The sequence below is a fragment of the Streptomyces sp. NPDC058665 genome, from assembly GCF_042714995.1.
Taxonomy (GTDB): Bacteria; Actinomycetota; Actinomycetes; order Streptomycetales; family Streptomycetaceae; genus Streptomyces.
Window position 1 is genome coordinate 55,656 of the sequence record NZ_JBHXRX010000021.1, and the last position, 46,660, is coordinate 102,315.

At 68.9% G+C, this 46,660-nt stretch carries 41 protein-coding genes, 2 tRNA genes and 1 pseudogene (1 of these 44 running past the window's edge); 22 read left to right on the plus strand and 22 right to left on the minus strand.

Annotated features, from left to right (window positions below):
• The 5 genes from ACFWV8_RS16015 to pknB all read left to right on the plus strand — a co-directional run.
• Positions 1–352, plus strand: the 3' portion of a protein-coding gene (locus ACFWV8_RS16015) for an FHA domain-containing protein (protein ID WP_329384922.1). It extends 164 nt beyond the left edge of the window; only the last 352 of its 516 coding nucleotides appear in the window; the start codon falls outside the window, past its left edge; it ends in the stop codon at positions 350–352.
• 141 nt (positions 353–493) lie between these two features.
• Positions 494–2,011: a Stp1/IreP family PP2C-type Ser/Thr phosphatase gene (locus ACFWV8_RS16020; RefSeq protein ID WP_384201651.1), complete on the plus strand. Its 1,518-nt coding sequence runs from the start codon at positions 494–496 to the stop codon at positions 2,009–2,011.
• Positions 2,012–2,036: 25 nt separating this feature from the next.
• Positions 2,037–3,446: an FtsW/RodA/SpoVE family cell cycle protein gene (locus ACFWV8_RS16025; RefSeq protein WP_329384926.1), complete on the plus strand. Its 1,410-nt coding sequence runs from the start codon at positions 2,037–2,039 to the stop codon at positions 3,444–3,446.
• Positions 3,443–4,906, plus strand: coding sequence for a peptidoglycan D,D-transpeptidase FtsI family protein (locus tag ACFWV8_RS16030; RefSeq protein WP_384201654.1), 1,464 nt, complete (start codon positions 3,443–3,445; stop codon positions 4,904–4,906). Before ACFWV8_RS16025 ends, ACFWV8_RS16030 begins: the two co-directional genes overlap by 4 nt.
• Before the next feature lie 357 nt (positions 4,907–5,263).
• The gene (pknB, locus tag ACFWV8_RS16035) at positions 5,264–7,273 is read left to right on the plus strand and encodes a Stk1 family PASTA domain-containing Ser/Thr kinase (protein WP_384201656.1); all 2,010 of its coding nucleotides are present in this window, start codon (positions 5,264–5,266) and stop codon (positions 7,271–7,273) included.
• A 107-nt stretch (positions 7,274–7,380) separates the two neighbouring features.
• Here pknB and ACFWV8_RS16040 read toward each other — a convergent pair whose 3' ends face one another.
• The 5 genes from ACFWV8_RS16040 to ACFWV8_RS16060 form a co-directional block, all read right to left on the minus strand.
• Positions 7,381–8,061 (minus strand): class E sortase, encoded by a 681-nt coding sequence (locus tag ACFWV8_RS16040; protein WP_384201660.1) that lies wholly within the window; start codon positions 8,059–8,061, stop codon positions 7,381–7,383.
• Between the two features lie 232 nt (positions 8,062–8,293).
• A complete protein-coding gene (locus ACFWV8_RS16045) occupies positions 8,294–9,667 on the minus strand; it encodes a class E sortase (protein ID WP_384201663.1) in 1,374 nt (457 codons plus the stop codon).
• On the minus strand, positions 9,664–10,305 hold the full coding sequence (locus tag ACFWV8_RS16050) for an aminodeoxychorismate/anthranilate synthase component II (RefSeq protein ID WP_329384935.1): 642 nt from the start codon (positions 10,303–10,305) through the stop codon (positions 9,664–9,666). The genes ACFWV8_RS16045 and ACFWV8_RS16050 overlap by 4 nt, the downstream gene beginning before the upstream one ends.
• Entirely contained in the window at positions 10,302–10,475 is a 174-nt protein-coding gene (locus ACFWV8_RS16055) for a hypothetical protein (RefSeq protein WP_384201667.1), read from the minus strand. Before ACFWV8_RS16055 ends, ACFWV8_RS16050 begins: the two co-directional genes overlap by 4 nt.
• 171 nt (positions 10,476–10,646) lie before the next feature.
• Positions 10,647–11,414 (minus strand): DUF881 domain-containing protein, encoded by a 768-nt coding sequence (locus tag ACFWV8_RS16060; protein ID WP_384201669.1) that lies wholly within the window; start codon positions 11,412–11,414, stop codon positions 10,647–10,649.
• Between the two features lie 141 nt (positions 11,415–11,555).
• On the opposite strand from ACFWV8_RS16060, the gene crgA reads away from it, so the two are divergent.
• Complete coding sequence (gene crgA, locus ACFWV8_RS16065; protein WP_329384941.1) at positions 11,556–11,813, plus strand: cell division protein CrgA; 258 nt, start codon at positions 11,556–11,558, stop codon at positions 11,811–11,813.
• 316 nt (positions 11,814–12,129) lie between these two features.
• On the opposite strand, the gene ACFWV8_RS16070 is transcribed toward crgA, so the two are convergent.
• Entirely contained in the window at positions 12,130–13,023 is an 894-nt protein-coding gene (locus tag ACFWV8_RS16070; protein ID WP_384201672.1) for a rhomboid family intramembrane serine protease, read from the minus strand.
• Positions 13,024–13,151: 128 nt separating this feature from the next.
• Positions 13,152–13,679, minus strand: a complete 528-nt coding sequence (locus tag ACFWV8_RS16075; RefSeq protein ID WP_384201675.1) for a peptidylprolyl isomerase — start codon at positions 13,677–13,679, stop codon at positions 13,152–13,154.
• 203 nt (positions 13,680–13,882) lie between these two features.
• On the opposite strand from ACFWV8_RS16075, the gene ACFWV8_RS16080 reads away from it, so the two are divergent.
• On the plus strand, positions 13,883–14,566 hold the full coding sequence (locus ACFWV8_RS16080; protein WP_329384946.1) for a DUF5324 family protein: 684 nt from the start codon (positions 13,883–13,885) through the stop codon (positions 14,564–14,566).
• A 273-nt stretch (positions 14,567–14,839) separates the two neighbouring features.
• On the opposite strand, the gene ACFWV8_RS16085 is transcribed toward ACFWV8_RS16080, so the two are convergent.
• Together ACFWV8_RS16085 and ACFWV8_RS16090 are read right to left on the minus strand one after the other, a co-directional pair.
• A complete protein-coding gene (locus tag ACFWV8_RS16085; RefSeq protein WP_384201678.1) occupies positions 14,840–15,262 on the minus strand; it encodes a DUF6344 domain-containing protein in 423 nt (140 codons plus the stop codon).
• Between the two features lie 165 nt (positions 15,263–15,427).
• Positions 15,428–16,339, minus strand: coding sequence for an NAD(P)-dependent oxidoreductase (locus ACFWV8_RS16090; RefSeq protein WP_384201681.1), 912 nt, complete (start codon positions 16,337–16,339; stop codon positions 15,428–15,430).
• Positions 16,340–16,429: 90 nt separating this feature from the next.
• Between ACFWV8_RS16090 and ACFWV8_RS16095 the strand changes: the two genes are divergently transcribed.
• The 6 genes from ACFWV8_RS16095 to ACFWV8_RS16120 all read left to right on the plus strand — a co-directional run bounded on the left by ACFWV8_RS16095 (position 16,430) and on the right by ACFWV8_RS16120 (position 24,037).
• Positions 16,430–17,053, plus strand: a complete 624-nt coding sequence (locus tag ACFWV8_RS16095; protein ID WP_329384952.1) for a TetR/AcrR family transcriptional regulator — start codon at positions 16,430–16,432, stop codon at positions 17,051–17,053.
• A 205-nt stretch (positions 17,054–17,258) separates the two neighbouring features.
• Positions 17,259–18,311 carry an IopA gene (locus ACFWV8_RS16100; RefSeq protein WP_384201684.1) on the plus strand — a complete coding sequence of 351 codons (1,053 nt, stop codon included), beginning with the start codon at positions 17,259–17,261 and terminating at the stop codon, positions 18,309–18,311.
• Positions 18,312–18,441: 130 nt separating this feature from the next.
• Positions 18,442–20,823 carry an iron-containing redox enzyme family protein gene (locus tag ACFWV8_RS16105; RefSeq protein WP_384201686.1) on the plus strand — a complete coding sequence of 794 codons (2,382 nt, stop codon included), beginning with the start codon at positions 18,442–18,444 and terminating at the stop codon, positions 20,821–20,823.
• A 3-nt stretch (positions 20,824–20,826) separates the two neighbouring features.
• Positions 20,827–22,680 (plus strand): carbamoyltransferase, encoded by a 1,854-nt coding sequence (locus tag ACFWV8_RS16110; protein WP_384201689.1) that lies wholly within the window; start codon positions 20,827–20,829, stop codon positions 22,678–22,680.
• Positions 22,681–22,718: 38 nt separating this feature from the next.
• Complete coding sequence (locus ACFWV8_RS16115) at positions 22,719–22,895, plus strand: hypothetical protein (protein ID WP_329384960.1); 177 nt, start codon at positions 22,719–22,721, stop codon at positions 22,893–22,895.
• Between the two features lie 356 nt (positions 22,896–23,251).
• The gene (locus ACFWV8_RS16120) at positions 23,252–24,037 is read left to right on the plus strand and encodes a BTAD domain-containing putative transcriptional regulator (RefSeq protein ID WP_384201692.1); all 786 of its coding nucleotides are present in this window, start codon (positions 23,252–23,254) and stop codon (positions 24,035–24,037) included.
• Positions 24,038–24,092: 55 nt separating this feature from the next.
• Here ACFWV8_RS16120 and ACFWV8_RS16125 read toward each other — a convergent pair.
• A tRNA-Ala gene (locus tag ACFWV8_RS16125) sits at positions 24,093–24,165 on the minus strand.
• A gap of 179 nt (positions 24,166–24,344) precedes the next feature.
• On the opposite strand from ACFWV8_RS16125, the gene ACFWV8_RS16130 reads away from it, so the two are divergent.
• Together ACFWV8_RS16130 and ACFWV8_RS16135 are read left to right on the plus strand one after the other, a co-directional pair.
• On the plus strand, positions 24,345–24,893 hold the full coding sequence (locus tag ACFWV8_RS16130) for a DNA-binding protein (RefSeq protein WP_189106179.1): 549 nt from the start codon (positions 24,345–24,347) through the stop codon (positions 24,891–24,893).
• A 79-nt stretch (positions 24,894–24,972) separates the two neighbouring features.
• Entirely contained in the window at positions 24,973–26,568 is a 1,596-nt protein-coding gene (locus tag ACFWV8_RS16135) for a protein kinase (protein ID WP_384201695.1), read from the plus strand.
• A gap of 45 nt (positions 26,569–26,613) precedes the next feature.
• Here ACFWV8_RS16135 and ACFWV8_RS16140 read toward each other — a convergent pair whose 3' ends face one another.
• From ACFWV8_RS16140 to dnaA, 12 genes are all read right to left on the minus strand, one after another.
• Positions 26,614–27,927 (minus strand): hypothetical protein, encoded by a 1,314-nt coding sequence (locus ACFWV8_RS16140; protein ID WP_384201698.1) that lies wholly within the window; start codon positions 27,925–27,927, stop codon positions 26,614–26,616.
• 304 nt (positions 27,928–28,231) lie between these two features.
• Entirely contained in the window at positions 28,232–28,366 is a 135-nt protein-coding gene (locus tag ACFWV8_RS16145; protein WP_003958712.1) for a DLW-39 family protein, read from the minus strand.
• A gap of 286 nt (positions 28,367–28,652) precedes the next feature.
• Positions 28,653–28,889, minus strand: coding sequence for a hypothetical protein (locus tag ACFWV8_RS16150; RefSeq protein WP_384201701.1), 237 nt, complete (start codon positions 28,887–28,889; stop codon positions 28,653–28,655).
• A 305-nt stretch (positions 28,890–29,194) separates the two neighbouring features.
• A tRNA-Ile gene (locus ACFWV8_RS16155) sits at positions 29,195–29,268 on the minus strand.
• A 105-nt stretch (positions 29,269–29,373) separates the two neighbouring features.
• Complete coding sequence (locus ACFWV8_RS16160; protein ID WP_384201703.1) at positions 29,374–30,054, minus strand: DUF3566 domain-containing protein; 681 nt, start codon at positions 30,052–30,054, stop codon at positions 29,374–29,376.
• 89 nt (positions 30,055–30,143) lie between these two features.
• Complete coding sequence (gyrA, locus tag ACFWV8_RS16165) at positions 30,144–32,771, minus strand: DNA gyrase subunit A (RefSeq protein ID WP_384201706.1); 2,628 nt, start codon at positions 32,769–32,771, stop codon at positions 30,144–30,146.
• A 53-nt stretch (positions 32,772–32,824) separates the two neighbouring features.
• Positions 32,825–34,903 (minus strand): DNA topoisomerase (ATP-hydrolyzing) subunit B, encoded by a 2,079-nt coding sequence (gyrB, locus tag ACFWV8_RS16170; protein WP_384201709.1) that lies wholly within the window; start codon positions 34,901–34,903, stop codon positions 32,825–32,827.
• A 658-nt stretch (positions 34,904–35,561) separates the two neighbouring features.
• Positions 35,562–36,113: a DUF721 domain-containing protein gene (locus ACFWV8_RS16175; protein ID WP_384201712.1), complete on the minus strand. Its 552-nt coding sequence runs from the start codon at positions 36,111–36,113 to the stop codon at positions 35,562–35,564.
• Complete coding sequence (gene recF, locus ACFWV8_RS16180; protein WP_384201715.1) at positions 36,110–37,279, minus strand: DNA replication/repair protein RecF; 1,170 nt, start codon at positions 37,277–37,279, stop codon at positions 36,110–36,112. Before recF ends, ACFWV8_RS16175 begins: the two co-directional genes overlap by 4 nt.
• Before the next feature lie 52 nt (positions 37,280–37,331).
• Positions 37,332–38,267: a phosphogluconate dehydrogenase (NAD(+)-dependent, decarboxylating) gene (gene gnd, locus ACFWV8_RS16185; RefSeq protein WP_384201718.1), complete on the minus strand. Its 936-nt coding sequence runs from the start codon at positions 38,265–38,267 to the stop codon at positions 37,332–37,334.
• 159 nt (positions 38,268–38,426) lie between these two features.
• On the minus strand, positions 38,427–39,557 hold the full coding sequence (gene dnaN / locus ACFWV8_RS16190) for a DNA polymerase III subunit beta (protein WP_189106438.1): 1,131 nt from the start codon (positions 39,555–39,557) through the stop codon (positions 38,427–38,429).
• A gap of 897 nt (positions 39,558–40,454) precedes the next feature.
• Positions 40,455–42,284, minus strand: a complete 1,830-nt coding sequence (dnaA, locus tag ACFWV8_RS16195; protein ID WP_384201721.1) for a chromosomal replication initiator protein DnaA — start codon at positions 42,282–42,284, stop codon at positions 40,455–40,457.
• Positions 42,285–42,643: 359 nt separating this feature from the next.
• Here dnaA and rpmH point away from each other — a divergent pair, with 359 nt between their 5' ends.
• The 7 genes and pseudogenes from rpmH to ACFWV8_RS16230 form a co-directional block, all read left to right on the plus strand.
• Positions 42,644–42,781 carry a 50S ribosomal protein L34 gene (gene rpmH / locus ACFWV8_RS16200; protein WP_014047156.1) on the plus strand — a complete coding sequence of 46 codons (138 nt, stop codon included), beginning with the start codon at positions 42,644–42,646 and terminating at the stop codon, positions 42,779–42,781.
• Positions 42,782–42,799: 18 nt separating this feature from the next.
• Positions 42,800–43,171: a ribonuclease P protein component gene (gene rnpA / locus ACFWV8_RS16205; RefSeq protein ID WP_189106262.1), complete on the plus strand. Its 372-nt coding sequence runs from the start codon at positions 42,800–42,802 to the stop codon at positions 43,169–43,171.
• Positions 43,168–43,533, plus strand: coding sequence for a membrane protein insertion efficiency factor YidD (gene yidD, locus ACFWV8_RS16210; protein ID WP_329384988.1), 366 nt, complete (start codon positions 43,168–43,170; stop codon positions 43,531–43,533). Before rnpA ends, yidD begins: the two co-directional genes overlap by 4 nt.
• A 3-nt stretch (positions 43,534–43,536) precedes the next feature.
• The gene (gene yidC, locus ACFWV8_RS16215) at positions 43,537–44,808 is read left to right on the plus strand and encodes a membrane protein insertase YidC (RefSeq protein WP_384201726.1); all 1,272 of its coding nucleotides are present in this window, start codon (positions 43,537–43,539) and stop codon (positions 44,806–44,808) included.
• A 49-nt stretch (positions 44,809–44,857) separates the two neighbouring features.
• Entirely contained in the window at positions 44,858–45,370 is a 513-nt protein-coding gene (locus ACFWV8_RS16220) for a R3H domain-containing nucleic acid-binding protein (RefSeq protein ID WP_329384992.1), read from the plus strand.
• 110 nt (positions 45,371–45,480) lie between these two features.
• Positions 45,481–46,197 carry a 16S rRNA (guanine(527)-N(7))-methyltransferase RsmG gene (rsmG, locus tag ACFWV8_RS16225; RefSeq protein ID WP_329384994.1) on the plus strand — a complete coding sequence of 239 codons (717 nt, stop codon included), beginning with the start codon at positions 45,481–45,483 and terminating at the stop codon, positions 46,195–46,197.
• A 275-nt stretch (positions 46,198–46,472) separates the two neighbouring features.
• Positions 46,473–46,660 (plus strand): annotated as a pseudogene (locus ACFWV8_RS16230) (cobyrinic acid a,c-diamide synthase); the annotation flags it as partial.

The window sequence follows — 46,660 nt, forward strand, 5'->3', positions numbered from 1 at the left end:
CCGCCAGACCCCCGCGCCGCCCGCACAGCGGCAGCAGGGCGGCCGGCAGCGCCGGGGGGCGCCCACGAAGCTGGTCGTCTCGGAGGGGATCCTCACCGGCACCACGGTGGCCCTCCAGGGACAGACCATCACTCTGGGACGGGCGCACGACTCAACGATCGTGCTGGACGACGACTACGCGTCCAGCAGGCATGCCAGGATCTACCCGGACCGGGACGGTCAGTGGATCGTCGAGGATCTCGGGTCCACCAACGGCACGTATCTCGACCGGACCCGGCTCACCACCCCGACACCGATTCCGCCGGGCGCGCCGATCCGCATCGGCAAGACCGTCATCGAGCTGCGGAAGTAGTACGACAATGAGCGAGCGGAGCGAGCGAGCCGCGGCGGTCCTGACGTGGGACCGCGGCAGGCTCCCGACCGGAGGGTGGGCAGTGTGGCTCGAGACCGGCTGGCGCCACATTCGGCTGGCGAACCGACAGGAGAGGCGCGCATGAGTCTTTCTCTGCGCTTCGCCGCCGGGTCGCACAAAGGCATGATCCGGGAGGGGAACGAGGACTCCGGCTACGCCGGTCCCCGGCTCCTGGCCATCGCCGACGGCATGGGCGGCCAGGCCGCCGGCGAGGTCGCCTCGTCCGAGGTGATCTCCACGCTCGTGCAGCTCGACGACGACGTGCCGGGATCGGACATCCTCACCTCGCTCGGTACCGCGGTCCAGCGCGCCAACGACCAGCTGCGTGTGATGGTCGAGGAGGACCCCCAGCTGGAGGGCATGGGCACGACGCTCACCGCCCTCCTGTGGACGGGCCAGCGCCTCGGGCTCGTACACGTCGGTGACTCCCGCGCGTACCTCCTGCGCGACGGCGTCCTCACGCAGATCACCCAGGACCACACCTGGGTGCAGCGCCTCGTCGACGAGGGGCGTATCACGGAGGAAGAGGCAACCACCCACCCGCAGCGCTCCCTGCTGATGCGCGCGCTGGGCAGCGGCGACCATGTCGAGCCGGATCTCTCGATCCGTGAAGTCCGCGCGGGCGACCGCTACTTGATCTGTTCTGACGGCCTCTCCGGCGTTGTCTCGCACCAGACCATGGAAGAGACCCTGGCGAGCTACCAGGGCCCGCAGGAGACCATCCAGGACCTCATCCAGCTCGCTCTGCGCGGTGGCGGTCCCGACAACATCACCTGCATCGTCGCCGACGTCCTGGACGTCGAGTCGAACGACACCCTCGCCGGGCAGCTCAACGACACCCCGGTCGTCGTCGGCGCCGTCGCCGAGAACCAGCAGCTGCACGCCGCCGAGAGCGACCCGTCGATGCAGACGCCCGCCGGCCGCGCCGCCGGCCTGGGCCGTCCCGTACCGCAGCAGCACCAGCCGCCGCCGGGCGGCTTCGGCCCGCCGGGCAGCGGAGACGGAGCCGGTTACGGCGGCATGCCGCCGGACGCCGGCTTCGGCGCCTACAACGACGACGACTTCGCCAAGCCGCGTTCCGCGGGCCGCAAGTGGTTCAAGCGCTCGTTCTTCACCGCGCTCGCACTCGTCGTCGTCGGCGGCGGTCTGTACGGCGGCTACCGCTGGACCCAGACCCAGTACTACGTGGGTGCCAACGACGAGCACGTCGCGCTCTACCGGGGCATCAGCCAGGACCTGGCGTGGGTCAACCTGTCGAAGGTCGAAGAGAACTTCACCAAGGTCGAACTCAAGTACCTGCCGCCGTACCAGCGCAAGCAGGTCGAGGACACGATCGCCGAGGGCAGCAAGGCCTCCGCACGCACCAAGATCGAGGATCTCTCCAAGCAGGCCGCCGCGTGCAAGAAGGACGAACAGCGCCGCGAGTCCGAGCGCGCGGCGAACGCGATCACCGGCGAGGGCGAGGCCGGCGGCACGACCGGTACGAAGCCGAAGGCCGGCACCAGCACCGACACCAAGCCGAACACAGCGACTCCCACTCCGGGCCCGAGCCTCTCGGAGGAGGAGCAGAAGCTGGCCTCGAACTGCGGTAAGCAGTAGCCGGCCGTAAGGGGCCTTCACCACCATGAGCGTTGTCACCAACACGACCACCATCGGCGCGATCGAAGCACCGAGCCGCCGCAACACCGAGCTCGCGATGCTCGCCTTCGCCGTCGTCATCCCCGTCTTCGCCTACCTGAACGTGGGCCTGGCGGTCAACGACGAAGTGCCCAGCGGCATGATCGGGTACGGCCTGGGCATCGGGCTGCTGGCCGGTATCGGCCATCTCGTGGTGCGTAAGTTCGCCCCGTACGCCGATCCGCTGCTGCTGCCGCTCGCGACGCTGCTCAACGGCCTCGGGCTCGTCCTCATCTGGAGGCTGGACCAGTCGCCGCGGCTGATCGACCGCGCCAACCGCATCTTCGGTTCGTTCACCCCGGACGCCCCCAAGCAGCTGCTGTACTCGGCGATCGGCATCGCGCTCTTCGTCGCCGTGCTGCTGCTGCTCAAGGACCACCGGATCCTCCAGCGCTACACCTACATCTCGATGGCGGTGGCGCTGGTCCTGCTGATCCTGCCGGTCTTCTTCCCGGCGGTGAACGGCGCGAAGATCTGGGTCAGCATCGGCCCCTTCAACGTCCAGCCCGGCGAGTTCGCGAAGATCATCATCGCGATCTTCTTCTCCGGCTACCTCATGGTGAAGCGCGACGCCCTCGCGCTCGCCAGCCGCCGGGTGATGGGCCTCTACCTGCCGCGCGGCCGTGACCTCGGCCCGATTCTCGCGGTCTGGGCCATGTCGATCCTGATCCTGGTCTTCGAGACCGACCTCGGTACCTCGCTGCTCTTCTTCGGTCTCTTCGTGATCATGCTGTACGTCGCCACGGAGCGGACCAGCTGGATCGTCTTCGGTCTGGTGATGTCGGCCGCGGGCGCTGTCGGAGTCGCCACGTTCGAGCCGCACGTCCAGCAGCGCGTCGAGTTCTGGCTCAACCCCTTCGCGGAGTCCACCTGGGAGCAGAGCGACCAGATCGGCCAGGCGCTGATGTCCTTCGGCGCCGGCGGCACGCTCGGCACCGGACTCGGCCAGGGCAACTCCGACCTGATCGGCTTCGCGGCCAACTCCGACTTCATTCTCTCCACCGTCGGCGAGGAGTTCGGCCTGGCGGGCATGATGGCGTTCCTGCTGATCTACGGCCTGATCGTGGAACGTGGCGTACGCACCGCGCTCGCCGCCCGCGACCCCTTCGGCAAGCTCCTGGCGATCGGCCTCTCCGGCGCCTTCGCCATCCAGGTCTTCGTCGTCGCAGGCGGCGTCATGGGCCTCATCCCGCTGACCGGTATGACGATGCCGTTCGTCGCGGCCGGTGGTTCGTCGGTGATCGCCAACTGGGCGCTGATCGGCATCCTCATCCGGATCAGCGACACCGCGCGCCGTCCCGCCCCGGCGCCCGCACCCTCACCCGACGCCGAGATGACCCAGGTGGTCCGACCGTGAACAAGCCCCTGCGCCGCATCGCGATCTTCTGCGGACTGCTCGTGCTGGCGCTGCTGGTGCGTACCAACTGGCTCCAGTACATCGAGGCCGACGAACTCAACACTCATGAGAAGAACCGCCGCGTACTCATCGAGCGGTACGCGAAGGAACGCGGCAACATCGTTGTGGACGGCAAGCCGATAACCGGCTCCGCCAAGACGAAGGACACCGACTTCAAGTACAAGCGGACCTATCTCGACGGTCCGATGTGGGCGCCGGTCACCGGATACGCCTCACAGGCGTTCGGTGCCACGCAGATCGAGAGCATCGAGGACGGCATCCTCACCGGCAACGACGACCAGCTCTTCTTCGACCGCACGATGGCGATGTTCACCGGCGACGAGGAGAAGGGCGGCAACGTCGTCACGACCCTCAACGGCGCCGCCCAGAAGGCCGCTTTCGAAGGTCTCGGTAAGAAGAAGGGCGCTGTCGCCGCGATCGAACCGGGCACCGGCAAGATCCTCGCGCTGGCGTCCACCCCCTCGTACGACCCCTCGACGTTCGCCGGCAACTCCCTCGACTCGGACACCCCGGCGTGGGAGAAGCTCAAGGACGATCCCGACAAGCCGCTGCTGAACCGCGCGCTGCGCGAGACGTATCCGCCCGGCTCCACCTTCAAGGTCCTCACGGCCGCCGCCGCCCTGGAGCACGGTGTCGTCGACGACATCGACGCGAAGACCGAGTCCCCGCTCCCATGGATCATGCCGGGGACGACGACCCCGCTGGAGAACGAGGGCAATATTCCCTGCAAGGACGCGACCCTCAGGGAAGCGCTGCGGGTCTCGTGCAACACCGTCTTCGGCAAGCTCGGCTTCAACGTCGGCAAGGAGAACATGCTGGAGACCGCGAAGAAATTCGGCTTCAACGAAGAACAGTTCGTTCCGGTCCGCGCCAACGCCTCGATCTTCCCCGAGGAATTGAACGATTCGCAGACCGCGCTCTCCTCCATCGGGCAGTTCGACACCCGTACCACCCCGCTCCAGATGGCCATGGTCGTCTCCGCCATCGCCAACGACGGCAAGCTGATGAAGCCGTACATGATCGACCAGCTCGAAGCCCCGAACCTGGACGTCATCAAGAAGACCGAGCCCGAGGAGATGGGCCAGCCCGTCAGCCAGGAGCACGCGCAGATGCTCCAGGAGATGATGGAGACGGTGGTCAACGAGGGCACCGGTACGAACGCCAAGATCCCCGACGTCACGGTCGGCGGCAAGACCGGCACCGCGCAGCACGGCGAGAACAACAGCAAGAACCCGTACGCCTGGTTCATCTCCTACGCCAAGGGCGAGAACGGGTCGCCGGTGGCTGTCGCCGTCGTGGTCGAGGACAGCGACGCGGTCCGCGACGACATCTCGGGTGGCGGTCTCGCCGCCCCGATCGCCAAGGACGTCATGAAGGCCGTGATCGACAGCAAGAAGTAGTCAGGACATTCCGTAATGGCCCGGACAGTTGTCGAAGCTGTCCGGGCCATTGTCGGACCCGGCGGGGAACCGCCGGCGGAAACCGGAGAAGTTTCCCTCTACACCGAACTCGGCGGGAGGTGGCGGTGGAATGCCGGCGAAATCGGAATTCGGACGGCAATGTCCCACCGGTGACTTGGCTCACCGCCGGGGCCAGGTGCGTTAACCACCGATATGTGGCCATTCAAGTACCAGTCCTGTATCAGCTACCAGGGACGGTCGGACCGGATGCGGCGTGCCCGGTAGCGTATGCGCGAACAGCACACCGCCGGACCGCACACCGGTGCGGTCGGGACAGACGGAGAGGGCTGGAACAGTATGGAAGAGCCGCGTCGCCTCGGCGGCCGGTACGAGCTGGGCTCGGTGCTCGGCCGTGGTGGCATGGCCGAGGTGTACCTCGCGCACGACACCCGGCTCGGCCGCACCGTCGCTGTGAAGACGCTGCGGGCCGACCTCGCCCGCGACCCGTCCTTCCAAGCCCGGTTCCGCCGAGAGGCCCAGTCGGCCGCCTCGCTCAACCACCCCGCGATCGTCGCTGTCTACGACACGGGTGAGGACTACGTCGACGGGGTGTCCATCCCGTACATCGTGATGGAGTACGTCGACGGGTCCACTCTGCGCGAGCTGCTGCACTCCGGACGCAGACTTCTGCCCGAGCGCACGCTGGAGATGACCGTAGGGATCCTCCAGGCGCTGGAGTACTCGCACCGGGCCCAGATCGTCCACCGCGACATCAAGCCGGCCAACGTCATGCTGACGCGCACCGGCCAGGTCAAGGTCATGGACTTCGGCATCGCCCGCGCCATGGGCGACTCCGGCATGACGATGACCCAGACCTCCGCGGTCATCGGCACCGCGCAGTACCTCTCCCCCGAGCAGGCCAAGGGCGAGCAGGTCGACGCGCGCTCCGACCTGTACTCCACCGGCTGTCTGCTCTACGAGCTGCTGACCGTGCGCCCGCCCTTCATCGGTGACTCACCGGTCGCCGTGGCGTACCAGCACGTACGGGAGGAGCCGCAGCCGCCGAGCAACTTCGACCCCGAGATCACGCCCGAGATGGACGCGATCGTGCTGAAGGCCCTCGTCAAGGACCCGGACTACCGGTACCAGTCCGCCGACGAGATGCGCGCCGACATCGAGGCCTGCCTCGACGGCCAGCCCGTCGCGGCGACGGCGGCGATGGGCTCGGTCGGTTACGCGGGCGGCTACGGCGGCTCCGACGACCAGCCCACCACGGCTCTGCGCACCGCCCCGCCCGGCGGCGGCCAGACGTCGATGATGCCGCCGGTCAACCCCGACGACGGCGGTTACGGCAACTACGACGACCGTCCCGACCGGCGCCGGCAGAAGAAGTCCAACACCTCGACGATCCTGCTGATCCTCGCCGGCGTCCTAGTGCTCGCGGGCGCCATCCTGATCGGCAAGGCGGTCTTCGGCGGCGACAACAGCGGCACCCAGCAGGTCACCGTGCCGCAGCTCGTGGGGGAGACGCTGGAGGAGGCGAAGGGGCTGGCGAGCAACGCGTCGGTCGAAGTCGCCCAGTCCGGGACGGACCGCTGCGACCAGCCCAAGGGCGCCATCTGCTCCCAGCAGCCGGCGTCCGGTCAGAAGATGGAGCAGGGCGACACCATCCAGGTCGTCGTCTCCGAGGGCGCTCCGAAGGTCCAGGTGCCCGACGTCGCCGACGAGACCGTCGAGGACGCCACCAAGACTCTTCAGGAAGCCGACTTCAAGGTCGAGACCAAGCAGGTCGAGAGCGACCAGGACCCCGGCACCGTCGTCAGCCAGAAGCCATCCGGCGGCTCGGAGGCGGAGAAGGGCGCGACAGTCACGCTCTCCGTCGCCAAGCAGGCGCAGGTCCAGGTGCCACCGGTCACGGACCAGGCGTTCGACGCGGCGAAGAGCCAGCTCGAAACGCTCGGCTTCACGGTCGCGCGTACCGACGTGGACTCCGAGAAGCCCGCGAACACGGTCGTCGGCCAGAGCCCGGAGGGCAACACCAAGGCGCCCAAGGGCAGTCAGGTCACGCTCCAGGTCTCGAAGGGGCCGCAGCAGCCGGAGAAGGTGCAGATCCCCGGCGACCTCGCGGGCAAGACCGTCGCCGAGGCGAAGGCCCAGCTGGAGGCGCTCGGCCTGGCCGTCGCACTGGCGCCGAACTCGCCGGACGACCCCAACGCACGGGTGATCGCGACCAACCCGGGCGGCAACCAGCCGGTCGACAAGGGCAGCACGGTGACGCTGTTCGTGGCACCGACCGGCGGCAACAACGGGGGCGGCGACAACGGAGGCGGAGGATTCATCGGCGGTCAAGGTGGATTCGGCGGCTGAGGCCGTCCCCTCCTAAGGAGGTGAAGAAGCCCCGGCATCCTCTTGAGGATGCCGGGGCTTCTTCGTGTTCCCGGTGACCGGTACCGCTGCGGTGGCTCAGCAGTCGCTCAGCGCAGCTCGTCCGGCTTCGTGCGGTCCGCGTCGACCTTCTCCGTGCGCTCCAGCTCGGCCCAGACGATGTAGCGGTAGTCGGACGTGTAGATGGGCGTGCACGTCGTGAGGGTCAGATAGCGGCCGGGCTTCTTCTTGCCCGACTCCTTGGGGACCGGCTTGAGCACGTCCACGTTGTACTTGGAGGTCTGCGGGAGGTCCTTGAAGACCTTGTAGACGTACCAGGTGTCCTTCGTCTCGAAGACGATCGCGTCACCGGTCTTGAGCTTGTGGATGTTGTGGAACTTCGCGCCGTGCCCGTCGCGGTGCGCGGCCAGCGAGAAGTTCCCCTCCTTCGCGGAGGGCAGCGCGGACTTGACCGGGTCGGTGTAGTAGCCGGCGACCCCGTTGTTGAGGGACTTGAGATCCGTGCCCTTCTTTACGAGGACCTCGCCGTTCTTCATCGCGGGCACGTGCAGGAAGCCGATCCCGTTCTTGATGTCGAGGGCGCCGGGGCCGCCGCGGCCCTCGGCCCAGTTGTCGCGTACCTCGTTGCCCTGTTTCGTGGCCTCGCGGTCGGCGAGCACGTTCGTCCACCACAGCGAGTAGACGACGAAGAGACCGAGCACCAGGCCCGCGGTGATGAGGAGTTCGCCGAAGACGCTGACGACGGAGGCGGTACGGCTCCGGGGACGCACCCGGGGCGCGGGCGGAACGGGCTCCGGCTCCGAAGGCCCGGCCGCGGGCTCAGATGCCGCCGGCTCCGGCGCAGAAGGCCCAAGCTCCGGATCGGCCACCCCAGTTGTCGCGGATGTATCGGTTTTCCCGGCTTCTTCGGGTGTGCTCGCGTCCCCGCCGTCGTGCTCTCTTGCCGCTGCCACAGCACCCGTCCCCTGGTCCCTGTCTCCGTCGCGATCCGGCCGGCCGGGTTCAGCCGACGAGAGCGTCGGGCTTTCCCTTACCGCGTGGCCGTTCCTCAACCATCTTGCCCCACACGATCATTCGATACGTACTGGTGAATTCCGGCGTACAGGTCGTCAACGTGATGTATCGCCCCGGCTCCGAGAACCCGGAGCCGGGCGGCACGGGACCGATGACACCCACGTTCGACGGCGCGGTCTGCGGGAGGATGCTCGCCATGTCGTACGTGTAGTACGACTCCTGCGTCTCCACGATGATCTTGTCGCCGGGCTTCAGGCGGTTGATGTAACGGAACGGCTCACCATGGGTGTTGCGGTGTCCCGCGACCGCGAAGTTCCCCTGCTTGTCGGAGGGCATGGCCGTCTTGAGCCTGCCCTCCGAGTAGTGGCCGACCATGCCCCGGTCCAGGACCTGCGCCTTGTCGATGCCCTCGGCGATCGGCACGACCACGTCCAGCTTGGGGATGTGCATGATCGCGAAACCCTGGCCGGGCTCGAAGGCCCCGGGCTGACGGCCCTTCGCCCAGCCGTCCTGGATCTTGTCCGTCTGCTTGCCCGCGTACAGATCGGCCTGGATGTTCGTCCACCACAGCTGGTACGTCACGAACAGCAGCATCAGGACACCGAGGCTGATGAAGATCTCGCCGACCGCGCGGCTGAGAATCACCCCCGGACTGTCCTTGAGAGCACGGGCGGCACGCCGCGCCTCGACGCGGGAGAGCGGCCTGCCGGGCGCTGAGGCCCCTGGAGAGCCCGCGGGGCTCCCGGCGCCCCCCGGGCGCCTATGGCCGCCTCCACGGCCGCCCTTGGCCGCCTTACGCCGCTCGGCGCGGCCCCCGGTGGCGGGTTCGGACCGCACCGGCGGGTCCTGGCCGGATTCGGAGACGGTGGGAAGCAGTGCCGTGGCTTCCCCGGCGACCTCGGCCGCCTCCGTACGGAGGCCGGTGGCCGGGTCGCCCTGGACAGGAACGTACGGCGCACCGGGATCGGGCTCCGGTACGGAAGGGGGCATCGGTCCCGGCTCCGGTACGGGAGCGGGCGTCGGCACCTGTGGGGGAATCGGCACCGCCACCGGTTCGGGCGCGACCTGCGACGCCCAGTCCTGCCCGTACCCGGCGGGCGCCTCTGTCGCGTACGGATACGGCCCGTACCCCGACCACTCCCGCTCCGCCGGCGGCTGCCCCGATATCCCGTCCCCCGCCGCCCAGGGACCGGGGGGAGTCGCGGCGGGCGGCGGCACGGGGGCCTGCCCGGGAAGCGGATCGTTCAGCGGATCCGCGAGTCCGTCCACCGCCGCCTCGAACGCGGCGGCTTCCTCGTACGGTTCGCGCTGCCCGTACGAGGCGCCGTATCCCGCGTCGTGCTCGGGGCGGAGTGCGGTCACGCGACCGCCTTGCCCACCACCGGCGCCAGGCCCGCCGACCGGCCTACGGCGCCCGGATCACCGCACTGCGCGAGCCAGTTGGCCAGCATCAGATGACCGTGCTCGGTCAGTACGGACTCGGGGTGGAACTGCACGCCCTCGACGGGCAGTTCACGGTGGCGCACACCCATGATGATGCCGTCGGCCGTACGCGCGGTGACCTCCAGCTCGTCCGGCAGGTCGGCGGGCTCGGCCGCGAGCGAGTGGTAGCGGGTGGCCGTGAAGGGCGAGGGCAGCCCGGCGAACACACCCTTGCCCTCGTGCGTGACCAGCGAGGTCTTGCCGTGCAGCAGTTCGGGGGCGCGGCCGACCACACCGCCGTACGCCACCGCCATCGACTGCATGCCGAGGCAGACCCCGAAGACGGGGACGCCGGTGGCGGCGCAGTGGCGCACCATGTCGACGCAGACACCGGCCTGTTCGGGCGCGCCGGGACCGGGGGAGAGCATCACCCCGTCGAAGCCGTCCTGGGCGTGCGCCGTGGACACCTCGTCGTTGCGCAGCACTTCGCACTCCGCGCCGAGCTGGTACAGGTACTGGACGATGTTGAAGACGAAGCTGTCGTAGTTGTCCACGACCAGGACGCGGGCGCCGCTCATGTCCTGCCTCCCGCGCCGGTCACCGTCGCGTCCCCGAACGGGAGGATCGGCTCCGCCCAGGGGAAGACGTACTGGAACAGCACGAAGACGACCGCCAGCGCCAGCACGAGCGCGATGACCGCACGCACCCACACGTTGCCCGGCAGATGCCGCCAGATCCAGCCGTACATGCTGTCCCTTCCGTTCCGTACCCGTACCCGTTCCCCGCCCCGCGCCGCAGCGACGGCGTGCGCGAACCAGACTAAGGGGCCGGGGGGTCACGTGGGCGGCGCATGGGCCAGGTGTGCCGTGGGCCTCTTTCTTCTGGAGGGGGGCCGGGCGGACCGAACGGCTCCGCCCGGCTACCTCACGGGCTCCGCGTAGTGGAGATCCACCGCGCCCGTGTAGCCGGGGAGCGTCGTCCCGCCGTGCTCGTCGACCTTCCAGCCGAGCCCGTACGCCTGTACGTACAGCTGGTAGTTCTGGATCGCGGGCGAATCGTCCAGCGCCTTCCGCAGCCTGCCCTGGTCCCCCACGGCCGTGATCTTGTACGGGGGTGAGTAGACCCGGCCCTGGAGGATCAGGGTGTTGCCGACGCAGCGCACCGCGCTGGTGGAGATCAGCCGCTGGTCCATGACCTGGATGCCGCGCGCACCGCCCTGCCAGAGTGCGTTGACGACGGCCTGGAGATCCTGCTGGTGGATGACGAGGTCGTTGGGCTGCGGTTCGGGGTAGCCCGGATTGGCCGTGGCGTCCGGCGGGGCGTCGTCCAGGGTGACGGTGAGGGCCCGGCCCGAGACCTTCTTGGTCCCCGCCGCGTCCTCCAGTTCACGCAGTTCGGCGTCCTCCGCCTTCGTGGAGCCGTCGTCGCGGTTGGCGAGCCTGTCGACGTCCTTCCGTACGGCCCCGGTGGACTCCTCCAGCTCGCCGTTCTTGTCGCTGCGCTCCTGGATCAGGTCCGAGAGCTTGAGCAGGGAGTCGTCCGTACGGAGGTTGGTGCCCTTCGCCGTGTTGAAGCTCGTGACGAAGATGAGGCCCGCGAGGGCGAAGACACCCGCTGTGAGCAGCCGGACCGGCCGCCAGACCCTTCGGCGGACCGGCCCTTCGGGGGAGTCGGCAGAATTGCTCAACGTACCCTTATCTCCTTAGGCGCCACGGAAGCACTACGCTAACGGACGCCCGGGGGAGCCAGTGTTCCCCCTGCTCCTCACCCCGGCACACCGTTTCAGTTACCTGCGCGGTCACGCAGCGCATCGACAGGAGAGTCCCTCGTGCCGAAGTCACGTATCCGCAAGAAGGCCGATTTCACTCCGCCCCCCGCGGCGAAGCAGTCGACCACGATAAACCTGTCCAACCGGAGCTGGGTGGCGCCGGTCATGCTCGCCCTGTTCCTCATCGGGCTGGCCTGGATCGTCGTCTTCTATGTGACCGAGGGTTCGCTGCCGATCGACGCCTTCGGCAACTGGAACATCGTGGTCGGCTTCGGTTTCATCGCCGCCGGCTTCGGTGTCTCCACACAGTGGAAGTAGCGACGGCCGCCGGCGTCAAGCTCTGCCCAGAGACTTATCCACAGCGCTGTCCACAGCCGGGGGAAAAGGTCTGACGATCTGTGGATAACTCCACGGCAGGTTGACGCCGGTGTGACTGGCTCACCCGCTTCGGCCGATGTGATGAAGCGTCTCGCCCCTTGTCCCTGCTGGGAAAACCCAGATCAGCGACAAGGGGCACTGCTGTTCCCCACAGAATGCACAAGATCCGACACACGCTGTGGACAACTGTGTGCTTCAGGGTCTCCGACGGCCTCGGGGCCGCGGAATCGCTGCGGGATCCCGGGCTGCCCGGGGCTCAGGTGAGCTGAGTCGTTCTGATCACGATGACCGCCACGGTCGCGAGCAGCACCACCGCGCAGGTGCCCCACTGGACCAGCGCCCTGTGCTCACGCGGCGCGTGCACGAGGCCCACGGCGATCGCCGTGCCCGCGACCAGACCGCCGAGATGCGCCTCCCAGGCGATCCCGGACCAGGTGAACGTGAAGAGCAGGTTCAGCGCGAGGAGCGCGAGGACCGGCCTCATGTCGTAGTTCATCCGGCGCATCAGGACGGCCGTGGCGCCGAGGAGACCGAAGATGGCACCCGAGGCACCGAGCGACGGCTGGTTCGGAGCGGCGATCAGATAGGTCAGGGCGCTGCCGGCCAGACCGGAGATCAGATACAGCGCGACGAAGCGCACGCGTCCGAGCGCCGCCTCCAGCGGGCCGCCGAGCCACCACAGCCCCAGCATGTTGAACGCGATGTGCCACACGGCCTGGTGCAGGAACATCGCCGTGAACAGCCGGTACCACTGCCCGTCCGCGACACCGACGATCTCGCCGATCTCCGGGTTGAAGGCGTGCCCGATGAGATCCAGCTCACCGACGACGCGCTGCTCGGCGGCGAGGACGGCGACGAAGACCGCGAGGTTGAGCCCCAGCAGGATCTTCGTGATCAGCCGGGGGTCGGCGGAGATGGTGCCGCCGGTGATCGTGCGCGGGCGGGTGGAGGTCGGGGACATGCCCGATCCGTTCGCCTCCCGTACGCAGTTCGGACACTGGAATCCGACGGAGGCGCTGATCATGCAGTCCGTGCAGATGGGGCGCTCGCAGCGGGTACAGCGGATGCCCGTCTCACGGTCCGGGTGCCGGTAACAGTGGGGTGTGGCGTCGGCGGCGGGCCGCTCCTGGCCCCCGGGCTGCTGGTCCATCTGTCCCCTCGGTACTCGTTGCGGCGGAAGGGCGCACAGCACACCGCCCTCCCCGTCCGGTATGTAACCACTACGGACGGGCAGGGCGGGAGGTTCCCCGAACGGGAATCCGAGACCTGGGACGGGTCTCAGCGGGACTCGACGAGAACCGACTCGATCCGGACTTCTTCCACCGGGCGGTCGGTGCGCGGGTTGGTCTTGGTGGCTCCGATGGAGTCCACGACCTTCTTGCTCGCCTCGTCGGTGACCTCACCGAAGATGGTGTGCTTGCGGGTCAGCCACGCGGTGGGAGCGAGGGTGACGAAGAACTGCGAGCCGTTGGTGCCCGGTCCCGCGTTCGCCATGGCCAGGAGGTAGGGCTTGTCGAAGGCGAGGTCCGGGTGGAACTCGTCCTCGAACTCGTAGCCCGGTCCGCCGGTGCCGTTGCCCAGGGGGTCCCCACCCTGGATCATGAAACCGCTGATGACCCGGTGGAAGACGGTGCCGTCGTACAGCTGGTCACTGGACTTCTTACCGGTCGCCGGGTTGGTCCATTCACGCTCGCCCTTGGCGAGCTCCACAAAGTTCTTGACCGTCTTCGGCGCGTGGTTCGGCAGGAGCCGGATCTCGATATCGCCGTGGTTGGTCTTCAGGGTGGCGTAAAGCTGCTCGGCCACGATCTGCCTTCCGTGAGTCTGCTCTGACCCTGTCGATCCTCGCACGGACGGTGGTCGCGCCGCCCGCCCCCACCCGGATGCCCGCACCGCATGCCGGTCCGGCGGGCGGCAGGCATGATTTCGAGCTGGATGGACAGGCGGAACTTTGTCCAAATAACGGGGGAAACCCCAAGCCCCTGACCGCCACCGATGAGGAGGATCCTGTGACCCGCATGGACAGCGTGCGCGCCGCTACCGATTCGGCGAGGGAGAGCGTGCTGCACGCCGCGGAAGCGGTGGCGCCCTACGCCGACACGGCCAAGGAACAGGCCGCGTTGTACGCCGAAGAGGCCCGCGTCCGGCTCGCACCCAAGGTGTCGAAAGCCGCGAAGCAGGCTCGTGTTCAGTACGGCGTGTATGTGGCGCCGCGTGTGCCGCCGAACCTCGACATGGCCGCACAGCGTGCCGCCGCGCGGACGCGCAAGGCGGCGCGTCAGGCAGCCGGCTACACGGTGCCGCGCGTCGAGCACGCGGTCTCCGTCGCACAGCCGGTGGCCGGGGAGGCGGCGGCACGTTCCGCTGCCGCCATCGCCGCGCTGCGCGGTCAGATCACGGTGAAGGAGGTCCAGAAGCTTGTGAGGAAGCATGAGCGGCGGGCCAGGTGCGGACGGCTCGCCAAGGGCCTGGTGGTCCTCGGTGTGCTGACCGGTGGCGCTGTCGCCGCGTGGAAGTGGTGGGACAAGCAGGCGAATCCCGACTGGTTGGTGGAGCCGCCCGCCGCTACCGAGGTCTCCGCGCACAACTCGTCGCTGTCGTCCGTCGACGGCAGCCAGGGTGCGCTCGACCCGGAGGTACAGGCGAAGCAGGCCAAGAACAAAGGGGCGAAGGATCGCGACGACCGCAAGTGAGTGACGGGCGGCCGGTGATCCAGGGGGTGGTGATCCGTAAGGCGGTGGTTCGGGTGTCGCGCGTGGTGTGAGCACCGCGTGTGGCACCGGTCTCGTGTGTGTCCCATGGGACACGGATGCCGCTGGTGACGCTGCTGATGCGGGCGGCGCGGATGGCGCGGATGACGCTGGCGACGCTCATGACGCGGGTGCTGCGGGTGGCTCTGGTGAAGCGGGTCACGCGGGCGCCGAGTGCGCCGCGGATGCCAGGAGTCCTGAGGGAATCCCGGTTCCTCACGCCGCCGCCGAAAGCGCCGCGTCGGCGGCCGACTTGTTGTCACGCGCGACATCGGCGTCCGTACGGGTGTCGACGGGCATCCGGCGGACCGAGGGTGACGAACCGTGCGCTTCCGCGCGGATACGCTGCTCGATGGTCGGCGGCCGGGACGTGTCCGCCGGCCGCGCGCTCTGCGGCAGTGCCCGTTGCACCGCGGGTGCCGTCACACCTCCGACCCGCGCGACGCCTTCGCCCCGTGTCAGGCCACCGCCCCGCTCCTCGGCGGCGACCGGCGGCTGACCACCCTTCGCGGGCTGCTCGGCGGGCTGATGTACGGCGGCGTCCGCCGCTGCGGGGGCGGTCAGCCCCAGGGTGGTGAGTACCGCGAAGAACGCGGTCAGGAAGGCTGTCCACAGATTCTTGACCTTGAAGGCGGCCATGGCCCCTCGCTTTCAGGTTGCGCTCGGGTTGAGCGATCTACATACCTTCCTCATGATGTGTACGCATCTTGGGAATCGAGGGACCAACGCCGCCACTGCGCAGTTCTTCTGATGAACACCACCCGTACGGTGCAACGGGCGCCGTCAATCGTTTCTCATGCCCGGTCAGGCGGCCTTCGGGCGCCCCTTCATCACCTTGAACAGGCTGGTGAAGCTGTCGTCCGCGTGCCCCTCCGCGACGCCTCGCCTGAACAGTTCCAGGACCGCCGCGGGCAGGGCGGTGTCGACCCCCGCCGCCTCGGTGGTGTGCACGACGTGCTCGATGCTGGCCACCCCCATGGCGAGCCTGTCCACGTCGCCGGGGAACTCACCGGCGTCGATCCGGGGCGTGTAGAACTCGAAGAACCGGGACATCCCGCGCGCGCTCTCCGACGCGTACGGCAGGATCTCGGCGGCCGGGATGCCGTTGGCGTCGGCGACCGCCAGGGCGTGCACCCAGCTGAGCATCGAGGTCCAGAACAGGTCCATCCCGATCTGGTAGTACAGCGCCGCCAGCCCCTGGTCCTCGCCCCGGTAGTCGGTGGTGGTCAGCACCTCAAGCGTCGGCGCCAGCTCCTCGAAGAGGTCGCGGGGGCCGCTGTAGTACGTGAAGACCTCCCGCGTGCCGATGCCGGAGGGCGGTGTGTTCACCCCGCCGGTCAGCTGCCGTGCGCCATGCCCCTCGAACCAGAGCGCGGCGGCCCGCGCCCGCTCGGGGGTGTCCGAGGTCAGATTGACGACCACCCGTCCCGGCAGGCTCGCCGCGGCCGGTTCGAGGATCGCGTACATCGCGTCGTAGTCGGTCAGGCTGAGCACGACCGGCCCGCCGGCGGCGAGGGCCTCACCGACCGAGGGAGCCTCGGTGGCGCCCCTGGCCACCAGTTCCTCGGCCTTGCCCGCGCTGCGGTTCCAGAGGGTCACCTCGTACCCCTTGTCGAGGTACGCGCCCGCCATCGCCCGCCCCATCGGGCCGAGGCCGATCACGGTCACCGCGGGCGCATCCTTGCCCGTACCCGTACTCGCATGCGTCGTCGTCACGTGTCCCACTCCCACTAGAACGAACGCTCTATCCAGTGGAGAACGTAGCACGCCGCTAGAGCGAGCGTTCTATTCAGTAGACTTGCCGCCGTGAGGACGGCGGAGCAGGACCCCACGAAGGAAAGCGAACGCCCGGTCGGCACGCGCGAGAGGATCGTCCGGGCGGCGTCGCTCCTGATGCAGCGCCAGGGCTACGACGGCACGGGGATCAAACAGATCTCGACCGAGGCCGGAGCCACACTCGGGTCGGTCTACCACTTCTTCCCCGGCGGCAAGCAGCAGCTGGCCGTCGCCGCGATCGGGCACGGCGAGCGCGAGTTCGCCGACGAGCTGCGCCTCACCCTCGACGGCGCGGCCGACCCGGCCCAGGCGGTGATCGACTGCGCCTACCGCCTGGCGGAGGGGCTGCGCGAGTCCGACTGGGTCGAGGGCTGCCCGGTCACCTCCACCGCCCTCGGCACGGCGGGGCGCGCCCCCGACATCCAGGAGGCCGCGGCTGCCGCGTTCGCGAACTGGCGCGACCTGGTGTATGCGCGACTTCGCCGCGCCGAAATCGCGGAGGACGACGCCCGCGATCTGGCCCACACCGTGATCAGCACCCTCGAAGGCGCCGAACTGGCCTCCCAGGTCTCCAGAAGCGATCGCCCCCTGCTGACAGCCGGCCGTCACCTCGCCCAACTGATCAACCTCTACGGCCCGACGACGGATTCCTGAGGCCGCGTCAGGCCATTCGGGCGGCGGCGTCCTCAAGCCGCCCTCAAGCGGCGGTCGAGCCGGAGTCGAGCCGTGATCCAGCGGGCGTCCAGCGGCGCCTGAGCCGGAGTCGAGGTGCGGAAGGGAGAGTCGGGGCCGAGGGCACGGCAGCCCCGGGGGCCGTGACTCCGCACGGGCGCCCGCCACCGGCTCAAGGGGGACTCCCGTGGAACAGCAGGCGAAGCTGACTCCGCAGATGAAGCATTACGAGGATTTCGCGGGCGCGGACATCCGCTGGATGCCGTACGTCATGTTCTACAACCGGACCGACTACCGGTCTCCCGCGATCAACACCGACTCCGCCGGCTTCCGGATAACGGAGACCGACAACGGCCCTGTATCGCTCGGCGAACCCCTCCCCGAAGGGGAGGTGAGCCTGATCCTCGGCGCCTCCACCGCCTTCGGATTTGGTGCGACCGCCGACGCCCACACCATCCCCTCACTGCTCTCGCAGGGCGAGGGCACGGTGCCGTGGCTCAATCTCGCGGCCCCGGCGTTCAACTCCACCCAGGAACTGATCGTCTTCCTGATGCACCGGCACAGCCTGCCCCGGGTCCGGGACATCGTCGTCTTCTCCGGGCTCAACAATCTGGTGGTCTCCGGGCTCCCCGGCGCGGACGAGGGGTACGGGCAGTTCTTCTTCTCCGGGCCGTTCTTCCGTCAGCTGGGCATCATGACCGACCAGTTCGAGAAGCCCGGCCAACAGCCCGGGAAGCTCGCGCGGGCCGCCCGGCGTATCGGGCTCGGCGGCGGGGCGGACAAGGCGAAGGACACCGACAAGCCTGCGCTGGCCGACCCGGACGCGCGGATCGAGGTCGCGCTCCGCAACGCGCTCCGCGATCTCGACACGCTCCAGTACCTGGCCGTGCCGACCGGGGCGCGTGTGCGGTACGTACTCCAGCCCACCGCGTCCTGGTGCGGAAAGTCCCTCACCGCCGAGGAGAAGCTCCTCATCGAGGAGAACTACACCGAACGCGGCGGGGTGTGGGATCTCTTCCGGCAGATCCTCGAACCCTCGGTCCACGCCGTCTACTCGCAGGCGCTGGCGGACGCGTGCAAGACGCGCGGAATCGACTTTCTCGACCTCAACGCCGCCTTCAAGGTGGCGCCGAGCAGGGACTCCTGGCTGTTCACCGACCAGCCGCACCTCAACGACGACGGCAACCGCGTGGCGGTGGACATCATGAACGCCGAACTGGGTCTCAACAGGCCGGCGTGACAGAGACCACGGGAATGAGGTGATCAGCCGTGCTCAAGAAACTCCTGGCGCTCTTCCGGCGACGCAAGAAGAAGCCTCGCAAGGACAACACCATCTACCCGATGTTCTGAGCGGAAGGAACGCGACCGCCATGTACCGCGCCCTGTATCTGCGAGCACTGGCCCCCGAGGGCCCGCTGCCACTGTCCGCCCGGGACGTGGAACTCGTACGGGCCGCTCTGCCGGCACCTGAAACGAACGGCGCGGCGGGCGACGCGGCGGGCGCGGGCGAGCAGACGGGCGCGAGCGGGCATGGGGACGACGCCGCGCTTCCGGATCTGATGGAGACGGTCCGGCGGTGGAGCGGCGAGGAGGCGGACCGGTTCGCCTTGGTGCTCGAAGGGCCGGAGGCCGTACGCGGCGTGCTGCGCGACTGCGCGCCGCTGGCCCTCTCCGCCGGTGCCTGGCTCCAGTGGATCCCCAGTCCGGGCAACTCCGAGACCGAACCGGTCCTCAGGGTGCTCACCCTCTACGCCTCCGATGTCGGCGCCGGGCTGCCGCTCTCGGATCGCGGCAGCGCGTACCGTGCCCTGCTCCGCCGGCACCGGATCGCCGAGGAGCAGCCGGGGGTACGGCTGGCGAGCAGTGAGTACGTCGAGACCGCCGGCTTCCGGCTGATCGCGCTGCTGCTCGCGATGAGCAGGCAGCCCGGCGAGTTCCTGCCGGAGATCCTCGGGGCGGACCTCTGTCTGCGGGCGGTGGGGACGCCGCCCGCGGTCGCGGCCGTGCTCGGGTCGGGCGGTGCCGGGGGCGACGACCTGGAGAGCCTGGACATGGGCGGGGCCCGGCCGGGCGCCGCGCCCACCGCACGGGAGTTGTCGCTGGCCGCCGCCCGCGCGTACATCGAGGAACGGTCCGCCCTGGCGGGCCCGGCGGGCGGCCAGGAGGCGGAGCGCCGGCTGCGGCTCGGCTTCCACTGGGCCGCGCGCGAAGTGCGCTCCTGGAGCGCCCGGCTGCTCGACGAGACGTCGCTGGCCCGCCACCCGGACCACGGCGTCTGGCGGCTGATCTGCCGCCGGGCCCGTCAGGCGGCCGTCTACCACTCCGACTACGAACTCGACGGCCGTCCGCTCTCCGACTGGTTCGCCGACGTGGACGCCGGGCCCGGTCCTTTCCTCACCGCGCTGTCCCGGAGCAGGCTCGTACGCCCGGGGAAACCGGACTCAAGTCCTCTGCTGGGTGGGCTCGTAGCGCCCGACGGGCCGATGTTCCGGATCTTCACGGAGGAAGACATCGCGGTGCTCCGCCGGTGGATCGCGCATCTGCCGCCGGAAGGCGCGGAGCCGCATCCGGAGGACGGTCTTCCGCCCGCCCACCACGAGGCACTGCGCGAGGCGCAGCGCGCCTGGCATGCCCAGGACGCGGACCTTGACACCGGCCTCGACCCCGCTCGGGACGCCGTTGAGGATGCCGGTCGCGCGGATCCGGAAGGCGGGTCCACCACTTCTCCGGTGCGTCCCGGCCGCCGCCGTACCTCCGCCGCACGCTCCCGCCCCACGGCCCGCGGCGCTTACCGAAGCCTCCTCAGCCGTGCCGACTCCCCGGCCCTGCGCGAATTCGCGTACTCCTACGCGACCCGCTGGCTGGCCCGTTCCCGTTACGCACCGCACCGCGCGCCCGAGCGACTGCCCGTGCACTGGGACGCGGAGCACGGACTGCGTCAATGGCTCACCCGCGCGCACGACCGGCACGCCGAGACCTTCCAAGAAAGCGACGTCGAGCTGCCCTCACGCGAAGAGCTGATCGACTCCACCCTCCAGCTCGCCCCGCTGATCATGATCGACGGAGGCTGGCTCCAGGGCTTCACCGACTATCAGCACGCCTCGTCCCGCTCCGGCCACCTGCTCTTCCGGACCTACTGGGACGAACTAGGCAACGGCGAGTCCGACCTCAACCATCCACGCATCTACCGCGCGCTGCTGAGCGAGATGGGCATCGATCTGCCCGCCACCGCGTCACCGGAGTTCAGCGCCTGGCCGGACTTCCGTGACGAGGCGTTCTCGATGCCGGTCTACTGGCTGAGCATCTCGCGCTTCCCCGAGACCTTCATGCCGGAGATCCTCGGGCTCAACCTCGCCATGGAACTGTCCGGTGTCGGTGGCAGCTACCGCAGTGCGCGGGTGGGGCTGAAGCACCACGGTTTCAGCACCCAGTTCGTGGATCTGCACAACACCATCGACAACGTCGCCACCGGGCACTCCGCCTGGGCCGCGGACGCGATCGACAGCTATCTGGCCGATCTGCCCGGAGTCCTCGGGCCCGGCAGGACCCACGACATCTGGGAGCGGATCAAGGTGGGCCACCGCTCGCTCAATCCGCCGAGCGGCCGGGCGGCGGAGCTGTACGCCGCGTTCCACACCCGGCGCGCGAATCGCGCCCGGCGCCCGGACCACCCGGCGCATCGGGCCCCCGAGGCACACCAGGACCGCCCGCACCGGCCGGCACACCCGGACCACCTCGATCTGAGGAGCTGACCCATGGCCATGCGTACCCCGGCCACCACCGTTCTCGGCCTCTCCGCCTACTACCACGACAGCGCCGCCGCCCTGGTCGGCGAGAACGGCATCATCGCGGCTGCGCAGGAGGAGCGGTTCAGCAGGCGCCGGCACGATCCGTCCTTCCCCGAACTGGCCGTCCGTTACTGCCTCGACGAAGGCGGCGCGAAGCTCGGCGACCTCGACCGGATCGCCTACTACGAGCAGCCCGCACGTAAATTCCGCCGGGTGCTCGCGACATATCTGGGGACCGCGCCCCGTACCTGGAGCTCCTTCCGCGAAGTCGCACCCGCCTGGCTGGGGTGGAAGCTGCGTACGGCCTCCGAGGTCCGCGACCGGCTGGCGGAGCTGGGACTCGGCCCTGTACCCGACATCGAATGCTTTGAGCACCACGAGTCGCACGCGGCGTCCGCCTTCCTGCCGAGTCCCTACGAATCGGCGGCCGTGCTCTGTGTGGACGGCGTGGGTGAGTGGACCACCACCTCCATCTGGCACGGCACCGGTGACCGCGTCGCGCCGGTGGCCGAGCTGTCCTTCCCGCACTCCCTGGGGCTGCTCTACTCCTCCTTCACCTACTTCTGCGGCTTCAAGGTCGACTCCGGCGAGTACAAGCTGATGGGCCTCGCGCCGTACGGCAAGCCCGTCTACGCACCACTGATCCGTGAGCACCTGATCGACCTGAAGGACGACGGCTCGTTCCGGCTCGACACCCGGTTCTTCGAGTTCCTGCACGGCCAGGTGATGACCGGGCGCCGCTTCGAGCAGCTCTTCGGGGGGCCGCGCCGGGAGCCCGAAGGACCGCTCACGGAGCGGGAGTTCGACCTCGCCGCTTCGGTGCAGCAGGTCACCGAAGAAGTGATGCTCAAGCTGGCCCGTACGGCACAGCGGCTCACCGGCGAGAGCCACCTGTGCATGGCCGGGGGTGTGGCGCTGAACTGCGTGGCCAACGGGAAGATCGTGGAGAGCGGCCTCTTCGAGGAGGTCTGGGTGCAGCCGGCCGCGGGGGACGCGGGCGGCGCGCTCGGCGCCGCGCTGCTGGCCAGGCGGGACGGACCCGGCACGGAGCGCACGCATACGCGCGAGTCCCGTGACGCCATGCGTGGTTCGCGCCTCGGGCCGGGTTTCGACAGCGACGAGATCAAGGCCTTCCTGGACGCCCGCTCGCTCCCCTGCACCCGCCTCCGTGCGGAGGAGCTCTCGCGCAGGGTCGCGGGGGAGCTGGCCGAGGGGAAGGTGGTGGGGTGGTTCCAGGGGCGGATGGAGTTCGGGCCGCGGGCCCTCGGCTCCCGTTCGATCCTCGGGGACGCGCGGAATCCGACGATGCAGTCGGTCATGAACCAGAAGATCAAGTTCCGGGAGTCCTTCCGGCCCTTCGCCCCGATCGTGATGGCCGAGCACACCGAGGAGTACTTCGACCTGCGACAGCCGAGCCCGTACATGCTCGTCGTGGCGGCGGTCGCCGAGCGGCAGCGGATCGAGGCCGATGTCGCGGCCGACGCGACAGGGCTCGACCGCCTTCGGGCGCGCCGGTCGACGGTCCCGGCGGTGACGCATGTGGACCACTCCGCGCGCGTCCAGACGGTCACGGCCGACCATGACCCGCGACTGCACCGGTTGCTGGGCGACTTCAACGAACTGACCGGCTGCCCGGTCCTGGTCAACACGTCCTTCAACGTGCGCGGCGAGCCGATCGTGGCGACCCCCGAGGACGCCTACCGGTGCTTCATGCGTACGGACATCGACACGCTGGCGCTCGGTGACTTCCTGCTGGAGAAGCCCGCCCAGCCCGCCTGGTCGGAGAAGGACGACTGGCGCGACCTGATACCGCTGGACTGAGGGACTGAGGGACTGAGGACAACGAGAGGACATTGCCCATGAGCGGGATACGGCACCTCGCCGCCTCCGTGCTGCTCGCCGCCGTCTATCTGCTGGTGATCACTCCGATCGGGCTCGTGGCACGGGTGGTACGTGATCCTCTACGGCGTCGGCCCGACCGCGGAGCGCCCACCTACTGGAACCATCGCGACCGAATCGCGCCACGGGGCGAATGATTCGGGCCCACGCACCCCACGGGTTTCAGAAATTGGCTGATAGTCGGCTGCGACGGATCATGGGGTCGCATTACCGTGACCCACATCGCTGGGTTGACCAGTGAGCCAAGGGGGATTACGGGGATTGGTCAGCGAAATGCGGCGCACCCACGGCCGACCACCGTGGTGGAGTTACGGAAAGTAATTCCGGAATTCCGCATTCTCGTCTGATGGGCTTGTCCGGCCGCAGGCATGGGCCGGGCGTGGCATGGGCTGCTCCGCACCGGACGACCGGTGCCGACGACCCGCGCCGCCGGGGCACCTCTTGGTTCATACGTGCGGCCAAGATGTTGCCTATTCACATACGGAGGTGCCGTATGGATATCGAAGTGCTGGGTCCTCTGAGTGTCCGGATCCATGACAGGTCGATCGTGCCGAGGGCAGGCAAACCAAGACAGTTGCTCGCCCTTCTCGCCCTGCGCGCGGGTCGCATGGTTCCGGTTTCCACACTCATGGACGAGATATGGGGCGACCGCATTCCGCGGAGCGCCCCGACCACCTTGCAGACGTATGTACTGCAACTTCGACGACTCATCGGCGACGCCTTGCCCGCGGACTCGCCGCTCTCCCCCAAAGACGTTCTGACAACCCATTTCGGCAGCTATCAACTGAACGCGCCCGCGGTCACCTGTGACGTGAACACCTTCACGGACATGAGCGCCACGGCCGGCGAGGCGCTGGCGCGGGGCGACGACGCCGCGGCGTCCTGGACGCTGGGCGAGGCTCTCGCCCTGTGGCGCGGGGCGGCCCTGGCCGACGTCCCGGCCGGCCGCGTGCTGGAGACGGAGGTGCTCGGCCTGAACGAGCAGCAGACGCGTGCGCGAGAACTCCGTATCGAAATCGATCTGCGGCTCGGCCGGCACAACGAGATCCTGAGCGAACTGCTGATGCTGACCGCGCAGCGCCCGCTCGACGAGAATCTCTGCGGCCACCTGATGACAGCCCTGCACCGGGCGGGCCACACCTGGCGGGCGCTTGAGGCCTTCCAGCGTCTGCGGACTACTCTGGTCGACGAACTCGGCGTCGAGCCGTCCGCACGCGTACAACGCCTCCACCAGCATGTACTCGGCGGGAGACCGATCCCGCAGGGCCGCGCGGCCTGATACGGAAGAAGGCCCTCCGACCACGTTTCCGCAGTCGGAGGGCCCTCAAGAGGTGTGGAGCCTAGGGGAGTCGAACCCCTGACATCTGCCATGCAAAGACAGCGCTCTACCAACTGAGCTAAGGCCCCGGAAGGGGTGTACGACGGTTCCGCAGGGCACGCCGGTGACCGCCTGGAACAGAGTACCGGGTGTCCCCCGTGATCCCACAAAAGGATTGGGACTCCCGGTGCGCGACCCCGCTCCGTAGGATGCCCCAGAGGTTCGCAGCAGCGAAGCTGCCGCCTGGGGAAGCGATGGGGAGACGCGAATGGACGCCGCACAGCAGGAATCGACAGCAAGAGCCCGGGAACTTCAGCGCAGCTGGTACGGAGAACCGCTGGGAGCCCTCTTCCGCCGGCTGATCGACGACCTGGGGCTGAATCAGGCCAGGCTCGCCGCAGTGCTCGGTCTGTCGGCCCCGATGCTCTCGCAGCTGATGAGCGGCCAGCGCGCCAAGATCGGAAATCCCGCCGTGGTCCAGCGCGTTCAGGCGCTCCAGGATCTCGCGGGCCAGGTCGCCGACGGCAGCGTCAGCGCCGCCGAGGCCACCGCCCGGATGGAAGAGGTCAAGAAGTCGCAGGGCGGCTCAGTCCTCACCGCCACCAGCCAGACGACCAACAGCACGGGCGCACCGACCGTGCGGCGGGTCGTCCGCGAGATCCAGTCACTGCTGCGGTCGGTCGCCGCCGCCGGTGACATCATCGACGCGGCGGACTCCCTCGCACCGAGCCACCCCGAGCTGGCAGAGTTCCTCCGGGTATACGGAGCCGGGCGCACCGCCGAGGCGGTCGCGCACTACGAGGCGCACCAGAACTAGGCCGGAGCCGGGCACGGGTGAGACCGCTGCCGAGGGCGACGGTCCGCCGGACACGACGACTGGGAGCGAGCGCGGCGCAATGGGTGAGGTCTTCGCTGGTCGGTACGAGCTGGTCGACCCGATCGGACGTGGCGGTGTGGGCGCGGTCTGGCGTGCCTGGGACCACCGGCGCCGCCGGTACGTCGCGGCCAAGGTGCTGCAGCAGAGCGACGCGCACACGCTGCTGCGTTTCGTACGCGAGCAGGCCGTGCGGATCGATCACCCGCATGTACTCGCACCGGCCAGCTGGGCCGCCGACGACGACAAGGTCCTGTTCACCATGGACCTCGTCAGCGGCGGATCGCTGGCCCATGTCATCGGCGACTACGGGCCGCTGCCCCCGCGGTTCGTCTGCGTCCTGCTCGACCAGCTGCTCGCCGGTCTCGCGGCGGTGCACGCCGAAGGAGTCGTACACCGCGACATCAAGCCCGCCAACATACTGCTGGAGGCCACCGGGACCGGCCGGCCGCATCTGAGGCTGTCCGACTTCGGCATCTCCATGCGCAAGGGCGAGCCGCGCCTGACGGAGACCAACTACGTGGTGGGCACGCCCGGTTACTTCGCGCCGGAGCAGATGACGGGCGCGGAGCCGGACTTCCCCGCCGACCTCTTCGCCGTCGGCCTGGTCGCGCTCTATCTGCTGGAGGGGCAGAAGCCCGACTCCAAGGCCCTGGTGGACTACTTCACCGCGCACGGCACCCCGGGAGCGCCCCAGGGCATTCCCGAGCCGCTGTGGCAGGTCCTCGCCGGGCTGCTCCAGCCGGACCCGAGCGCCCGATTCCGTACGGCCACGGGGGCACGCAAGGCCCTCACGTCGGCCGTCGAGATGCTGGCGGAGCCGACGGACGACGACGAACCCGTCGAGGTCTTCGACCAACTCGGGCCGCTGCCGCACCCGTTCGGCCCCGACGGGCCCGTCACGGCGGCCGACCCGGACCAGCCGTCGGCGACCCCTCAGCCGCCCTCGTACGGAAACCAGCACACGGGTGGAGTCACCGGGGGAGTGACGGGTGGGCTCACGGGCGGGGCTGCCGCCGCAGGAATGACGGGCGGGGCGACCAGCGGGACGGCCGGCGGCACGACCGCCGGGCAGCAGCCCCAGGGCGGCCAGAACGCCCCCTGGCCGCCCGACGCCCCCTCCGTACAGCAGCAGCCCGACACCGGGACCTCCATGTCGGAGACGGGCAGCTTCCATCTCCCCCCGCCGCCCCCGGCCGAGCGGCAACAGTCACCGCAGCACCAGCCTCAGCAATATCAACCCCACCAACCGCCCCCCGGGCCATACCCGTTGCAGCCGACCCCGCCCACCGCCTCGTACTCCGCGCCCACGCATCCGCTCGCTTCCTCTCCCCCCGCGGCGCCCGACCTGTCGCAGGCGCCCACCACCGCCGTGCCGCACGACGACTTGCAGCACACCCGTAGATACACCGCTCAGCAGCCCGGGGTTCCCACTCAGTACCCGCCGGCCCCGTACGCCCCCGGTGCCCCGGCGTCCGGCGCGCACACCCCGGCGCACGCGGGCCCGGCGCACGCCACGCGGAAGCGGCCAGGACCGCCGCCCAAGGTGACGATCCCGGTTCTGCTGCTCGCGCTGGTCTGTTTCGCCGTGGGGTTCTGGGCCCTCTCGCAGATCTGACGGCCCACCCCGCCCGCGCCCGGTCCGCTGGCCACGGACGCCCCGCTACCGCCCCGTGCGCCGCCGCCGCGCGAGCAGCATCCACCCGCCGAGCCCCAGCACCAGCACCGTCCCCGTACCGATCCCGCCCGCGGCGAGCAGCCTCATCGTGCCCGTGTCCTCGGCGGCTCCGGCGGTCTTCCCGCCGTCCGCCCCCGCGAGGCCGTCGTCCGGCACACTGAACTCGCCGGCCGGACCGTCGTACGCGGGCCCGTCCTTCGCCGTACCGTCGACCGTCACCCGCAACGTCAGGTCGTGCGGCGCCTGCCCGAACTTCTCGCCCACCTCCGGGTTGAGGCTCACCCGCACGTAATACCAGCCGGCGAAGCGCATCGCCTTCTCGTCACCCGCGGCACTGAAGCGGTTCGCGTAGTCCACCGGCGGCGCCGGATCCATCGCCAGCGACTTCTGCTCGCCCTTGTACGTCAGCGATTCGGTGCCGTCGACGAGCCCTCTCGCCGGGTTGTAGACGGCGAGGGCCAGCGCGCCGGTGACGAAGCCGTCCCCCTGCGAACTGCCCAGCTCCGCGCTGGTGAACAGTTGCTGCCCCCAGTCGACGGGCACGCGGTAGTAGAGGGACTCCCCGGGATCGATCTTCGTCGTCCACTCACCCTGCCCCACGCTCGCGGCGTCGGTGAATCCCGCGCCGCCCTCCCGCGCCTTCGACCCGCCCGACGGCGGCCCGGGGGACGTGCTCGGCCAGTCCTCGGGCGCCTCGGTGGGGCCGACGGCCGTGAGCCCCGGCTCGGACAGGAAGCGCAGTTCCAGGTCCCACGCGTCCTGTGTGGACGTGGCTTTCGACTCCCGCTCCACGATCACGTAGTACGTACCGGCCTCCCGGCAGGAGCCGTACTTCTTCCCGGCGAGAGTCCGGGTCGCGTACGCGGTCAGCGGGTGCGGGTAGTCGCTGGCCGACAGGACACGGGCCTGTCCGGAGTCACAGTCCCTGCCGTCGCTGTCCTGCACCGTGACCTGGAGCTTGTCGCCGTAGTCCACGCTCGACCCCAGCTCCGGCACGGCGGTGGCGGACACGTACGCGTTCTCCGCGTCGTCCAGATCCAGCCGGTAGAAGAGCTTCTTGCCCGGCTCGATCGAATCGCGGTACGTGGAGCCCGCTTCGAGCTGCTCCGCGGCGCTGGTGCCCGCCGCGCCCTGGACGCGCCCGGCCTGCGGATCGAAGGCGTACGGACTCGGCCCCTCCGCCGCGCGGGCCGTACCGGCCGGTCCGGGCAGTCCTGGCAGCCCCGGCTGCGCCGCCACCGCGCACATCGCCGCCGCCGCGACCAGCGCGACCCGGCCCCTGTTGCGCAGCCTCTTCACGAGCTTCCCCTTGTCGTCCCGGCGACTGAGCCGCCCGCCACCAACAGCCCGCACCCGCCGCCCCCATGGGGTCGGGGTGCCGGTCCATCCTGCCCCGCCGATCCCGCGCCTGTCTGCGCGGGCCGCCGATCCGTACCGGTCCCCACACGCCCACCGGACCAGAACTTCACAAAAGCAACCAAAATCCTTCGGGAAGGCCCGGCGAGACGAACCAAGGCGAACGAAGGGGACCGAACACGCCCCCACAACAGCGCGAAGCCCCGGTCGCCTCAGCGACCGGGGCCCGCGTACCGACTACTGGGTCTCACACACCCGAACCTGCGGGCACGGAGTCGGTCGCCTCCGTCCACAGATCCTGCTCGGCGCGATCCGCCTGGATCTGGCGGTACACGAGGAGCCCGCCGATGGCGGCCAGTGCGACCAGGAGAAGCTTCTTCACCGCGCGACCTCGTCTTTCCTTGTCTTGGGGGGCCTTCTGGCGCCCGACTATACACACCGACCGATACCGATCGGTGACCTACATGCGCCCCCCAACTCGGGGGCCACACCCTCCAGTCAACACCCGCGCAAGGGAAAGCGATCCGCCCGGACAGAAGACTCTCTGTCCGGGCGGATCGACGCTTGCGGGTCCCGCACGATGCCGCGGGAGGGGCGAGCCGTCACCGTCCTGGCCAGGGACGGTTCGGCGCCTGCGCTGTCTCGCTGACCGAGCGGGAGAGCCGGTTTTACTCGCCGCTGAGGATCTCGCCGACCTTGTCCGACAGACCGGTCGCGATCTCGTCGGCCACACCGGAGCCGACGATCGCGGCGATGATCAGGGCCACCAGGACGATGACGCCGACGTACTCGACCGCGCCCTGGCCCTTGTCGCTGCGACGCTTCATCGCGGAGACGGCGGTGTTCGCCCAGGTGCCGACGTAGAGCTTGGCGTTGATGGCGGCCTTCAGCGTGACGTTCGACATGAGATTTCCCCTTGTGTGTCGGCCGGCCGACTCCGGCCGACTCGTGCGAGTCCGTGGTGTCCCCCGCGTTCCCGGCTTCCTCCCGGCCGGTCCCGCTGGCGACATGAGAAACATACGGCGGCACCAGGCACCCCGGCATGGGCCCCAAGACCCAACCCCAGGCCCAACAAACGTATTGGGCCCTCGCTCCGTACGTCCGGGGATATCCACAAGTCACGGAGCAATAACGGGATATCAAGCCGGCACAACAAAAACCCGGTAGCTCCTGAGAGCTACCGGGCCTCTGACCTGCGGTCCAACTGCTGTGGGGCTAACAGGATTTGAACCTGTGGCCTCATCCTTATCAGGGATGCGCTCTAACCAACTGAGCTATAGCCCCGCGCTGCCCCTGAAGATTAGCGCACTCCAGGGCCAGTCCCAAAATCGATACCGGGGCCCCCGCTCTCCCCCGGCCGCCCCCCGTCCGGCCTGCTGAGAGGGGCTCCTACTCGTCCTCGGCCAGCGTCAGCTCGACGCCGCCCACGAAGCCCGCCGACAGGTTGTAGATGAAGGAGCCGAGCGTCGCCAGAGCCGTCGCCAGTACCACATCGATCACCGCGATCACCGACGTGAAGATGAGCACGCGCGGCAGCGACAGGAAGGACTGGAGGTCGAAGCCGTTGCTCTCGTTCGAGCCCGTCGCCTCGCTGATCGTCCCGCCCACCGTCGAGAAGACGCCCATCGCGTCCATGACCATCCACAGCACCGCGGCCGCGATGACCGTGCACACACCGAGGGCGATGGAGAGCAGGAAGCTGACCTTCATCACCGACCACGGGTCGGCCTTCGCCACCCGCAGCCGCGCCTTGCGTGTGCGCGGTGTCGTACGCGCCCCCGTGCGCGGCAGGCGTACGCCCGTCGTCGAGGGCTGCCGGCCGCCGGCCTGATATGCCTGTGCCGGCTGCCCCGGACTCACGCCCTGCCCCTGTCCTTGGCCCAGCTGCACGTGCGGCTGTGCCTGAGCCTGCGCCGGCTGTGGCGCCGGCCGCTGCTGTCCGCCCTGTGTCCCCCCGCCCGACGGCGTCGGATACGCCTGCGGCGGGTGGTACGGCTGCGCAGCCTGCTGCTGCGGCTGCTCGGATCCGTACGTCTCGTAGGGGGGCTGCTGCCCCCGGGTGTCGGTCACCGTAACCCCCTGGGAGTCCGTGGCAGGGCCACGGGCACCGTTCGCTCCGGAAGCGGCCGAGCCGGCGCCCGTGGCTCCACTCACGCTGTCTACTCCTCGTGCTCCGCGACCGAGGGCTGGGTGCCCTCAGCGTCCTCGGCAAGCGCGGCTCCTTCGGTCACCGGACCCTCGTCGCCATCCTCGCCGACGACCCCTTCGACCTCTTCAGCCTCACGACCGGCCTCGGCGTTACGAGCGATGCCCACCACGGCATCGCGCTTGCCCAGGTTGATCAGTTGAACGCCCATGGTGTCACGGCCCGTCTCCCTGACTTCGTTGACTCGCGTACGAATCACGCCGCCGCCCAGGGTGATGGCGAGGATCTCGTCCGTCTCCTCCACCACCAGCGCACCGACCAGCGACCCGCGGTCCTCCACGATCTTCGCGGCCTTGATACCGAGGCCGCCACGCCCTTGGACGCGATACTCGTCGACGTTGGTCCGCTTCGCATAACCGCCGTCGGTAGCAGTGAACACGAACGTACCGGGCCTGACGACATTCATCGACAGCAGTTCGTCCCCTTCGCGGAAGCTCATCCCCTTCACACCCGATGTCGCCCGCCCCATCGGCCGCAGAGAATCGTCCGTCGCGGTGAAACGGATCGACTGCGCCTTCCGGCTGATGAGCAGCAGATCGTCCTCCGCCGACACCAGCTCCGCACCGATCAGCTCGTCGTCCGCGCCCGAGTCCGTCTCACGGAGATTGATCGCGATCACGCCACCGGAACGGGGCGAGTCGTAATCCTTCAGAGACGTCTTCTTGACCAGACCGGCCTTCGTCGCCAGCACCAGATACGGCGCCGCCTCGTAGTCCCGTACGGCGAGGATCTGCGCGATCTTCTCGTCCGGCTGGAACGCGAGCAGGTTCGCCACATGCTGGCCGCGCGCGTCACGTCCGGCGTCCGGGAGCTCGTACGCCTTCGCCCGGTACACCCGGCCCTTGTTCGTGAAGAACAGCAGCCAGTGGTGCGTCGTCGACACGAAGAAGTGGTCGACGATGTCGTCCGACTTCAGCTTCGTACCGCGCACGCCCTTGCCGCCGCGCTTCTGCGAGCGGTAGTCGTCAGTCTTCGTACGCTTCACATAGCCGCCACGCGAGATGGTGACGACGATGTCCTCCTCGGCGATCAGGTCCTCGATGGACATGTCACCGTCGAACGGCACCAGCTTGGAACGCCGGTCGTCACCGAACTTGTCAACGATCACCGCCAGTTCCTCGCTGACGATCTGCCGCTGCCGCTCGGGGGAGGCGAGGATCGCGTTGTACTCGTTGATCTTCGCCTGGAGCTCGTCGTGCTCGGCGACGATCTTCTGCCGCTCCAGCGCCGCCAGCCGGCGCAGCTGCATCTCCAGGATCGCGTTCGCCTGGATCTCGTCGATCGACAGCAGACTCATCAGGCCGCCGCGCGCCGTCTCGACGGTGTCGCTGCGCCGGATCAGCGCGATGACCTCGTCGATCGCGTCCAGCGCCTTGAGCAGACCGCGCAGGATGTGCGCGCGCTCCTCGGCCTTGCGCAGCCGGAAGCGCGTACGCCGGACGATGACCTCGATCTGGTGCGTCACCCAGTGCCTGATGAACGCGTCGATCGACAGCGTGCGCGGCACACCGTCCACCAGCGCAAGCATGTTGGCCCCGAAGTTCGTCTGGAGGTCGGTGTGCTTGTAGAGGTTGTTCAGCACGACCTTGGCGACCGCGTCGCGCTTGAGCACGACCACCAGCCGCTGCCCCGTACGCGAGGACGTCTCGTCCCGCACGTCGGCGATGCCGCCGACCTTGCCGTCCTTCACCAGGTCGGCGATCTTCTGCGCGAGATTGTCGGGGTTGGTCTGGTACGGCAGCTCCGTGACAACCAGGCACTGCCTGTTCTGGATCTCCTCGACCGCGACGACCGCGCGCATCGTGATCGAGCCACGACCGGTGCGGTACGCCTCCTCGATGCCACGGCGGCCCACGACCAGCGCGCCGGAGGGGAAGTCCGGGCCCTTGATGCGCTCGATCAGCGCGTCCAGCAGTTCCTCGTGCGAGGCGTCCGGGTGCTCCAGCGCCCACTGAGCGCCCGCGGCGACCTCCCGCAGGTTGTGCGGCGGGATGTTGGTGGCCATACCGACGGCGATGCCGGCCGAGCCGTTGATCAGCAGGTTCGGGAAGCGCGCCGGCAGGACCGTCGGCTCCTGGTTACGGCCGTCGTAGTTGTCCGTGAAGTCGACGGTCTCCTCGTCGATGTCCCGGAGCATCTCCATCGACAGCGGCATCAGCTTGCACTCGGTGTACCGCATCGCGGCGGCCGGGTCGTTGCCGGGCGAGCCGAAGTTGCCGTTGGAGTCCACCAGCGGCATCCGCATCGACCACGGCTGCGCGAGGCGGACCAGCGCGTCGTAGATCGAGGAGTCGCCGTGCGGGTGGTACGTGCCCATCACGTCACCGACGACGCGGGCGCACTTGTAGAAGCCCTTCTCCGGCCGGTAGCCGCCGTCGTACATCGCGTACAGCACCCGGCGGTGGACGGGCTTCAGACCGTCCCGTACGTCGGGCAGCGCACGCGACACGATGACGGACATCGCGTAGTCGAGGTACGAGCGCTGCATCTCCGTCTCAAGCCCCACGGGCTCGACACGCATGCCCACGCCTTCCACGGCGGGCACCTCTTCGGGCATCACAGGAGTGTTGTCGTCGGCCATTGCTGGTCAAAGTTCCTTTCGGCCAATTCGATGGCGGTCAGCGGGGGACCGACTCAGATGTCGAGGAAGCGGACGTCCTTGGCGTTGCGCTGGATGAACGAGCGCCGGGCCTCGACGTCCTCACCCATCAGCACCGAGAACAGGTCGTCGGCCTGCGCCGCGTCGTCGAGCGTCACCTGGCCGAGCACGCGGTGGTCGACGTCCATCGTCGTCATGCGCAGCTCCTCGGCGTTCATCTCGCCGAGGCCCTTGAAGCGCTGGATCGAGTCTTCCCTGATGCGCTTGCCGTTCTGCTTCCCCAGCTCGACCAGGGCGTCGCGCTCCCGGTCCGAGTACGCGTACTCGAAGTCGTCCCGGCCCCACTTGATCTTGTAGAGCGGGGGCCGCGAGAGATACACGTGCCCCGCCTCGACCAGCGGGCGCATGAAGCGGAAGAGGAAAGTCAGCAGCAGCGTGTTGATGTGCTGGCCGTCGACGTCGGCGTCCGCCATCAGAATGATCTTGTGATAGCGGAGCTTCTCGATGTCGAAGTCCTCGTGCACACCGGTGCCGAACGCCGAGATCAGCGCCTGCACCTCGGTGTTCTGGAGGATTTTGTCGATCCGCGCCTTCTCGACGTTCAGGATCTTTCCGCGGATCGGGAGAATGGCCTGATACTGCGGGTTGCGGCCGGACTTCGCGCTGCCGCCGGCCGAGTCACCCTCGACGATGAAGATCTCGCACTTGGACGGGTCGTTCGACTGGCAGTCGCTCAGCTTGCCCGGCAGCGACGCCGACTCCAGCAGGCCCTTGCGACGCGTCAGATCCCGCGCCTTACGGGCCGCGACCCGGGCCGTGGCGGCCTGGATCGACTTACGGATGATGTCGGCCGCCTCGTTGGGATTGCGGTCGAACCAGTCCGTCAGATGCTCGTGCACGATCTTCTGTACGAAGGTCTTCGCCTCCGTGTTGCCGAGCTTGGTCTTCGTCTGGCCCTCGAACTGCGGCTCGCCCAGCTTGACCGAGATGATCGCCGTCAGACCTTCGCGGATGTCCTCGCCCGCCAGGTTGTCGTCCTTCTCGCGCAGGAACTTCTTCTCGCGCGCGTAGCGGTTGACCAGGCCGGTCATCGCCGCGCGGAAGCCCTCCTCGTGCGTACCGCCCTCATGCGTGTGGATCGTGTTCGCGAAGGAGTACACACCCTCGCTGTACTGCGAGTTCCACTGCATCGCGATCTCCACCGAGAGCATCCGCTCCTTGTCCTCGGCGTCGATGTCGATGACCGTGGGGTGGATCAGCTCGCCCTTGCGGGAGTTGAGGTACTTCACGAAGTCGACGATGCCGCCCTCGTAGAAGTACGTCACGCTGCGCACCGGCTCCTCGCCGGGCTTCTCGGCCGAGTCCGCGCCCGCGACGTCGGCGCCCACGACGGCCTTCGCCGACTCGCGCTCGTCGGTCAGCTTCAGGGTCAGGCCCTTGTTGAGGAAGGCCATCTCCTGGAAGCGCCGCGACAGCGTCTCGAAGGAGTACTCCGTGGTCTCGAAGACGTCCGGGTCGGCCCAGAAAGTGACCGTCGTGCCCGTCTCGTCCGTCGCCTCGTTGCGCGCCAGCGGCGCCGTCGGCACCCCGAGCTTGTAGTCCTGCGTCCAGCGGTGGCCGTCGGTCTTGACCTCGACGGCGACCTTCGTCGACAGCGCGTTCACCACGGAGACACCCACGCCGTGCAGACCGCCGGAGACGGAGTAGCCGCCGCCGCCGAACTTGCCGCCCGCGTGCAGCACCGTCAGCACGACCTCGACGGCCGGCTTGCCCTCGGACGGGACGATGCCCACGGGGATGCCACGGCCGTTGTCGACCACGCGTACGCCGCCGTCGGCGAGGATCGTGACGTCGATGGTGTCCGCGTGCCCGGCCAGAGCCTCGTCGACGGAGTTGTCGACGACCTCGGTCACCAGGTGATGAAGCCCACGTTCACCGGTCGAACCGATGTACATACCGGGACGCTTACGGACCGCGTCCAGGCCCTCCAGCACCGTGATCGCACTGGCGTTGTACGAGGCCGTCACCTCGCCGTTCTCACCAGTCACCACGGACGGAGTCTTCTCGTTGGGGTTGCCGGAATCGGCCACGAAGCGCCCTTTCTGGCACAGCACAGGCCGTTCTCCGGGCAGGCGGGAGCGGCTGCGTCGTTCGGCTTGCGACAGTGTTTGTCAGTCTTGGTAAGCGACTCCCGCCGACGAGGCGGGATTCTCGACCAGTCTACCGGTAGCCGCGACCCGAATGGGGGTTTGCCGGTACCTGAGTCCGCATGTGCCGCCCTGAACCGGCGGCTGCCGACTCCCCATATTCGGGCAGGGGCTCCAAGAGGCTCACGCGGGCTTTGAGCGCTTCGGGCTGTCAACCCCCGGCTACCGTGAGGGACAGCTCACACCGCGCAGCCGTAAGAGGAGGTCACAGCGGTCTCCGGGGTGCCTCGGAGAGACGGGGTGGCACGCGTGTGAAGTGGCGCCCGCCGAGGGGCTGTTGGGGCTCTGACGGCGCTCCTGACGGCCCGTCGAAGCGGCTCTTCGCGGTGGTGCGGTCAACCGTGAGGCGCCCCCGTCAGCCGTACGTGGAGCGGTGAGGAGGGCTCGTGGGGAGGTTTCGGGAGGTCACGGCGGGGGCGCGGGCGAGGCGCTGTCCGCGGCACCGTCCGGGCGTACGGAGCGTGGCCGGTCGGTCACCGAACGCCTGCCATTCACCGGCGTACGCCTCCGGGAAGCAGCGCGCGAGGCCCGGCGCCGGCGCCCGGCCGGGACCGGACCGCCGCGCTCAGCCGTACGTGTCCCCCGGGCCCTTGCTGCCGGGCGCCCGCAGCCCGCCGAAGCGCCGCGGCGGACCGCCCGGCCCGCGCACCTTGATCACCTTCACCGTGCCGTGCCCCAGGTCCTCGTTCAGCCGGGCCACCAGCCGCGGGGCCAGCAGCCGCAGCTGCGTCGCCCACGCCGTCGAGTCGCAGACCACCGTCAGGATCCGCTCGTCCTCCTCGTACCGCTCGGGCACGCAGTGCTTGGCCAGGTCGTCGCCCACGATCTGCGGCCAGCGGCCCATCACACCGCCCACGGCGGCGGGCTTCTCCCAGCCGCGCTCGGTGATCAGCCGGTTGATCGCGGCGCCCAGCGACAGCGGATCGCGGCCGTCGGCCCCCGAGCCCGACCGCAGGCCGCCGCCCCGTCTGGCCTGCTTCTTCTGCTGGGCGGCGGCGCCACGCGCCCGCGCCTGCTCCTTCGCCGCCCGCAGCGCGACCCGCGCCAGGTCGACACCCGACGCCTCGACGGGCGCCGACGGCTCCGACGCCCCCTCGTGTCCTTCCGGGCCGCTCATGTCCGCTCCACCGTGCCGTCGGCCACCGTGTACCGTGCCCCGGCCAGGATGTCCGGCACGTCGTCGTCCACCGCCGCCGTGACCAGCACCTGCTCGCCGGGCGCCACCAGCTCCGCCAGCCGCTCACGGCGTCGCGCGTCCAGTTCGGCGAAGACGTCGTCGAGGACCAGCACCGGCTCGTTGCCCTCGGCGCGCAGCAGGTCGTACGAGGCCAGGCGCAGCGCCAGCGCGTACGACCAGGACTCGCCGTGGCTCGCGTACCCCTTGGCCGGCAACTGGCCCAGCTTCAGCAGCAGTTCGTCCCGGTGCGGACCCACCAGCGTGACCCCCCGTTCGATCTCCTGCTTGCGTGTCCCCGCCAGCGCGGCCATGAGCTGCGCGTACAGCTCCTCGCGTGACCGCGGCACCTCGGCGCCCGGCCCCTCGGAAGCCGCGCCCGCGGACGCGCCCTCCGAGCCCGCGGACGAGGAGCGGTACTCCAGCGCCACCGGCCCGCCACCGGGCGCCAGTTGCTCGTACGCCTTGTCCGTCAGCGGTTGCAGCGTCTCGATCAGGTCCAGCCGCCGCACCAGCAACTCCGCGCCCACCTGGGCCAGATGCTGGTCCCACACGTCCAGCGTGGACAGATCCATCCCGCGCCCGCCGTGCCGCCGCGCCATCGCCGCCGACTTCAGCAGGGTGTTGCGCTGCTTGAGCACCCGGTCGTAGTCCGAGCGCACACCCGCCATGCGCGGGGAGCGCGCCGTGATCAGTTCGTCGAGGAAGCGCCGACGCTCACCGGGATCGCCCTTCACCAGCGCCAGATCCTCCGGCGCGAACAGCACCGTCCGTACGATCCCCAGCACGTCGCGCGGCCTGACCTGCGACGACCTGTTGATCCTGGCTCTGTTCGCGCGCCCCGGGTTGAGTTCGAGCTCGACCAGCTGTGAGCGCTCCCCCTGGGTGACGGCCGCCCGGATCACCGCGCGCTCGGCGCCCATCCGCACCAGCGGGGTGTCCGAGGAGACCCGGTGGCTGCCGAGCGAGGCGAGATAGCCGACCGCCTCGACCAGATTGGTCTTCCCCTGCCCGTTGGCCCCCACGAAAGCGGTGACGCCCGGATTGAGGGGCACCTCGATCCGGGCGTACGAACGGAAGTCGGCCAGCGAGAGATGCGTGACGTGCATGGGCGTGACCCGACCTCCCCGGTTCTGCGCGCCGCCCGACGAGGGCGGAGGACTACTTCTCGTTCTTGGGACCGGCCGGCTTGGGCCTGCCGGGCTTGCCCGGCGTGCTCTCGTCCGCCTGCTCGACCGCGTGGCCGCCGAACTGGTTGCGCAGCGCGGCGACCATCTTCATCTGCGGCGAGTCGTCCTGCCGCGACGCGAACCGGGCGAACAGCGACGCGGTGATCGCGGGCAGCGGCACCGCGTTGTCGATGGCCGCCTCGACCGTCCACCGGCCCTCGCCGGAGTCATCGGCGTATCCCCGCAGGGCGTCCAGGTGCTCGTCGCCGTCCAGCGCGTTGACCGCCAGGTCCAGCAGCCAGGACCTGATGACCGTGCCGTCCTGCCAGGAGCGGAAGACCTCGCGTACGTCGGTGACGGAGTCGACCTTCTCCAGCAGCTCCCAGCCCTCGGCGTAGGCCTGCATCATGGCGTACTCGATGCCGTTGTGGACCATCTTCGCGAAGTGGCCGGCGCCGACCTTGCCCGCGTGGACCGCGCCCTTGTCGCCCGAGGGCTTGAGGGCGTCGAAGATCGGCTGGACCTTCGCGACGTTCGCCGTCTCGCCGCCGTACATCAGCGCGTAGCCGTTCTGGAGGCCCCAGACGCCGCCGGAGACACCGCAGTCGACGAAGCCGACACCTTTGATGCCGAGCTCCACCGCGTGCTTCTCGTCGTCCGTCCAGCGGGAGTTGCCACCGTCCACGACCACGTCGCCGGGGGACAGCAGCTCCGCCAGCTCGTCGATCGTCGACTGCGTCGCCGCACCCGAGGGGACCATCACCCAGATGACCCGGGGGCCCTTGAGCCTGCTCACCAGCTCTTCGAGGCTGTGGACGTCCGCGACGTCCGCGTTCCGGTCGTATCCGATGACGGTGTGGCCTGCGCGGCGGATGCGCTCGCGCATGTTGCCGCCCATCTTGCCGAGGCCGACGAGACCGAGCTCCATCAGTGGTTCCTTAAGCGTTGAGCCGACAGTCGTTCAGGCGCGGGACGGCGGCGACGGTGGCGCGCGACCCGGGCCCGAGCCTACGCCGGGCCTGGTGGGGCAAACCCGACGACACCGCGCCGACCGCGGGAGTGACACCCGGCGGCCCGGCGAAGGTGGTCAGCCCGACAGCCGCACCGGCATGATCAGGTACTTGTACGCGTCGTCGGCCTCGGCATCCAGAGCCGGCTTCCCACTGAGGAGCGCCGGCTTGGTGGACGTCGTGAAGGAGAGCTGCGCGACGGGCGAGTCGATGGCGCTGAGGCCGTCGAGCAGGAACGTCGGGTTGAAGGCGATCGAGATGTCGTCGCCGTCGAGCTTGGCGTCGACCCTCTCCACAGCCTGTGCGTCGTCGCTGGAACCCGCTTCGAGGATGAGCACACCCTGCTCGAAGCTGAGCCGCACCGGGGTGTTGCGCTCGGCGACCAGCGCCACGCGCTTGACGGCCTCGACGAACGGCGCGGTCTCGATCACCGCGATCGAGTTGAACTCCGTCGGGAACAGCGTGCGGTACTTCGGGAGGTCGCCTTCGAGCAGCCGGGTGGTCGTCCGCCGGCCCGCGCCCTCGAAGCCGATCAGCCCCTCGCCGGCGCCGGAGCCCGAGAGCGCCAGCGTGACCGTGTCGCCGCTGGTGAGTGCCTTGGCGGTGTCCAGCAGCGTCTTGGCGGGCACCAGGGCGACCGCGGAGATGTCGGAGACCTCCGGCTTCCACAGGAAGTCGCGGACGGCGAAGCGGTAGCGGTCCGTCGAGGCGAGGGTGACCGTGTCGCCCTCGATCTCGATCCGTACGCCGGTGAGCACCGGGAGGGTGTCGTCACGGCCCGCCGCGATGGCCACCTGGGCGGCGGCGGAGGCGAAGACCTCACCGGGGACGGTGCCGGTGGCGGTCGGCATCTGCGGCAGTGCCGGGTACTCGTCCACCGGAAGGGTGTGCAGGGTGAACCGCGAGGAGCCGCAGACCACCGTCGCCCGTACACCGTCTGTGGAAATCTCCACCGGCCGGTTGGGAAGAGCGCGGCAGATGTCGGCGAGCAGCCGGCCGGAGACGAGGACCGTGCCGTCCTCCTCGACCTCGGCGTCCACCGAGACCCGGGCCGAGACCTCGTAGTCGAAGCTGGAGAAGCTCAGCGCGCCTTCCTCGGCCTTCAGCAGAAGGCCCGCAAGAACGGGCGCCGGCGGACGGGCCGGGAGGCTACGGGCCACCCAGGCCACCGCCTCCGCCAGTACATCGCGCTCCACCCGGATCTTCACCGGAACCGCCTCCTGCTGTTGCTGACTCGTCCTGCCGGCCTTCTTCGTCATCGGCATGGGCTCACTCCGCCGTGGGCAGGGTGAGGTTGCCGGGGAACAGTCTGACGTACGGCACCGACACTCGGTGCTGCTCGGGGTCAAGTCGAGACAACCGGGCGGAGGCGGTCCGGCGCCGAGTTGTGCACAGCACCCACTTCGAATCGGATTCCCAGGTAACTCTAGGTGTTAGTAGTAGTAGGGCCTGTGGATTCCGTGGATAACGTCGTTTTCGCAGGTCAGACCTACTTTTTTGTCCACCGGTCCTGTGGGCGCCACCGGTGGACAACCCCGTCGTTCTGTGGACGGCCAAAAGTTCTGCACAACCGGTGCACAGGGCACCCCGACTTCTCCCCAGGCTCGTCCCCAGCTTTTCCGACGTTCCCCACAGGCCCCGAGGCAACCTCGGTGTGACGCCTTTCACTCGGCTCGGTGAACAGTCGTGTTCCGTTGCCGAACAGTGGACAGCGATGTGGAGAAGCGGCCCCAAGCTGTGGGCAACGGCCCGTTGCCTGTGGGCCGCCGGTGGACAACGGGACTCGGTGCCTGTGGGCGAAAAAACTGTCCACAGGCTGTGGAGAAGAGTTGGCCACAAATCCCCAGGGGTCTGACCTGGCATGATCCACTTCCGGCCGGCCGGCCTGTGGACGCAGTCTGGACAACTTATCGATCCCCAGGGTGTGGACGGGAGAGCGGGCCGCTTTCTGTGGAGAAGCCGCTCTCGGCGACCCGTATTCGAACAGCTGTTGAGCGTGTGTCATGTACCGGCGGCCCTCCGGACATGACGAAGGGCGCCCCGGGAGGTGTCCCGGAGCGCCCTGGAAGTGCCTCGAAGCGGGCGCCGACGCGTGGCCGGCTCGGTCAGCCGTTCTTGATGCGGTTGGTGAGTTCGGTGACCTGGTTGTAGATGGAGCGCCGCTCGGCCATCAGCGCGCGGATCTTCCGGTCGGCGTGCATCACCGTCGTGTGGTCGCGGTTGCCGAACTGCGCGCCGATCTTGGGCAGCGACAGATCCGTCAGCTCACGGCAGAGGTACATCGCGATCTGCCGCGCCGTCACCAGCACCCGGCTGCGGGACGAGCCGCAGAGGTCCTCCACCGTCAGCCCGAAGTAGTCGGCCGTCGCCGCCATGATGGCGCCCGCGGTGATGTCGGGGGCCAGGTCCTCGCCCCCGGGGATGAGGTCCTTGAGCACGATCTCGGTCAGCCCGAGATCCACCGGCTGGCGGTTGAGCGAGGCGAACGCCGTCACCCGGATCAGCGCGCCCTCCAGTTCGCGGATGTTGCGCGAGATCCGCGAGGCGATGAACTCCAGCACCTCGGGCGGTGCGTTCAGCTGCTCCTGCACGGCCTTCTTACGGAGGATCGCGATACGCGTCTCCAGCTCCGGCGGCTGCACATCGGTCGTGAGGCCCCACTCGAAGCGGTTGCGCAGCCGGTCCTCCAGGGTGATCAGCTGCTTGGGCGGCCGGTCCGAGGACAGCACGATCTGCTTGTTCGCGTTGTGGAGCGTGTTGAAGGTGTGGAAGAACTCTTCCTGCGTCGACTCCTTGCTCGCCAGGAACTGGATGTCGTCGACGAGCAGGATGTCGACGTCCCGGTAGCGCTTGCGGAAGGTGTCGCCCTTGCCGTCCCGGATCGAGTTGATGAACTCGTTCGTGAACTCCTCCGAGCTCACGTACCGCACCCGCGTACCGGGATAGAGGCTGCGCGCGTAGTGCCCGATGGCGTGCAGCAGGTGCGTCTTGCCGAGTCCGGACTCGCCGTAGATGAAGAGCGGGTTGTACGCCTTGGCCGGTGCCTCGGCGACGGCGACGGCCGCCGCGTGCGCGAACCGGTTGGACGCCCCGATGACGAAGGTGTCGAAGAGGTACTTGGGGTTGAGGCGCGCGTGCGGCTCCCCCGGTCCCGGCGGCGGCGAGGCCTGCGCGCCGAGCGGTCCGGCGACCCCGCCCCGGCCGCCGTGCCGCGACTGCTGGGTGTCCAGGTCGTGCCGCTCCGGGCGCTGCTGGTCGTAGGGCCGGCCCTCCGGTGGCTGCGGCGGCCGGTAGTCGTGCTGGGGCTGCTGCGGCCTTCCGCTCGCGTACGGGTCACGGTCCTGGAAGCCGAGCCGCTGCTGCTGCCAGGACAGGTCCTCCTGCGTCCGGGGCCAGGAGCCGGGCTCGGGGCGCTGCTGCTGGTAGTCGGGGTACGCGGGGCGGGCCGTCGGCATGTCGTCGTCGGAGGGGCGGCGGCCGTAGGGATGGTAGCCGCCCTCGGAGCGCGGGTCGTCGTGCCGGGAGTCGTCCGGCCGCAGCTCGTCGTGGCGCATGTCGTCGTGCCGCATGTCGTCACGGCGCGGACCGTGGAGGTCGCGGCCGTCGTCGTGCCGCTCGTTCTGGTAACGGTTCTGCTGCTGCGGCAGCGGGAGCGGATCACCGGCCGAGTCGTCGACGGTGATCGCGATCCGGATCGGCCGGCCGCACTCGCGGCTCAGGGTCTCGCTGATGAGCGGGGCGAGGCGGCCTTCGAGCACGCGCTTGCCCCACTCATTGGGCACGGCCAGCAGTGCGGTGTCGGCGACCAGAGCGAGCGGCTGGCAGCGCTCGATCCACTGTTTGTCCTTGGGCTCGACTCCCTGCTGGCCCTCCCTGAGGAGCTGCTCCAGCACTCGTGGCCACACTGCGGCAAGATCGGCAGGTACGTCAGCCACAGGGCACGCTCTCTCGCAGGTCCCACGAATATGTGGTTCTCGGGACGGGGTGGGAAGACCGGCGGAAAAGAACCGGAGTTCGGCCACGGTAGTCAGGGCACCCACGCGGTTCAAGTTGTTGTCCACAGGCTGTGCATAATGGAACGTGGCAGCTGGCTGGTTTGACCGTATGGCGTAGCCGCGCGTACCGTGACCAGGTCGAGTTGTCGATGGCTGCTGCCGCCTGCCTCCGATGGGCAAGGATCACGATCTGTGGTTGTGAAGCGGTGCACTCGGGCGTTATCGCGAGCTACTCGTGGGCGCACGGTGACAGCCAGGCGATGTCCCGCCCTTCCGATCATCATTTCTGGAGCCCCCGAGTGAGCAAGCGCACCTTCCAGCCGAACAACCGTCGTCGTGCCAAGACCCACGGCTTCCGGCTCCGTATGCGCACCCGCGCCGGCCGCGCGATTCTCGCGAACCGCCGTGGCAAGGGTCGCGCCAACCTGTCCGCCTGATCGCCACCAGGTTATGACGTGCTGCCTACCGAGAATCGGCTGAGGCGGCGCGAGGATTTCGCGACCGCGGTACGCCGGGGACGCCGGGCCGGACGCCCGCTTCTTGTCGTACATCTACGTAGCGGTACTACGGGCCCGCACGCGCCGGGGGAGAGCGATCCCCCGACGCGGGCGGGTTTCGTCGTAAGCAAAGCCGTGGGCGGGGCCGTCGTACGGACGCGGGTGAAGCGCAAGCTTCGTCACCTCATACGGGATCGGCTGTCCCGGCTGGCCCCCGGTAGCCTGGTTGTCGTACGTGCGCTGCCCGGTGCGGGCGACGCCGACCATGCACAGCTGGCCCGAGACCTGGATGCCGCCCTTGAGCGGCTGCTGGGAGGGGGCGCGCGATGAAGTACCCGCTACTGGCTCTGATCAAGCTGTACCAGTGGACGATCAGCCCTTTGCTGGGGCCCGTCTGCCGGTACTACCCGTCGTGTTCCCACTACGGCTACACGGCCATCGACCGCCATGGCGCGATCAAGGGCACCGGTCTGACGGCCTGGCGCATTCTGCGGTGCAATCCGTGGTCGCCGGGCGGTGTGGACCATGTGCCGCCACGCAAGCGTCCGCGGTGGCATGAACTGCTGCGCAACGCGTGGCGCGGCACCAAGGGCGGGCAATCCGCCGCCGGCGTGCCTTCCGGGGGTTCGGCCTCGGCCCCCGAAACCCCGAGTCCGGCCGCAGAGACCTCGTCCAAAGCTCAAGGAGCCTGATTAGTGGACACGATTGCCAGTTTTTTCAGTTTCATCACCACGCCAGTCTCGTGGGTCATCGTGCAGTTCCACACGGTGTACGGGGCGATCTTCGGCCCTGATACGGGTCTGGCCTGGGGACTGTCCATCGTGTCCCTGGTGATCCTCATCCGGATCTGTCTGATCCCGCTGTTCGTCAAGCAGATCAAGTCGACCCGGAACATGCAGGTCCTTCAGCCCAAGATGAAGGCCATCCAGGAGCGCTACAAGAACGACAAACAGCGCCAGTCCGAAGAGATGATGAAGCTGTACAAGGAGACGGGTACCAACCCGCTCTCCTCGTGTCTTCCCATCCTGGCGCAGTCACCGTTCTTCTTCGCGCTCTACCACGTGCTCTCCAGCATCGCCTCGGGCAAGACGATCGGCGTCATCAACCAGGGGCTGCTCGACAGCGCCCGCCAGGCGCACATCTTCGGTGCCCCGCTGGCCGCCAAGTTCACGGACAGCACCGCGAAGGTCGCCTCCCTGGACGCCTCGCTGACCTCCGTACGTATCGTCACCGCGATCATGATCGTCCTGATGTCGGCGTCGCAGTTCTACACGCAGCGCCAGTTGATGACGAAGAACGTCGACCTCACGGTCAAGACGCCGTACATGCAGCAGCAGAAGATGCTGATGTACATCTTCCCGGTGATCTTCATGGTCATGGGCGTCAACTTCCCCGTCGGTGTCCTCGTCTACTGGCTGACCACCAACGTGTGGACCATGGGCCAGCAGATGTACGTGATCAACCAGAACCCGACTCCGGGCAGCAAGGCCCAGGACCAGTACCTGCAGCGTCTGCTCAAGAGCATCGCCACGCACAACGAGGTCCGCTCCAAGCGCAGGCGCAACATCGTCTCGGCGATCGTGGCCAAGGGGCCCGACCGCAACGACAATGAGCGTAAGTTCATCACCAGCCTTTCGAAGACCGGTCTGGTCGCGCAGGCGGACGGCACGGTGATCAAGGGTGAGGCCCTGCCCGAGGGCGAGTCGCAGGCGCCGAAGCGGCAGCAGCCCAAGCGCCAGCCCAAGTCGAAGCGCCAGACCGGCGGCGGTCAGCAGACCCCGTCCAGGGCTTCGACGGCCAAGCCTTCCGATGTCACCGACGAGCCGTCCAAGCCGTCGCTGCAGAAGAAGGACGAGCCGCAGGACAGCAAGCCCAGGCCCCCGGCAAAGAGCGGCAACGGTGCCGCACGGGCCAAGGCCGGGCCGCGCAAGGGCCAGCAGCGGCCCAAGCACCCGAGCAAGAAGTAACCGCACGCCCCGTAGCCCGTAGCCAGCCGTAGTACGAAGGAGTCCATCCGTGTCGGAAGGCACCATCTCCGCCGCCGCCGAGGGCAGCGACACCCTCACCCGTCTTGAGCAGGAAGGCGAGATCGCGGCCGACTATCTCGAAGGTCTGCTCGACATCGCCGACCTCGACGGCGACATCGACATGGACGTCGAGGCCGACCGGGCCGCGGTTTCGATCATCAGCGATGTGAGCGGCCGTGATCTGCAGAAGCTCGTCGGGCGGGACGGCGAGGTGCTCGAAGCGCTCCAGGAGCTGACGCGGCTGGCGGTGCACCGGGAGACCGGCGACCGCAGTCGGCTGATGCTGGACATCGGGGGCTTCCGGGCGAAGAAGCGCACGGAGCTCGCCGAGCTGGGTGCCAGGACGGCCGACGAGGTGAAGAGCACCGGTGAGCCGGTGAAGCTGAACCCCATGACGCCCTTCGAGCGCAAGGTCGTGCACGACGCCGTCGCCGCGGCCGGACTGCGCAGTGAGTCCGAGGGTGAGGAGCCGCAGCGCTTCGTCGTTGTGCTCCCCGCCTGAGCGCTCCCCTTGTTCTCGGCCCCGTCTGTCCGCAGACGGGGCCGAACTTTGTCAGCCTGACAGCGACTGTGAGCCACGGTCTGGTGGTTCTGAACGGAAGGACGGTTCCCGTGACGGGGTCAGAAGAGCTTCCCGCCGCGCCGGACGAGGCGAGGACGGTGTTCGGGGACTCCTTCCCGGCGGCCGTCCGGTACGCGGAGCTCCTCGCCGACGCGGGGGTCACCCGCGGTCTCATCGGGCCGCGTGAGGTGCCGCGGCTCTGGGAGCGGCACCTGATGAACTGCGCGGTGCTCTCCGAGGTCGTGCCCGAGGGCGTGAGCGTCTGTGACGTCGGCTCGGGCGCCGGGCTGCCGGGGATCCCGCTGGCGCTCGTACGGCCCGATCTGCGGATCACACTGCTGGAGCCGCTGCTGCGGCGCACGAACTTCCTCCAGGAAGTGGTCGAGCTGCTGGGTCTGGACCATGTGACGGTCGTACGGGGGCGGGCCGAGGAGGTGCTCGGATCGCTCCAGCCCGTCCATGTGGTGACGGCGCGCGCCGTGGCGCCGCTGGACCGGCTGGCCGGCTGGGGCGTACCGCTGCTGCGCCCGTACGGAGAGATGCTGGCCCTCAAGGGGGACACGGCCGACGAGGAGCTGAAGAACGCCCGGTCGGCGCTGAGCAAGCTCGGGGTGATCGACTCCTCGGTGCTGCGGGTCGGTGAGGGGCTGGTGGATCCGCCGGCCACCGTGGTGCGCGCGGAGGTCGGGGAGAGTCCCGGTGGGGTCAGGTTCGCCGCGAAGCGCGCCAAGGCGGCCCGCGCGGACCGGGTGCGCCGCCGTCGGTAGAGCCGCCTTCCTCGCGCGGTGAGTGCCCCTCGCCCGTGATGCTCCATCGAAGGCCCCAAGACCATCCACTGCGGAGTGTCGTGACGATCTAGCCCTGCGGCGAGTGCATCGTGTTTCACGTGAAACGTCGCTCACTGCTGCAGGGCATCATCGATCGAGGCCGCGCCGCTCCCACTTCGCGGGGCAGGAAACCCCTCGTAAGAGGTACCGGGTTGGCCACAGATGTGGATTCATCCACAGAACCACGGGCCTCGCTGGTTCCCGACCCCGAAAGCATGGCAGGCTCTTCTCATTGCGAGCCTGAAGTCGAGGAGAGTGAATCCTTGCGGTCCGACGCCAACATCGCGGGACCGATGACCGATCCGGTCCCCGGCCCCCGTTCCGAGTCGTCGGGGGGGGGGGGTTTTGAGTGGTAAAAGCCCCCCCCCCCGGAGGACAACCCCCCCACGGGGGGGGGCCCGCC

Bases quoted from the DNA above. Each gene is read 5' to 3' on its own strand.
- ACFWV8_RS16020 (WP_384201651.1), top strand. From the start codon at position 494: ATGAGTCTTTCTCTGCGCTTCGCCGCCGGGTCGCACAAAGGCATGATC.
- ACFWV8_RS16025 (WP_329384926.1), top strand. From the start codon at position 2,037: ATGAGCGTTGTCACCAACACGACCACCATCGGCGCGATCGAAGCACCG.
- pknB (WP_384201656.1), top strand. From the start codon at position 5,264: ATGGAAGAGCCGCGTCGCCTCGGCGGCCGGTACGAGCTGGGCTCGGTG.
- ACFWV8_RS16050 (WP_329384935.1), bottom strand. From the start codon at position 10,305: ATGAGCGGCGCCCGCGTCCTGGTCGTGGACAACTACGACAGCTTCGTC.
- ACFWV8_RS16055 (WP_384201667.1), bottom strand. From the start codon at position 10,475: ATGTACGGCTGGATCTGGCGGCATCTGCCGGGCAACGTGTGGGTGCGT.
- ACFWV8_RS16070 (WP_384201672.1), bottom strand. From the start codon at position 13,023: ATGGACCAGCAGCCCGGGGGCCAGGAGCGGCCCGCCGCCGACGCCACA.
- ACFWV8_RS16085 (WP_384201678.1), bottom strand. From the start codon at position 15,262: ATGGCCGCCTTCAAGGTCAAGAATCTGTGGACAGCCTTCCTGACCGCG.
- ACFWV8_RS16105 (WP_384201686.1), top strand. From the start codon at position 18,442: ATGTACCGCGCCCTGTATCTGCGAGCACTGGCCCCCGAGGGCCCGCTG.
- ACFWV8_RS16110 (WP_384201689.1), top strand. From the start codon at position 20,827: ATGGCCATGCGTACCCCGGCCACCACCGTTCTCGGCCTCTCCGCCTAC.
- ACFWV8_RS16115 (WP_329384960.1), top strand. From the start codon at position 22,719: ATGAGCGGGATACGGCACCTCGCCGCCTCCGTGCTGCTCGCCGCCGTC.
- ACFWV8_RS16120 (WP_384201692.1), top strand. From the start codon at position 23,252: ATGGATATCGAAGTGCTGGGTCCTCTGAGTGTCCGGATCCATGACAGG.
- ACFWV8_RS16130 (WP_189106179.1), top strand. From the start codon at position 24,345: ATGGACGCCGCACAGCAGGAATCGACAGCAAGAGCCCGGGAACTTCAG.
- ACFWV8_RS16135 (WP_384201695.1), top strand. From the start codon at position 24,973: ATGGGTGAGGTCTTCGCTGGTCGGTACGAGCTGGTCGACCCGATCGGA.
- ACFWV8_RS16150 (WP_384201701.1), bottom strand. From the start codon at position 28,889: ATGTCGAACGTCACGCTGAAGGCCGCCATCAACGCCAAGCTCTACGTC.
- gyrA (WP_384201706.1), bottom strand. From the start codon at position 32,771: ATGGCCGACGACAACACTCCTGTGATGCCCGAAGAGGTGCCCGCCGTG.
- ACFWV8_RS16175 (WP_384201712.1), bottom strand. From the start codon at position 36,113: ATGAGCGGCCCGGAAGGACACGAGGGGGCGTCGGAGCCGTCGGCGCCC.
- recF (WP_384201715.1), bottom strand. From the start codon at position 37,279: ATGCACGTCACGCATCTCTCGCTGGCCGACTTCCGTTCGTACGCCCGG.
- gnd (WP_384201718.1), bottom strand. From the start codon at position 38,267: ATGGAGCTCGGTCTCGTCGGCCTCGGCAAGATGGGCGGCAACATGCGC.
- yidD (WP_329384988.1), top strand. From the start codon at position 43,168: ATGAAGTACCCGCTACTGGCTCTGATCAAGCTGTACCAGTGGACGATC.